Here is a 54,729-nt window from a genome sequence, read left to right on the forward strand (position 1 = left end):
CGCCTGCTGAAATACTTCGATCCCGACGAGATCCGGCGCATCACGCGCTCCGCGACCCAGCTCGGCACCGTCAGCGCCCACCAGCTCGACGACATCGTCGAGATGTTCTCGCACGAGTTCGCCGCGGACGGGCGCCTCGTCGGCACCGCGTCGGAGGTGGAGAAGCTCCTCACCGGCCTGCTCCCCGCCGACCAGGTCGCCGAGATCCTGGCCGATGTCCGGGGCGACGCCACGCGCTCGGTCTGGGAGCGCCTGACCACGGTCTCCGAGGGCGTGATCGCGAGCTACCTGATCAAGGAGCACCCCCAGACCGCGGCCCTCGTGCTGTCCCGCCTGAAGCCCGCGGCGGCCGCCAAGGTGATGGCCCACCTGCCCCAGCCCACCCGCAACACGGTGATGCGGCGGATGCTGAGCTTCAAGCCGGTCTGCGACGAGGTCATCGCCACCGTCGAGCGCGCCCTGCACGAGGACCTGCTCGCCAGCGGCGCCCGCAACGGCGGCGCCGACACCCACGCGAAGATGGCCGACATCATCAACAAGATGGAGCGGACCCAGATCGACGAGGTGCTCACCAGCCTGTCCGAGTCGCGCCCGAAATCCGTGGAGATCCTGAAGGGCCTGCTCTTCACCTTCGACGACATCGTCAAGCTCCAGCCCCGGGCCCGGACCACGCTGTTCGACGCCGTGCCCAACGACCGCCTGGTCCTGGCGCTCAAGGGCACCGACGCCGAGTTCCGCAGCGTCATCCTCAGCGCCCTCTCCGCCCGCGTCCGCCGCATGGTCGAGCACGAGCTGAACGGCGGCGAGCCGGCGGCGCAGAAGGACGTGACGGAGGCCCGCCGCAGCATCACCGACCTCGCCCTCGAGATGGCCGGGCGCGGCGAGCTGGAAATCAATTCCGGGGACGAGGTCGAGGCCCTCGTCCGCTAGGGACGGAGGCCTGACCCGGCACCGCGATGTCCGACGAGGATCAGGAGAGCAAGACCGAAGCCGCCTCCGAGCGGAAGATCCGGGAGGCCGTCGAGAAGGGCGACGTCCCGTTCTCCCGGGAGGCCCCGATCTTCGCCTCCATCCTCGGCCTGCTCATCGTCCTCAGCTTCGTCGTGCGCGACGCGGTCACGCCCCTGCTGCAGTCGCTCGCGCCCTTCCTCGACCATCCCCGCGACTTTGCCCTGGAGAACAACCAGGACGTCGCCCGGATTCTCGAAGGAACCGCGATGGCGGCCGCGCGCTTCCTGATCCCTGTGGTCCTGATCCTCGGACTCTGCGGCCTCGTCTCCGCCCTGATCCAGAACGTGCCGAGCCTCGTGGGCGAACGCATCCGTCCGCAATGGTCGCGCATCTCGCCGGCCGCGGGCTGGGGACGAATCTTCGGAAAATCGGGTCAGGTCGAGTTCCTGAAATCGGTCCTTAAATTTTTAGGCATCAGTCTCGTCTGCCTGCTGCTCCTGCGCTCGGAGGGCCGCAAAGCCGTGAGTGCCATGTTCGCCGACCCGAGCCAGATCCCGGATCTCATTCTCACCGTCTCGATCCGGCTGGTCTCGGTCGTCTGCATCGCCACCATCGTCATCGTGGCCATCGACCTGGTCTGGTCGCGCCTGCGCTGGCAGCGCTCGCTGCGGATGTCGAAGCAGGACCTCAAGGACGAGCACAAGCAGACCGAGGGCGATCCCCTGGTGAAGAGTCGCCTGCGCTCCCTGGCCCAGGACCGCTCCCGCAAGCGGATGCTTGCGAACGTGAAGCAGGCCACTGTGGTCATCGCGAACCCGACGCACTACGCTATCGCACTCCGGTATGCGCGAGATGAGCAACCTGCGCCTCTCGTTCTCGCCAAGGGGAAGGACCTCGTGGCGCTCCGCATCAGAGAAATCGCCGAAGCGAACGGCATTGCGGTCGTGGAAGACAAGCCTCTCGCAAGGTCCCTGTACGACAGTGTCGAGGTGGACCAGATGATTCCCGCGGAGTTCTACAGCGCAGTGGCTCAGATCCTGTTCTTCCTGTTCTCGAAGGCTCGCTGATGACCGAAGCGTCCTCTTCCCCCGGAGCCCTCTCCGTGGACGTCCCGGACGTGCTCGCCGATGCCGAGCGCGTGTTCGCCAACGCGATCCGGGACTTCATCGCCGAGCTGTGCCTCCTCGACGGCGGCATCCTGATCGGCTGGGTGCAGGCTGCCCGGCACGGGAACATCGCCGACCTCGTCGCCTCCTCCGCCGAGCCGTATTTCAAGGAAGCGACCATCGCCTACGCGGATGGGGCCGACGTCCGGTTCGACTGGGGCCGCTCGCTCACCGTGGTGCTCGACATGGAATTCGTCAGCGAACCCGTGACGGTGTTCTTCAAGCTCATCCTCGACGGCGTCTACGTCGGCGTCGCGATCCAGCGGATCCTGGCCGACCAAGGCCCGAGCTTCTGCCTCGACGGCTTCGAGACCGCCCTGGCCGAGGCCCGACTGACCCGCGCCGCCTGAGCGACGGCCGGGCGGACAGCCTGGTTCGACTCCGCAGAATCGACTCCGCAGAATCGACCCGGCAGGATCGAACGGGTCCGGCCGCGCCGCCCCTCACCCGCACCGCGACAGTTTGCCGACGCGCCGATCGCGCGATCACATCTGCGTGTGATCCGAACGTCATTGACGGCGCCGGCGATGCCCGACATTGCTGAATGATGGGCGACTCGATCAGTCGGGCTGGACTTGAGGAGTGAACTTGCGGAGTGAAGTGCAGGCTCCGCAACGACCCCTGATTGTTTCGCTTCCCGACCGTAACCCAGCACACACCCTGACCGTCGCAAGATCATCCGGAGATTGCCGATGTATGTCCTGGTCGACGAGCGGCCTTCGGTGAATTCCGGCTACAAGGCGAGCTTCGACCGCGAGGGCATCTCCTCCCTCGGCCTCGACCCGCAGGAATTCACCCACTGGTTCCAGTCCTCCTCCCGGGTCGACCGCGAGGCGATCCAGGGCTTCCTCCTGGGCGATTTCGAGGGCCGGGCGAAGTGCGCCACCCTGATCCGCAAGCTGTCGCGCGCGCCGATCATCGCCCTGAGCGACGTGCGCTCCCTCGACCAGACCCTGCAGCTCTTCGAGGCGGGCATCGACGACGTGCTGCCCAAGCCCGTCCATATCCGTGAGATCCTGGCACGCTCCGAGGCGATCTGGCGCCGGGTGAATGCCCAGGCGGGCCCGGTCCGCGAGGCGCCGCCCGAGCCCGAGCGCCTGAAGGTGCATTTCGACGGCCGCGACCCCGAGGTGGACGGCGAGGTGCTGCCCCTGCCGCGGCGCGAGCGCCACATCCTCGAGTGCCTGGTGCGCAACCGGGGCCGGCGGATGACCAAGTCGCAGATCTACAACATCGTCTACGGCGTCTACAGCAACGGCGTCGAGGAGAGCGTCATCGAGGGCCACGTCAGCAAGCTGCGCAAGAAGCTCAGCCAGCGCCTCGGCTACGACCCGATCGAAGCCAAGCGCTTCATGGGCTACACCTTCGTCGGCTGAGGCCGGCGCGGCGAGCGGCGGGCGCCTGAGCCGCGCGCATCAAGGGCACCCGCGCGACGCGGGTTTGCAACGCAACGGGCCCACCGCGGCGGATCCCGGGGGATCGCTCGATGAGCCCGTGTTCGACGACGTCAGCGAACGGACCGCAGGGTCCAGGCCGTCGGTCGCGGCTTCAGAAAGAACCGGTCGTCTCAACTTCGCTGCCGGCCTGCGCGCTCTGCGCGGCGGTGCCGGACTTCGCCGGAGCGACGGGCTGAGGCGTGGTGGTCAGGTCGCCGAGGCTGCGCACCTGCTGGGTGTCGCGCGCCTGCTCGCGGAACAGCGGGGGCGTCAGGTAGAGGGCCTCACCCGCCATGGCCGCGCCCGTGGCGAAGGTGGCGGAGGCGAGGACGGTCAAGGCGAAGAGGCGGGTCGCGCGCATCTGAAATCTCCGGTTTGGCTGGCAACGTGCCCGCCGTTGAGGAGATAGAACCACATTTTTGTGCGCTGCGACTTGCTGATTTTGCAACGCACCATAATGCGCGCCCCGAGAAGTCCAGCCACTATAGCGCATGCTCCAGAGGAGGGGTCACCGGGGATATGGGCCCGGAGCCATGTCATGGACGCATGGTCGTCAAATTGAGGAATTGGCCGGCCAAATTTAATTTTCGCGCGCATCAATTGTATTTTGATGTTTGCCGGTGAGAAACAGCACACGCCCCGGCTTTACTCAGCATCCACCGCGTCTTGCGCCGCCCCGTGCTTGCATCGGGGGCCTCGAGCACCGGCCGCTGATCTCGCGGCGCCTGCGCGGTGATTCAGCCGACAGGCACGGACGCATCGTCGGCCCCGAACGCCGATGGGCTGGAGAACTCGTTCACCATGTTGCCCCGCTCACACATCCGTGACGGTCTCAAGCGAGGACGACGGACGTTCCGCCTCTATGCGTATGTCCCAGTCGGCTCTCCCCGCGCTACATACCCTGGCCGTCCTGCCAGCCCGCGACGCAGATATGCTGCTGGGCTCCGCCGAGCGGCTGTACCTGGCCCAACCGGGTGAGGAACAGCGCAAGGCCTTGAGGCGCATCGCCGTCTATCGCCGCGTCCTCGGCCTGCCGCCGTCGATGCAGCTGATGCAGGAGCGATGGGCCGCGTCCGCCTAGCGGGCCGGCCGGGCCCGGGACGAGCGTTCAGGATCGTGCGGGCAGGGACGGCTCCGCGCCGGGCGCCGCGCGCGTCACGAGGGCCTCGGGACGCTTCACCTCGATCTCGATGAACGCGATCGGGTGGTCGGAGCCATTCATCACATCGTGCCGGATGCCGGCCGGGCGGCTATAGGCCTGTCCCGCCTCCAGCGCGCTGTCGGTGACCCGGTCGCCGTCATGCACCCTGAGGGTTCCGGCCACCAGCATCACGACGAAGTAGGGCCAGCCGTGCTCGTGCCAGCCGGTGACCGCGCCGGGGGCGAAATCCCAGCGCGTGATGCGCAGGGTCGCGTCGTCCTGCTGGAGGGTGGCGACCGCCGGGATGGTACAGACAAAGGCCATTCGGGTTCCTTCCTGAACCGGGGCGCTCGCAAAGTCGGAGCCACTTCGCAGGGCCGGAGCCCGTCCGGCCCCCCGGGTCTCGGACAGGTCGCCAGGGACGATCCGGCGGCGTTCGCGAGCGCGCGCGACCGTCAGCAGCGGCCTACTGGCAGAAGCTGCGCGCGGCCGGCGTCCAGGCGCCGAAGCCCGTGGCCACCATGTTGGTGATGACCCGGCAGACATACTGCTTCTGGGCCGGATTGTTGTTCGGACCCGCATGATAGCGCGCCACCGCCAGGGTCCAGCTGCCCTCGCGCGCCTTCAGCTGCTTCAGGAACAGGGTCGCGTACTCGACGTTCTGGCGCGGGTCGATCATCGCCTCCAGGCTGGTGAACTTCTCGCGGTGATAATGATGGTTGATCTGCATGCAGCCGAGGTCGACGAGCTTGATCCCGCCCGCCCGCGCCTGGGCGAGCTGGCTCATCACGTCGGCGGCGCTGGTGCCGAAATAGGCCCGGCCCTGGATGTTCATGGCGTAGGGCTGCAGCGAGCCGCGCTTGCCGCTCTCCGTGAGGCCGACGGCGTAGAGGACGCCGAGCGGAACGCCGTGCTTGGCCGAGGCCCCCGCCATCTCGCGCTCGCAGATATTGGCCGAGGCCGGCAGCGCCGCGGCCTTTCCCGGCACCGGGGGGGCGCTGTTGGCCAGGGCCGCGCCCGGTCCGGGCACGGCCAGCCCGGGGATGCCCAGGCCGGGGTTAGAGGTAAACGCCGCTGCGATCAGGGCTGCTCGAAACGCTCTCATGCATCCGCTCGTGGAGGTCGGAGGCGGCCGGATCGCCGCCCGGGGAGGACCGGCGCCCGGCCTGGTCCTGGGTGGGGCGGCCCTGGTTCGTGCCGGACTCGCCCTGGCCCGGGAAGCCCTGTGCGCCCTGTCCCTGTTGCGAGCCTGGATTCCCCGATGCGCCCCGGCTCTCGGCCGCGGCCGACGTGACGGTGACGGTGACGCTCTCGGGCCGGTAGCCGCCCTGGCGCAGGAGGTCGTTGAGGACCTCGCCGCCCTCGCGGAGCAGGCGCGCCGAATCCTCGCGGCTGGCCTGCAGGTTCATCTCGAGTTGCCCGTCGCGCAGGCGCATCCGCACCAGCACGGTGCCGAGATCCGCCGGATGAAGCTGCAGCGTGAGGAGCTTCAGGGGTCCCTCCCCGGCCGGAGCTCCGGGCAACGCGCCGGGGACGACCCCGGCCGGTCCACGCGGCAGTTCCGCCAGGACGGCCGCGGCCACCTGCTGGGCCGGCGCGGCGGCCGGGCCGGACAGGGCCCCGGCCGGCAGGGACGGGGTGGTGGACAGGCTCGCTTCGGCTGCGCCCGGGAGGGCCGGCTCGAGACCGCCGCGGGCCGCGCGCGCGGCCGCGGTGCCGGCCTCGACGGACGCCGCGACCGGTTCGACGCGCAGGATCGGCGACGGCGTCGCGGCGGGCCGTTCGGCCGCGACCGGTCCCTCGCTGCCACGGACCGGATCGCGCCTGGGCACCGCGCCGTCGCCCGCGGGCGACCCAGGTGCGCGCGGGGGAGTGGCAGAGGCAGCGGCTGCAGCAGCCGTGGCCGAAGCGGAGGCGAGCGCGACCGGTGCCGGAGCCGGAGCCGCGAGGGACGGCGGCGGCGCGGCGGGCTGTTCCGGAGGGACTGGAACGCCCGATGCGGGCGGGCTCGCCGGGCCGGCCGACGGCAGGGCCGGCATCGGGAGGATGGGACCCGGCCCCGGGCCGACCGCAGCGGCGGCTCCGCCGGGGGCCTGGCCCCCCGCGGCATCGGGCAGGAGGGCCGCGGCAGTCGGCAGGCCGGACGCACCCGGCGCCGGGACGACCGCCGGCGATCCGCCGACGAGGCTCGGGAGCACCGGCGCGAAGTGGGTCTCGCGCTGGAGCACGGCGATCCGAGGCCGCGCCTCGGCGCTCGCGCCCTGCGGCACGAGGCCGGCCGCGCGCGTATCCGTTCCGGCGAGCAGGTTCGGCCCGGCCAGCGGGTCCGTCCCGGCCAGCAGGTCCGTCCCGACCAAGCCGTCGGCTCCCGCGGGCGGGGTCGCCGGTCCGGCGGTCACGGCCTGCCCCGGGGCCTGAGCCGGCAGGGCGCGGGCGACCAGGGTCTCGAGGGAGATCGCCCGCGGCTTCGGGGCCGGGGCGCCGGCGGGGACGGCCGTCGGAACCACGAGGGCGAGCAGGGCCAGGGGATCCGTCTCCTCGCCGGACGGTGCCGGGGCGGCCTCGTCGTCGCGGCGGCGTCCCGGACGGTCGGGCTCGGGCGTGGTCATCGCGTCGGCGTTGCGTCCACCCGCGAGAGCGCCGAGCACGGCCCCGAAGGCGTCGCGGCTCGCCTCCGGCGTCTCCGCGCCCGCGCTGCGGGGGCCAGGCGCGTCCGGCAGAGCGCGGGGACCGGGAGAGGTGGCACCGAGGGTATTCAACGCTCGCTCCTGCGCATGATCTCGTCGATGCGCCCGATGGCGTCCTGCGCCCGGGCGATGGATGGCGCGACCGGCAGGACGCGGGGACCCGTCGGTTCCGCCCGGACCGGCATCGGGGCGGGCGGCCCGGCCCGGATCTCCCGTGCGGTCGAGAGCGCGGCGTCCAGGAGGTCGCGGTCGGCCGCGTCCAGCACGGCGCGGTCGGTCATCCGCAGGGTTTCGACGGAGTCGTCGAAGCGCCCCTCCACGACGAGGAGGGCCGCCGCCCGGTAGAGGCGCGCGCGCACCATCTCCGGCGAGCCGGATTCCGCCAGGGTGACGCCGCGCTCGGCGGAGAACACCGCCGTGGTGGTCTTGCCCTGATCGAGGGCGGCCCGGGCCAGGAGGAGGTAGAGTTCCCGCCGCCCCTCGAGCTCGATCTCGTCGAGCATGGCCTGGAGGCGGGCGAAGCGGACGTCGTCGCCGGCGAAGTCGAGGCGGGTGAGCGCGGCGGCGAAGCGCTGGCGGAAGTTGCCGGCATAGACCGAGTGGCGGAAGCGCCGCAGGTACTGCACCGCCAGGGTCTCGAATTTCACCAGGTCGTTGGCCTGGGCCAGCACGAAGATCTCGCGGCGCAGCGCCCCCTCCTCCACCAGGGTCCCGGGGGCGAGCAGGCGCGCGAGGTCGAGGAGCCGGATCGACTGGGTGGGGTCGTCCCGCACCACCAGGGCGGATTGCGCCAGGGCGAGCTGCGCGCCGAGGCTCACCGGAACCACGAGCGGGTCGATCTTCACGAGGAGGGCGCGGGCCTCCTTCTCGCGTCCCTCGAGATAGGCGAGCGCGCCGAACACCACCGGCCGCTCGGCCTCCGGCACCTTGCCCGACGCGACGAGGTGGCGCAGCAGCGCCGGCCCGCCGCCGCCGAGCCCGAAGGTCACCGCGGCGTGCACGCTGACGGGGTCGGCCCAGACCTCGGGATCGAGGCCGACCATGCGCGATTCCGCCAGGGACAGGAAGGCGCGCTGGCCGTGATGGGCCTGGGCCGAGCCCTGGGCGATCCGGTCCTGGAGCAGCTGCAGCGTGCGCACCAGCTCCACCGGAACCGGGCGCGGGGCCACCGGCAGGGGCTCGATCGGGGCGGCCGGGGCGGCGCCGTGCCCGCCTCCCTGATCGCCACCCGCGCCATGATCGCCCCCGCCGTGGGACTCCGCCCCCCAGGCGGCCGGGACGAAGCCCAGGCCGGCGAGCAGGAGGCAGGCGATCCGCGCGCGGCGCAGCCCGGCGGCCCGCATCACTCGGGCCGCGCCCGCAGCAGGATCTCGATGCGCCGGTTCTCGGCCGCCTTCGGATCGGCGGGATTGCGCGGCTGACGGTCGGCATAGCCCTCGATGCGTTCCAGGCGCGCATCGGGCACGCCGCCGCGCACCAGCATGTAGGAGGCCATCTGCGCCCGGGCCGAGGACAGCCGCCAGTTGTCGTAGACCTCGGAGCGGAAGGGGCGCGCATCGGTGTGGCCGCGCACGACGATCCGGCCGGGCCGGTCCTTGAGGATGCGGGCGACCTGCTCCAGGGCCCGCACCACCTTGGCCTGCGGCTCGGCCGAGCCGACGCTGAACATCGCGAAGTTCACCTCGTCGGTGAGGCTGATGAGGATGCCCTCGCCGGTGCGGCGGACCTCCATGTGGGGCGCCGGAGCGCCGCCCTGCGTCGGCAGGGCCTTGGCGATCTCGGCCTTGATCTCGGCCATCGTCGCGGTCTCGGCGGCATCGGCCGCCTGCCGGGCCGCATCCGCGGATTTGGCCTCGGCGGATCTGGCTCCCGCCGGCACCGTCTCGACGGCAGCCTTGTCGGCGGCGGACTTGTCGACGGCGGACTTGTCGGCGGCGGATCTGGCCTCCGCCTTCGCGTCCCTGGGCGCTTCGGCCTTGGCGAGCAGGGCCATCACCTTGGCGTCGGCCTCGCCCGGCAGGGCCGAGGCGACCTTGATCGCCGCGGGCTTCGCCCCGGGGGCGGCCGCGCGCACGTCGGGGCGGGTTTCCTGCGGCAGGGGCGTCACCGTGCCGGTGGACCCGGCCTGCTCGGTGCGCGTCTTGGCGAGCGGCGCCACCTGCCAGTAGAGCGGATCGAAGGGATCGCGGGCCGCCTCGCCGCCCTTGATGCCGGGCTCGCCGGTCTCGGTCACCACCGCGTCGGCCGAGGCCGTCTCCGGGCCGGGTTCGAGCTCGGCGGCGAGCTTGGCCAGGACCGCGTAGGGATCCTGGAACAGGGCCGCCTCGCGGGCACGGCTGCCCGGCGGGCCGGACGCGCCCTTGCCGTCGGTCTTGGCGTCCGACTTGGCGTCGGATTTCCCGCCCTTGCCCTCGGCGCTGCTGTCGCCGGTGCCGCCGTCGGGCTTGCCTTCTTCGGGCGTGGGCTCGCCGGGCTTGTTCTGGGGATCGCGCAGGCCCTTGCGATCGAAGCTCACGTCGGCGAGCTTCACCGGGTTGAAGTACTCGGCGATGGCCGACTTCGTCTCCTTGGTGGTGGAGCCGATCAGCCACAGCACCAGGAACAGCGCCATCATGGCGGTCATGAAGTCGGCGAGCGCGATCTTCCAGGCGCCGCCGTGGTGACCGTCCTCGTGGTCGCCGTGGCGCTTGATGATGATGATCTCGTGGTGGCCCTCGTCCGCCATCGGGTCAGGCTCCCTGGACCGCGGCGGTCATCAGGCGGCCCCAGGCGCCGAGCTGGGTCTCGATCACGGTCTGGTCGGCCTGCACCGAGACGTCGACGGCGTCGGAGGGCTGGAACGCGATGGTGGCCTCGAAGGGGCCGAGCTTGCCCGCCACGGCGTCGAGAATGTCGGCCGGTCCGCTCACCCGCACGGGCGCACGGGCATCGCCGAGGATGCGGGCGAGGCTCTGGGCCAGCTCGTCGACGGCCTGGCGGCGCAGGGCCTCGGTCAGCACGGGCACGAGCAGATGCCCGACCCGGTCGGTGAGCCCGGCGCCGAGGGCCTGGAGCGCGTCGGAGAAACCGGCCGCGAGGCGGTCGCCCTCGTCCACGCACCAAGCCTGGCGCATCTCGACGAGGCGGGCCTCGTGATCCGCCTGCAGGCAGGCGATCACCGAGGCGGATTCGGCGGCGGCCTCGGCCCGGCCGAGTTCGCGTCCGCGCTCCAGGCCCCTTGCCTCGGCGGCGCGGAGCAGGGCCTCGCGGTCCTCCGGCGGTTCCACGGGCCGGCGCAGCAGGGCCGCGAGGCCTTCGGAGGGACGGGGCGCCGCGGCAGCGGCAGCGGCAGGCGCGGCGGCGCGGGGGGCCGGAGCGCCGCGGACCGGCACGACGGCGTCGGAGAAATCGGGAAGGAGGCGGGCGATCGCGGGGGCCATCACGCGGCCTCACGCAGGAGCCAGCGCTTCAGGATCTCGGCGGCCTGCGCCTCGTCGGCCTCGATCATCTGCTCAAGTCTCTTCTGGGGCGAACGATTCAGTTTCTCGGTGAGGTCCTCGATCATGCTGGCGACCGGGCTCTGGCCGGGCGCCGCGAGGCTCGGGACCGCGTCCGGATCGGCGCCGAGGGCGGCGTTGGGACCGGCGAGCGCCGCATTCGGCGCGGCTGCGGCGAGGGCCTGGGCCTCTGCCGCCGCGGCCAGGGCGCGGGCCTCCTCCTGCTGGGCGGCCGGGATCTCCAGGATGGCCCGCATGGCGGGGCGCAGGCCGAACCAGATCAGCAGGCCCGCGACCAGCAGGATGGTCCCGGCGTTGATCAGGGTGGCCGACTGGCGCATCAGCACGTCGGTGAGGCTGAGGGGGGCCACCGGCTCCAGGGGCTGCCCGTCGTTGACGAAGCCGACGGCGGCGACCTTCACGTTGTCGCCGCGCTCCTTGTTGAAGCCCGCGGCGGAGCCGACGAGCTGCTCGATCTCGGCGACCTGCGCGTCGATGGCGGCCTTGCTGGCATCCGGCCCGGCCAGGGCGGTGAGGCGGGCGCGGTTGACGAGGACCGCCACCGAGATCTGCTTGATGTTGTAGCCGTCGCTCACCGTCTGGATCGTCTTCGAGGAGATCTCGTAGTTCGTCAGATCCTCGCGCTTCTGCGTCTCGTTGCTGGCGGTGTCGCCGCCATCCGAGCGGGCGCGCTGGTCGGGCAGGTTCTGCTGCGTGGTGGTGGGCCGCTGGGCGGCGTTGCGGTTCTGCGAGTTCTCGGTCTCGCGCACGGCCCGGGTCGAGCGCTCGACGCGCTGGTCGGGGTTGAAGATCGTCTCGTTCTGCACGGTCTTGTCGGTGTTCAGGCGCGCCGCGACGCTGACCTCGAAGTTGCCGACGCCGAGATAGGGAGTCAGGGTCCGGCGAATGTTGTCTTGGACCTCGTGGCCGATGGTCTTCTCCAGGGTCGCCATCTTGCCGGTGGGCACCGCATTGGCATCGTCCCCCGAGAGCAGGAGCGAGCCGTCCGAGCCGATCACGGTGACGCGGTCGGGCTTCATGCCGGGCACCGCGGAGGCGACGAGGTGGCGGATCGACTGGGCGCCGCTGACGTCGTCGGCGGGCTCGGTCCGCACCACCACCGAGGCGGAGGGGGGCTGCTGGTCGCGGCGGAACGAGCCGCGATCGGGCAGGACGATGTGCACGCGGGCGGCCTTGACGCCCTTCATGCCCTGGATCGTGCGGGCGATCTCACCCTCCAGGGCGCGCACGCGGGTCACCTCCTGCATGAACGAGGTCATGCCGAGGGAGCCGAGGTCGTTGAAGAGCTCGTAGCCGGCCTTGGAGCTCTGCGGCAGGCCCTTCTCGGCGAGCAGCATCCGGGCCTGGGCCGTGTGGCCGTAGGCGACCAGCACCGCCGCGCCGTCGGCGCTGACGTCGAAGGGGATGTTGGCGTCCTTGAGCACGCTGCCGATGCGGCCGACATCCTCGCGGCTCAGCCCCGTGTAGAGCGTCTCCTGGGCGGGCCGGCTGAGGTAGAAGGCGCCGAGGCCGACGGCGAGGAAGACCACCACGCCGATCAGCGACAGGGCGGCGATCCGCCGGCCGCCGAGCGCGAGGATGTTGTTCCAGAGCCGTTCGGCGTGCTGAAGACCGGACATTCGGTGGGCTGCTCCGCTACGGATCCGCGATCCGATAGCGTCCCATCGCCCGCCAGCCTTGCGCGGAGATTGCGCCGTCGCCGCCGCGCGATCAGTAGGGGTGGCGGTCCGCCTTGTTCATCCAGGCTTCGTAGGCCTTCAGCCCCGTCTCGCGCTCGAAGTTCTCGCTGACCCGGATGCGGCGCTGATCCCAGGGCTTGGCGAAATCCTCGTACTGAAAGGCGTCGTCGAAGCCGATCTTGCTCGTGTCCTCCAGGCTGGCCGCGAAGTAGACGTGGTCGATGCGCGACCAGTAGATGGCGCTCATGCACATCGGGCAGGGCGCACCGTTGATGTAGATCTCGCAGCCCTTGAGCATCTTGGCCCGTTCGGCCACCGGATCGGGCGAACCGGGCTCACGCGGGATCATCTCCAGGATCGTGCCCGCGCCGTAATCGCTGCCGAGCAAGGCCTTCGGGTTGAGCCGGGCAGAGGCATCCATGATGGCGGTGATCTCCGCGTGGAAGACCGGAATGCCGGTCAGCAGCACGCGATTCTGACCGCGCCCGATGATCTCCCCGTCCTTGACGATCACGGCGCCGAACGGCCCACCCCACCCCTTCGCGACGGATTCGATCGCGAGCCGGGTCGCCTCCTCCATGAACGCCGTCCGGCCGGGGGGAACCGGGGCCGCCTGCGCGACGGCGCCGGGTGCCACGGCCAGGGACATCCCGACCCCGACGGCACTGGCCAGGAAGGCGCGCCGGCCCAGGTCGTCCGGTCCCGTGAAGTCACCCGGTCCGGTGCTGTCGCCCGGTCCCGTGCAGTCGCCGGAATGGTTCGCCGAACAGGAACAGGACTGAAACATCAAACATCTCCGCAATCCAACCGCACGGGTGCACGATACAGGACCCCGGTGATTTGGAGTACGAAAAACAGAGCGTCGGCCCTGTACTGGTCATCAGCGTTTCAGTCTTGTTAAGGGAACAAATCGATCCCTTATTGGGTTGGAGCGACAAGTCGTTCCGCAGGTCATGACCGGCGGACGAGCGCCTCGTCAGAAGAACGACCGCACCAAGCCGCCGACCAGCATGTTCCAGCCATCGATCAGGATGAAGAACAGCACCTTGAACGGCAGCGAGATCACGGTGGGCGGCAGCATCATCATGCCCATCGACATGACGATGGTGGAGACGATCATGTCGATGACCAGGAACGGCAGGGCGATCAGGAAGCCGATCTCGAAGCCGCGGCGCAGTTCCGAGATCATGAAGGCCGGGATCAGGATGCGCAGGTCGATCTTCTCCCCGCCCTCGGCCTTCGGGATGTTGCGGCTGGCCAGGTCCGTGAAGGTCTGCAGGTCCTTCGGGCGGACGTGCTGGGTCATGAATTCCCGGAACGGCTCGACGAGCTTGGGGATGGCCTCCGTCTCGGAGATCCGGTTCTCGGTGAGCGGCCGCAGGCCCTCGTTCCAGGCGCGGTCGAAGGTCGGCGCCATGACGTAGAAGGTCATGAACAGCGACAGGCTGACGAGGAAGATGTTGGCCGGCGTGCTCTGGAGGCCGAGGCCCGAGCGCAGGAACGAGAACGCGATGGCGAACCGGGTGAAGCTCGTCACCATGACGAGGAGGCCGGGGGCCAGCGACAGCACGGTCAGCAGCGCCACGAGCTGCAGGATGCGCCCGCTCGCCGCCCCGTTGCCGGCCGGCAGCAGCGCATCGAGGGCGGGCAGGCCGGTGGCCGACTGGGCCAGCGCCGGCCCCGTGAGGGCGAGGCCGGCGGCGAGGACGAGGCCTGCGGTGGTGAGCGGTTTCATGGTTCTTCCCAGCGGCCGAGGGTGACGAGGCTCCGGCGACGGCGCCCTACTGCACCACCAGCATCTCGACGATCAGCTCGCGGACCTGCCCCTTCGTGCGCAGGGCCACCCGCTCGTTGAGGTCCTCGCGCAGGTGCAGGAGCCCGCTGGCGCCCTCGAGCTGCTTCAGGGAGACGGTGCGCAGGTAGGCGACGATGTCGGAGCGGATCTCGGCGAGCGCCACGTCCGGGTTCGGCACGGAGCCGGTCTTGAACACGACCGAGGATTCGAGGCGGACCCAGGCATCGTTGCTGTCGGCGAGGTTGGTCACCACCGAGCCGACGCTGCGCAGGGCCACGTCGCCGGTGTATTTCAGGACCTTCACCGCCTTGTCGTCCTCGTCCTTCTTCTTCACGTCCACCGCCTTCTCGACGGTGGACAGGAGGTACATGCCCAGGCCACCGCCCGTGCCGATGGCGACGAGGCTGGTCAGGGCGAGGGCCAGGATCCAGCCCTTGCCGCCGCCCTTCTTCGCCCCCGTCTTGTCGTCCTTGGCTGCCATGGTTCCGCTCCCCCTCGCCCGATCTCAGAACGGCGCCAGGGTCTCGAAGACCTGCTGGCCGAAGGTCGGCGCCTGCACGTCCGAGATGCGGCCGCGCCCGCCATAGGAGATGCGCGCCTCGGCGATCTTGTCGTAGTCGATGGTGTTCTTGCGCGAGATGTCCCGCGGCCGGACGATGCCCGCCACGGTGAGGACGCGGACCTCGTTGTTCACCCGCACCTCCTGCGAACCGCTGATCACGACGTTGCCGTTGGGCATCTGCTCGGTGACGATGGCGGCGACCTGCAGGCGCAGCACCTCGGAGCGGTCGATGTTGCCCGCGCCCTTAGTCTCCGTGGAGGAGCGGATGCCGGCATCGGCGGTGGCCGTGTCCTTCAGGGCCGAGACGCCGTAGCCGAAATCGAAGCCGAGGCCCGACTTCTGGCTGCGCGAGCGATCGCTCGAATTGCCGAACTGCGCCTTGTCGTCGATGAGGATCGAGACCGTGATCACGTCGCCGATGTTGCGGGCGCGCGGATCCTGGAACATCTCGGCGCTGCCCGGCGCCCAGGTCGAGTGATAGGTGCGGCGTCCGAGGGACCCGTAGGTGGTCGGCAGGGCCTCGCGCGGCGGCTGCAGGCCGGTACCGATCGGCGTCAGCAGCGGCGCCTGGCCGATCCGGTCCACCGGCGTGTTGCAGGCGCCGAGGGCGGGCGCCGCCAGCACCAGGATCAGGCCGGCCCGGAACGTGTTGGGAAGCATCAGGATTTCTCGCTCGTGCGGGGCTTCTTGTTCGGGTCGGTCCTGCCGCTCGGATCGGTCTTGCCGCTCGGGTCGGTCCTGGACGCGCCGGTCTTGCCCATCTCGGTCATCATGCGGGCCAGCTGTGCGGCGCGCGCGGCCTCCATCTCGCTCAGGATTCCGCTCGCCGTGCGGGCGTTGAGCTTGGTCAGGATCGCGGCGGCGCCCTCGTCGGGCATGTTGGCGAGCTGGAGGGCGGCGGCATCCGCCCGCATCTTGGTGTAGATCGCCACCACGCCCTCGTCGGCCTTGGCCAGGAACGCGTCGCGGCGGGCGAGCCAGGTCTCGTACTCGGCGCGCTTGGCCTCCAGGGCGGCGATCCGCTCCTCGACCTGCTTCTCCAGGATCGCCAGCTGCTCCTTCTGCCAGGCGAAGCGCGCATCGGCGGCGGCGTCCGCGATGCTGGCGCAATAGGCCGGCGGCTTCGGCGCGGGCTTCGCCAACTCGGGCTCGGGAGCCCGGACCTCGGCGACCTGTGCCGGCTCGGACATCTTGGGCTCGGCCGTCTTGACCTCGGACACCTTGTCGGACGCCTTGGCCTCGATCGCCCCCGTGGTCTCGATCGGCTGGGACACGACCGTGACCGGCTCGGCCACCCCGGCGACGGGTTTGGCCGCGACGGCGAGGCGGGGCGCGGCCGGCTTCGGCGCGGCCTTCGGCAGCGGGCCGGGGTTCAGCCCGGAGATCGCCGGGCGGCCGCCCTCGAGGGCGCCGGCCGGACCGAGGCCGAAGGAGGCGAGTGCCAGAAGGCCGACGAACAGCAGGACCCGCAGCGCCATCAGGGCGAGCCAGCGGGTGGGCGGCGTCGGGCCGGGCGGGCGCACGACGAGGCGGGTTGCCTCGCGCGGCAGGGGCAGGTCGGTCACCGCGCTCATTGCACCACGAGCTCCGCCTGAAGCGCCCCGGAGGTCTTCACCGCCTGGAGGATCGAGATGATGTCGCTGGGCTTCAGCCCGACATTGTTGAGGCCGCGCACCAGGGTCTGGAGATCCGAGCCGCCGATGATCGCCATCCGGCCGGGCTGCTCGTTGATCGCGACCTCCGTGCGGGGCACCACGGCCGTCTGCCCGTTCGAGAACGGGGCCGGCTGCGAGACCTCCGGGGCCTCCGTCACCCGCACCGTGAGGTTGCCGTGCGTCACCGCCACGGTGGAGATCTGGACGTTGCGGCCGATCACCACCGTCCCGGTGCGCTGATCGACGACGACGCGGGCCGGGGTGTCGGGGTTGACGGTGAGGTCGCCGATCTCGGCCACGAACCGGGTCTGGGCGATGTTGCTCGGCCGCAGCAACGTGATGGCCCGCTGGTCGCGCGGCGACGCGACCCGGCGGTTGAAGCGCGCGAGGGCGTAGGCGTTGATGGCGTCGGCCACCATGGTGGCGGTCTTGAAGTCGGGGTTCTTCAACTCGAACACCAGTTCGGGCAGGTCCCGGAAGGTCCCCGGCACCTCGCGCTCGATCAGGGCGCCGTTGGGGATGCGCCCGGCGGTCGGCACGCCCTGCGTCACGGTCTCGGCCTGGCCGCCGACGCTGAAGCCCGAGACCGCGAGGGGTCCCTGCGCGGCCGCGTAGGTCAGGCTGTCGCCGCCCATCAGGGGCGTCATCAGCAGGGTGCCGCCCTTGAGGGAGGTGGCGTCGCCGAGCGAGGTCACGGTGACGTCGATGCGCGAGCCGGTGCCCGTGTAGGGCGGCAGGTCGGCGGTCACCATCACGGCGGCGACGTTGCGGGTGCGCAGGCGGGCGTCGCGGACGTTGATGCCCATGCGGTCCAGCATCGACTGCAGCGACTGCTCGGTGAACTGGGCGTTGCGCAGGGTGTCGCCGGTGCCCTGCAGGCCGGTGACGAGGCCGTAGCCCACGAGCTGGTTGTCGCGCACGCCCTTGAGGGTGGCGATGTCCTTGATCCGGGTTCCGGCCAGGGCGGGCGTGGGCAGGGCGAGGAGGAGGGCTGCGACGAGCGCCAGAATTCTGGCCGCGAACTTGGCCGCGAACTTGGCCGGGATCTTCGCCGGGATCTTGGGAAGGTGGCGGCGCATCAATGGTCCCCGGTCCGGATTCGGCCGTCGGCCATCACGGTGCCGAGGACGATGCGGTTGGTGTCGGTGTTGCGCACGCGGATGACGTCGCCGAGGCCGCCGTTCTGGAGCGGCGCGCCGACGGCGGTGATGAGCAGGCCGTGCTCCTCGAACACGATCTGCGTCGGCGTGCCCCGGCTGACGAGGCGGGGATCGTCGATGGCGTTGACCGGCACCGGCTCGCCCGGCAGCAGCATCCGCTTGGCGACGCGCCCGGAGATCGCCAGGGCGGCGTCGACCACGGCGGTCCGGGCCTTGAAGGTCTCCGGATAGGCCTGCATCCGCAGCATCGACGGCTTGATGGTGTCGCCGGGATAGATCGTCACCGTCGGCACCGGAAGCAGCAGGTCCTCGGCCGCGGCCGGCCCGGCCAGCAGCGCGAGCCCGACGGCGGCGAGGCGGCACCGGCTGCGCGGGGACAGGCCCGGAAGGTGAATACCCATGACGTGGTCGCGCCCTTGGAGAATGCCCGGACGGGCGGCCGCGGCCCCGGCGGAGAGCCGATGCCGCCCGTAGCCGCCGCGCGGAGGTGGGGGTGTGGGGCTCAGGCGGCGGCGCCGCCCGACGCGCTTAGCGGATGCCCTTGGAGATCGTGCCGGCCATCTCGTCGGCGGCCTGGATCACCTTCGAGTTCATCTCGAAGGCGCGCTGGGCCGTGATCATGTTGGTGATCTCCTTGACGGGATCGACGTTCGAGCTTTCCAGGTAGCCCTGCTGCAGCTTGCCGAAGCTCGGGTCGCCGGGCACGCCGGTGACGGGGGCGCCGGAGGCCGCGGTCTCGCGGTAGAGGCCGTTGCCGAGGGGCTCCAGGCCGGCATCGTTGGCGAAGTTCGCCAGCGTGATCTGGCCCAGGTTCTGCGCCTGCACCTGCCCGTCCACCTTGGCGAAGACCTGGCCCGACTGGTTGATCACCACGTCGACGGCCCCGTTGGGGATGAGGATCGCCGGGTCGAGGGCGTAGCCCTCCAGGGTGACGATCTGGCCGGTGTTGTTGCGGTTGAACGAGCCGGCGCGGGTGTAGTTGATCTCGCCGTTCGGGTTGGTGATCTGGAAGTAGCCCCGGCCGTTCACCGCGAGGTCGAGCTGGTTGGCGGTGTTGGCGAGCGGCCCCTGCCGGTGCAGGTTGCGAATGGCGGCCGTGCGCACGCCGAGGCCGAGCATCGCGCCCTCCGGCACCGGCTCCTGGCCGGCCTGGTTCGGCACGCCCTGCTGGCGCTCGGCCTGGTAGAGCAGGTCGGTGAACTCGGCCCGCGCGCCCTTGAACCCGGTGGTGTTCAGGTTGGCGATGTTGTTGGCGATGACCTCGAGGTTCATCTGCTGGGCGTTCATGCCCGTGGCCGCGATGGCGAGCGCTCTCATGGTGTCACGGTCCCGTCGAAGCGTTTGGCAGGGGGTTTCACGCGATCGGATCGTCAGATCGGCATGCGGCTGAGTTCGAGATAGGCGGCGACCACCTTGTCCCGGACGGCGATGGCGGTCTGCAGGCTCTGCTCGGCCGACATCACCGCCTCGACCACCTGCTGCGTCGAGGCCTTGCCCTGGATGCCCGAGATGGCGGTGGCCTCGCCGGTGCGCAGGGAGGTGCGCAGGCCGCTGGCGAGCTGCGCCATGACGTCCCCGAAATCGGTGCCGGCACCGGCCGTGGCGGTCGGCGGGCTCACGGGGAAGCTGGTGCGCGCCAGCGGCGCGGCCGAGTCGGTGCGGGTGATGCCGGCGGCCCGGTCGAAGGCGGCGAGCGAGGTGAGGGCTTCGATCATCGCGGGTCTCAGGTTCTCAGGAGGTCGATGACGCTGGCGACCATGGCGCGGGCCTGCTTGATCACCTGGACGTTGGCTTCGTAGGAGCGGTTGGCCTCGCGGATGTCGGCCATCTCCACCAGCACGTTGACGTTGGGCATCTTCACGTTGCCGTCGGAATCGGCCGCCGGATTGCCGGGGTCGCGCTCGATGCGGAACGGTGCGTCGTCGGTGCCGATCTTGCGCAGGGCCACCGTGGGGCCGCCGGCGGCCCGGTCCAGGGCGGCCCGGAAGGTCACGGTCTTGCGGGCATAGGGGTCCGCCCCGGGGGCGTCGCCGACGGATTGCGCGTTGGCGACGTTCTCGGCGGCGATGCGCAGGCGCAGGGACTGCGCCTCCATGCCGGCGCTGGCGAGACGGGTGGAGGCGGCGAGGGGGTCGATCATCAGGACTTCACCGCCGCCTTGAGCATCCGGTCGAAGGCCTTGACGATGCCCATGTTCAGGTTGTGGTCGCGGCTGACCTCGCCGGCCTTGAGCATCTCCTGCTCCAGGCTCACCGAGCTCGAGGTCGAGAGCGCGTCCCAGGCGTCGGCCGCGGCGACCGGCTTGGTCGGGATGCGGTTCTCGCCGGAGGTGACGTGGGCGCTCTCCGTCATGGTCATGCCGGCGGAGGCCGTGCGCGCCATCACCTCGGAGAACGGCACCACGTCCCGGGCCTTGTAGTCGGGCGTGTTGGCGTTCGCGACGTTGCTCGCGATGGTCGACTGACGCACCGCGAGGTAGCGCGCCTGCTGCGAGGCCAAGTCGAAGAGGTAGACGCCTGTCACGGTCGGCTCCGGTCCCGATCATTCATGACCGAAGCTTTAGGGAGCCAATCTTGTCCGAGGCTGACGGGGGCGGCGCGCCGGGGCCGCCCCTCAGCGCGCCTCCGCGTTCGCCTCGAGGTCCCGGCCGCGGGTCTCGGGCATGAGGAAGGCCGCGATCGTGCCCACGATGCTGAAGGCCACGAGGTAGTAGGCCGGGGCGAGCTTGTCGCCCGAGAGGGCGATGAGCTTGTTCACGACGTAGTTCGTGCTGCCGCCGAAGATCGAGACCGAGAAGGCGTACACGATGGAGAGCCCCGCGCTGCGCACCGCCCGCGGCAGGGCCTCGGGAATCGCCACGATGATCGCCGCCGCGTTGATCGAGGACAGGGCCGAGAGCAGGAAGGTCACGGCGTAGACCGACGGGCCGGTCGGGTCGCGCACGAGCCAGGCGAAGGCCGGCACGGTCAGCACGACGATGAGCGCGCGGGGCCAGATCATCACCGGGCGCCGGCCGAACCGATCGGCCAGCCAGCCGCCGAGGAGCGGGAAGGCGATGGAGGCGAGGCCGAGGGCGATGGGCACGGCGGTGGAGATCGTCTCCGTGAGGCCGAGGGTGGCCTGGGCATAGACCGGCATGTTGGTGCCCACCGCGTTGGAGACGGTGGAGGCCGCGATGATGAGGAAGGTCAGGACCAGCATCCGGCCGTGCTCGCGCACCAGGCGCCGGACCACCGCGAGGGTGGACTCGGCCGCGGCCGGGTCGGCGCGCGCGCCGGCCGTCTCGGGCAGATGGCTGCGGATGATCAGACCCACGGGCACGACGCCGATGCCCAGCGCGAACATCACCCGCCAGCCCCAACTCGCCATGGCGTCGTCGCCGACCGCGTAGGTCAGGACCGAGGCCACGAGGCCGGCGATCAGCGCGGCGCAGCCCTGGCTGGCGATCTGCCAGCTCGCCACGAAGCCGCGGTGCTGTCCCGGGGCGGCCTCCAGGAGATAGGCGGTGGAGGGGCCGACCTCGCCGCCGAGGGCCAGCCCCTGGATGAGCCGGCCCACGATGACGATGACCTGCGACCAGCCCCCCAGGGTGGCGTAGCCGGGGGCGGCCGCCAGCATCACCATGCCGATGGCCATCAGCGCGATGGTGATCAGCATCGCGGGCTTGCGCCCCGCCCGGTCGGCGAAGGCCCCGATGAGGATGCCGCCGACGGGCCGCATGACGTAGCCGATGCCGAACAGGGCCAGGGAGGCGAGCAGGCTGTCGGTGGCGTTCGCCGAGGGGAAGAACGCCTCGCCGATGGGCTTCGCGAAGAAGGCGTAGATGGTGAAGTCGTAGAACTCGAGGGCGTTGCCCAGCACCACGGCGGCGACCGCCTTGCGTTCGAGGCGCGGGGCCCCCTCGGTGGTCCCGGCCGTCTGCATGGTGGTCTCCCGTTGCGCGTCCCCGGCCAGGCTCATGGCACCGGCACGTCCTGCGTCAGGGCGTCGATGGAGAGCAGGTAGCCCAGCAGCGCGTCCTGGTCGGCGGGGCCGTAGCCGGCGGCGGCATCGACCCAGTAGCGGTGCCCCTCTCCCGTCACCCGCGCCGTGCGCGCCGTGGCGGAGGCGCGGTTGGCGGCCACGACCCGCCCGCGCAGATCCCGGTCCACCAGGGCGCGCAGGCTGTTGCGCGGGTCCGGCGCGCGACCGCGCTCCAGGGTGCCGGGCACGCCGAGCGCGCCGGCGAGGTCGGTCCCCGCCGCCACGCCGCCATCGTGCAGGTAGGGCGCCGACCAGGCGAGGCCGACGAGATTCGGGACCTTGTAGCCGCCCTCGGTCCCGGCATGGGCCCAGCCGAGCTGGACCTGCTTCAGGGCCTCGCCCTCCAGGGGGATCGGCACGATCCTGGGGTCGGCCGGCAGCGGGAAGGGCGTGTCGGTCGCAAACATCGCGGGGGCGGACAGGTGCGCCTCCATCTTGGCCCCCGCGCGGGCCCGGGTCGGCTCGGTACCGATCTCGCCCACGGGCACGATCCGGTTGTTGGTCAGCGCCGGGCCGGCATGGCAGCCGCCGCAGCCGGCCCGCGCGAACACCGCGCGGCCGGCCTCGGCCTGTGCCTTCGGCGCCGGCGGCGGACGCAGGAGGTTCTGGAAGGCCGACATGGCGTTGTTGGCGAAGTTCGCCGGCTCCCCGGCCGCGGAGGCGAAGAGCCCGTTATCGGTCATGTAGTTCGTCGCCGGAAAGCTCGGCAGGACGGCGTAGCGGTTGAGGCCGGGCGAAGCCGGCGTCGGGTCGAAGGCGGCCAGGATCGCGCTCGGCCGCTGGGCCGCCTGCGGATCGTAGCGCAGGGCCGGGTTCGCCGCCCCCTGGAGCAGGATGCCGAGGTAGAGGTCCGGATCGATGCCGAACAGCCAGGGCGCGGCGGCCGCGAGCTGCGTCGTGTCCGAATTGGCCGCGTGCACGTTGTTGTTCAACGACGACAGGCCGTGGAAGGGCCCGACCGCCTCGCGTCCGCTCCAGCTGTAGGGCTCGCCGTAGGCCGAGAAGCTCGACGGAATCGAGGTCGGGTTCGTCACCCGGTCGGCGGAGGAATCGAAGCTGCCCGGCGGCCAGCTCGCGACCTCGACCTTGGCCGCCGCCTCGAGCCTGTCCCGGTCGGGCAGCACCGCGCTCCCTCCGCCGGCGGTCGGAACGGTTCGTGACGGATCGCCCGCGAGGGCCGCGAGGTCGATGCTGCCGTGCATGAAGTAGGCGGAGGCGTTGGCCGAGAGGGCGAGGAGCAGCCCGGCATTCAGGTCGGCGTTCGGGGCGCCCTCCACGACCTTGCCGGACTGGGGGTCGACGGCCGCGTGGCAGAGGGCGCAGGTGATGCCGAGGCGCAGGTGGCCCCGGTCGTAGAAGGTCTTCAGGCCGATGATGCCGAGGCCGCCCGCCTCGACGTCGAGCCCGGTCGAGACGAGGTCGCCCTTGCGCCACTGGCGCTCGCCGATCCGCACGTCCTGGGCGACGCGGACCTGGAGGTTGTTGGTGGCCTTCCCGCCCAGCAGCAGCACGGCGCGGGCGACCTCGTAGGGCGTCAGGGCGCCGTCGAGCATCCCCATCACGTCGGTGAGGAAGACCTCGTTCCCGAAGGTCTCGGTGTAGAAGGCCTCCCGCCCGCGGGCGATGACCGCCTCGTCGATGGCGAAGGCGCCGGCCTCGGGCGACAGCGTCCGGCGCCCCGCCTCGGTGGTGCGCAGGGTCGCGGCCTCCTCCCGGCCGATGCGGCGCCCGAGGACGTCGTAGGCCGTCGAGATCGGGTAGCGGTCGGGATTCGCGAGGGCCTCGCGCGACGGCGTCGGCGCATAGCTGACGCGGCCGAACCCGGCGAGGCCGGCCCCGGCGGCGAGAATGACGACGGTGCCGAGGAGAAGGGAACGGGAACGCATGCCGAGGGGGTGTCTCCGGCCTGCAGGGGCCGGCGGATAACGGGTGCCGACGGTCAAGGTTCGATGACAGTTGCGCGAGGCGCCGCGCCGCGCCGATCGGGCCTTCGGGACCGCGCGCGTCCGGGCCCTCGGAACCGGCGATCCATGCCGGCGCTTGCACTCCCGGACGGGTCATCCGTCCGGCCGGGAGGACAGCCATGTCGCGGGACACCGAAACGCATCAAGCCCTGCTCAGCGCCCTGAAGGCCGCCCAGGGGCGGTCCGACGGCAGCTTCGAGAAGGCCGTCACGGACGCCTTCGCCCATGTCTTCGAGCATCTCCAGCGCCTGAACGCCGTGAGCGGGCCGGACGAGGACCGCCCGCTGGAGCCCGGCGAGTCGGCGACCCTGCGCTGAGCCCCGCCGCGGCGTCCCCGGGGCTCGCGTCTCCAAGGCTCGCGTCCCCGGGGCTCGCGTCCCGGAGGTTTGGCGCATCGCCCCCGGCGGCGACGGGACCGCGTCAGGCCCGCTGCCCCGAGGGCTCCGGCATGCGGGTGAGGAGCAGGGCCGCGCCGAGGCCGATGCCTGCCGACACCAGGAACGCCGCCGTGAAGCCGCTGGCATCGACGAGGCTGCCGGCCAGCACGTTCGAGAGGGCGATGGCGACGCCCTGGACGGTGGCCACCACCCCCGAGGCGAGGTTGTAGCGGGCCTTGTCCTCCATCAGGTCGGCGATCACCAGGGGCTTGATGGCGCTGTAGAGGCCGGTGCTCACGCCCTCCAGGGCCTGCACCGCGAAGAGCCAGAGGGCGTCGTCCGACACGGTGTAGAGCAGCGCCCGCACCGGCAGCATCGCGAAGGCGAACAGGAGGATCGGCTTGCGCCCCCAGCCGTCGGCGAAGCGTCCGACCAGGATGGCCATGGGCAGCATCACCGCCTGCGCCGCCACGATGGTCGTCGAGGTGATGGCGGCCGACCAGTTCTCGTGCGCCAGGGAGATCTTCTGCGCGACCAGGGAGGCCATCGGCCCGTTGGCCAGCTGGAACAGGAAGATCGACGCGGCGAAGACGAGGAGCGGGCGGTTGTCGAGGAGCACCTTAAAGGCCGCGCCCGAGCGCGGCTTCGGCTTCACCCCCTCGGCGAGCTCGCGGCCGACGATGTCGCGGGGGATCGACAGGACGGCCGCGGCAGCCGCGAACGACAGGGCGGGCACGAGGAAGAACACCGCCCGGTCGGGAAAGCCGTAGCCGACCAGCGCGATCAGGACTGCGATGACGACGTTGCCGGCCCGGTACCAGGCGCTGTTGCGGCCCATCCGGCGCGACAGGCGGGCCTTCGGGAAGATGCCGAGGGTGAGGCCCGCGATGGTCGGGGTGAAGCTGCTGCCCGCCGCGGTCAGGACCGTGAAGGCCAGGAGCACCGGCCAGAATTGCGGCCAGAGCGCGATGACCACCGCTCCGGCCGAGGCCGCCATCAGGGCGGCCACGATGGCCAGGCGCTTGTCGCGCGCGCGGTCGATCACGGCCCCGAGCGGTGCCTGCAGGCCGACGCCGACGAGGCCCGCCAAGGTGGTCACGAGGCCGACGGTGGTCGCGCTCCACTCGCGGTGTACCAGCAGGAAGACGTTGAGGTAGGGCCGCAGCCCCCCGTTCACGTCGACCAGGCTGAGGTTGAGCAGATCGAACTTGCGCGGATGCAGGTCCTTCGCGGTGCCGTCCGCGTCGTGCCCCGCCTCTTGCCGGTCGCCTCGTCCGCCGACCGGTTCACCGTCTTGCCGGTCACTTTGCCGGTCACCTTGCCGTTCGCCTCGCCCCGCCCTGTGCGCCATCGCTCTGTGTTGCCCGTTCCGGTCCCGCTGTGACCGGGTGTGACGTCCCTGCGGTCAATGTGTTCCCGGGCCGGCGATCGGCACGAGGGCGAGGCGGTCGGACATCGCCGCGTCGGGGCGGACACGGCGCGACCCGCCGCGGCGGAGGCCGGGCGGGTCGGTGAGGATGTCCGTCGGTCCGAGACGGCTTACAGGTTGAGATAGGCCTGAGCCGAGCCGACGATGGTGAAGACGAGGCCGCCGGCAAAAGCCGCGACCATGGCGTAGGAGAAGCCTTTCAGCAGCATGTGAGTCTCCTTCGCGGGTCCGATCAGCAGCGGTTACCGCCCGAGGTCTGGCCGTACTGCTGGGTGGGGAAGTTCTGCTGGTTGGCGTTGCCCTCGGCGGCCGAGCTCATCGGGCAGCTATAGGGGTTTCGCAGGGGCTCGCCGCCACGAAACTCGAGCGAACCGGTCGTTTCGACCTCGTATGGCGAGAAAGCAGTGTAACGGGACGGCCTTTCGAAAGCCATGGCGGACGAGATCGGAGCAACACCGAGGACGAGAGCGGCGGTGAGGGCGGCGATACGGGTCTTCATTGAGGCTATCAGGCTCCTATACAGTGCGAACCGGTTTCCTTGGTTCGCTTCATCTGTCTGAACCCAATATGGGGCCTCGATCTCATCCATGACGTGCGTCCAGGCACGTGGAGGGCAGGATTAAACGGTTGGGCCCGAGATCAGGGTCTGATCAAGTCTCGATGCATCATGAATACATCTTGGACAAAGCCGTTGTTATAGTCCTGCCGGCGCTCTCCCCGCGCCGGTCGGCCCGGTGCCCGCCGGACTAAAGCGTGGCGGGCGATCGTCTGACAGGAAGACGCTGGGTTGCCGGCCGCCGACCGGCGGCACCTGTCCCCGGGCAGCCGAGCCAGGGAGACATGCGTGATCCGCACCATCGCCAAGGCCCTCCGTCCGTCCACCCGCCGCCTGCGCGGCGGCAGGATCCTTCTGGCCTCCTCGCTGGTCGCCTCCTCGCTGGTGGCCTTCCCGTTCCTGGCACCGGCTCCGGCCCGGGCAGGCTCCGCGGCCCAGCCGGGCCAGACCATCGGCCTGCCGGCCGGCGCCCAGCTCCCGGTGGGGCTCTACTTCGTCAACACGTCGAGCTTCGGGGTGCGCGACACGCGCCCGCTGGACTCGGACTCGAACGTCAACCTGCCGGCCTTCGTCTGGGCGACGCCCTGGAACCTGCTCGGGGCGCGCCTGAACCTGATCGCGATCCAGCCCGTCGTGGCGTCGAGTCCCCGCGGCACGCCCTACCAGAGCGGCATCGGCCAGCCGCTCCTCGCCGGGCAGCTCGCCTGGGACCTCGGCAACAAGTTCGGCGTCAGCTACCTCTTCGGCGGCTACCTGCCGATCGAGACCCGTTTCCTGACGCAGAACGCGTCGCTGAGCCACCGCTTCGCCGCCAGCTACACCGGGGACGGCCTGAACCTCACGGCCAACCTGCTCTACGGGATCTTCCTCGACCCCGTCTCACCGCAGGGCGGGGTCTATCCCGACTACCTCAACCTCGACCTCACCGCGACGAGGAAGTTCGGGAAGTGGGAGGTCGGCCCCGTGGCCTTCGCCTCCACGGACCTGCCGACCCGGTTTCCGGACTACCAACGCCAGGGCCAGATCGCGGTGGGCGGCCTCGTCGGCTACAATTTCGGCCCGGTGAACCTGCAGGCCTACGTCACCCAGGACGTGGTCGAGCGCCGGTACGGCGGACGCGAGACGCGCGGCTGGCTCCGGGTCATCGTGCCGATCTACAAGGAGAGCACCAACGCCGCCGCGCCCACCCGGCCGGTCGCGGGTCCGGGCCGGCTCGCCGGCCGATAGGCGCTGCCCGTGCGTGGTATACTGAATTCTTTCTGAACTCGACAAGTCCACGTCCAGGCCAAGCCTGATAATCCATGACAATAAAGTCAAGCAACACCGCGGAACATGCGAGCCAGGATAGACTTACAGCCGCACTGTGCCGCTCGTGAGCACATGACTGGAAGTCAAACATGAAAACCCTCGCAATGGTTCTGGCATCGAGCCTGATGTTCGCCAGCTTTTCCCTCGGCTCCGCCTCGGCCGCCCCGGGCCTGACCCAGGCCGAGCGGATGCGCGCCAGCTCGTCCATCGGCCATGCGGGCAACTACAAGGCGCGCAAGTACCACATGCGCCATCGCGGCCATGGCCATGACGCGATCCATCAGTCCCGCGCCCATCGCCTGCACCACACCCGCAACCGCCTGATGCATGGCGATCCGAACGCCCGCAATCCGATGCTGCCCGGCTACGCCCAGCAGCGCGGCAACACCTCGGGCGGCCCGCGCTACTGAGCGCTTCCGGGCGGGCCCGAGCCCCGCGGCGCCGTTCTTCGTCCGCGCCGGGTTCCGGTTTTGCCCGGAGCCGCTTCGCGGACCCGTCCAGCCCGGCCGGCCGCGCATCCCGCCGCACGGGGTGACGACGGCCGGCCGCGTCGGCTAAGCACGGGGCCGGCGCGGCCCGGACCGTGGCGCGCCGTCGGCGTGAACGAGGACCGGAACCGATGCCCCCGTGGCCGCCGAGCCTGCAGGACGCGCGCTGGCGGGTCGGCCTCTTCACCCTGCTCTACCTCTACCAGGGGCTCGTCGCCGGCTTTGCCCTGACGGCGCTGGCCAACCACTTCGCCGCCATGGGCGCCTCCACCGCGGAGGTGGGCCGTCACCTCGCCGTGGTGGGTCTGCCCTGGGTCCTGCAGCCCCTGCTCTGGGGACCGGTGATCGACCGGGCGACGCCCGACAGCATGGGGCCACGCCGCCGCTGGCTCGTCCTCGCCCTGGCGGGCGCCCAGGCGAGCCTCGCCGGCCTGCTCCTTCTCGGCGGCGCCCCGAACCTCACGGCCGTCAGCCTCGTCCTCCTCCTGCACAGCCTGGCGGCCTCCCTGGCCGACACCGCCACCGACCGCCTGATCGCCGACAGCGTCCCGGCCGGCGAGCTGGGACGCACCAGCGCGGCCACGCGGGCGGGCTTCGTGCTCGGCAGCGCCGCCGGAACCGCCCTCTTCGCCTGGGTGCTGGAGGCGGGGGGCTTCGCCGCCGCGGCGGGCGCCCTCCTCGGCCTGACCACCCCCATCGCCCTGGCGGCCGCGCTCGTGCGCGAGGTCCCGGGGGACAGGCTCCTCGCCTGGCAGCGGCACGGGCCGGCCCGCGCGGCCGGAGCAAGCCGGATCGCCGCGGCGACCGCCTTCGTGCGCGGGCTCGCCGACGGCTTCCGGAGCCGCGACGCGGCGCGCCTGCTGGCGCTGTGCTTTGCCATCGATTTCGGTCTGGCGCCGTTCCAGGTGCCCTTCGCCGTCGCCCTGGTGCAGGCGCATGGCTGGGACGCGGGCGGCCTCTCGCGCCTGCAGGCCCTGCTCGCCCTCCTGGGCGGAACCCTCGGGGCCGCGGGCATCGGCGCCTCCGTCGACCGTCTCGGTCCGGGGCCGGCCCTGCGCGCCCTCCTGGTCGCCTGCGCGGTGGCGTTCGGGATCGCGGCCGTGTTGATCGCGGCCGGGCTGGAGGCCGCCACAGGGCCCGTCATCCTGGGGCTCGCCAACGTCGTGCCGGCTCTCCTCTACGTCGCCCTGCTGCCCACCGTGCTCCTGGCGACCCGCACCGGACGGGCCTCGGCCACGCAGTTCCAGATCTACATGGCGGCGATGAACCTTGGCGACGTCGCCGGCTCGGCGCTCGCCGGCGGCCTCGCCGCGACGGTTCCCCCGGCCCTCGTCGCCCTCGGTGTCGCCCTGCTGTTCCTCCTCGGCACCCGGGTCGCCCGGGCGCCCGCCGGGTGACGGGTCGGCGGCTCAGGCCGCCGCGACGGGGGGCCGGCCCCGGACCAGCCGGGGCGGCCGACGCCCTACCAGCCGTTTCGCGCCCGCCGCGCCCGGTTCCTGCGTCGGCGAGAGATCGAGGCCCGGAGCGCGTAACCCAGCACAAATCCGAACAGAATCAGCCCCGGAACGTACCATCCCAGGATGATCGGCGCCGGTATGCTGGCAACATAGGCAACGCATGCGTCCCAATAAGGCAGAATGAACGCAACAAAACTGTCCCAATACGTTTTCAACAAATCCATCAGCCTGCGCCTCGATTGGGACCCGCAAGTTACGAGCGGCATTCTGCGCGAAGCTATGCCATAAGTTCGACGCGAATGTCACCTTTCGCGCAACCGTCTGGAGACACCTCCCGTTGGGACCACTGACGCCTCCGCCCGGCGCCTGGGCCGTGAGGCAAACGAGGGACATCGAAGTGCCGAAGGCTCGATCGCTGATCGCCCTGGGTCTGTTCTGCGTGGCCGCGGACGCGCAGGCCCAGCCCGCCCGCATGGTCCTGGCGCATGCCGATCATCTGATCCCGCTCCTCGCGGGCACGGATCTCCGCCCAGCCCAGCGCGGCGACCGGACGGCCTACCGGCTGATCGTTCACCGCGAGGCGGCGTCGGAGGGGTTGCCGGCCGCGATTGCCGACGCCGTGACGCAGATCGAGAGCGCCTACGATCCGACCGTCATCGGGGGTGCCGGCGAGATCGGCCTGATGCAGGTTCGGCCGACCACCGCCGCGATGCTCGGGTTCCGGGGCAGCGCGGCGGAGCTGGCCCAGCCCTCAGTCAACGTCCGGTACGGTGTCCGGTACCTGGCCGAAGCCTGGCGCCTGGCCAAGGGTGACCTCTGCCGGACCCTGATGAAGTACCGGGCCGGCCATGGCTCGGAGGTCATGTCGCCCCTGTCGATGACCTATTGTCACCGCGCCCAGTCTGTTCTCGACCTCCCGGAGGACCAGCGCACGGCGCAGGCGCCTTTCGGATCCCCTCCGCGATCCCAGCGGGCCTCCCTGGGCAAGACGCCGCTCCCGAAGGGGTTGAAGCGGGGAACGCCGGAATTCGAGACGGCCTACTGGGCCGCACACGAGGCCCGCATCGCGAAGCTCAAGGCGCGCGTGCAGGCCAACTGGCGGGCGCGGAGCGCGAAGCCCGTCTAGGGCCTGCCAGGCTCGTCTCGAGCCGGACAGACCCTCGCTTCCCGGCGTGACGCTTGTCGTCTCGGGATAACCGGGTCCCCCTGATCCCTGACGAACGCGAGGCGATGCGCGGGCCCATCGACGCCTGATCGGAGCCCGCATCCCTGCGGGGCTCACGAATCTCCGAGCGTGAAGTCGTTCGCGGCACGCACCAGGAAATAGTGTCGGAGCCGACGGCGCAGCGTCAGGGCGATCCGCGGCGAGCCGATGCAGATCAGCCGGAACAGGGTCCAGCGGCTGAAGAGCGGCAAGCGATAATGGCGGGACAGCAGGATGCGGAGCGCCATCCATTTCCGCCCCGCCAAGGCGGCGTCGACCGTGGCGCCGACGGCGACCCTGGCGAGGAGCACATCGCGCGCCGCGGCAATCTCCGTCCCGCCGCGGATCGCCTGGACGGATTCGTAGAACAGGTCCTGCCGGCGGTTGATCAGGTCCGATCGCGCGATGGAATTCGACGTCAGCCGATATTCCGAGACGAACGTGTCGATGAAGACGAATGCGTGCGGATCGGCCTTCTCGCCGAGGCGGATGCCGAAATCCGCATCGACGCAATCCCCGACCTCGTCCTCGGAGCGGAAGCCCATCGCGCGGGCGCGCGCCGACGAGACCAGGTAGCTGTTGTTGGGCATCTGCTGCAGGAGCGCCGCGACGAGGGGCACCGGCTGCGCGCCGGCCTCGTCCGGCACGCGATGATAGGTCCGGTTCCAGGTCTGGGTGCGCTTCGGGAGAACCTTGCCCGTCTCGTCGATGACGTACTGCATGCCGTAGACGCACAGACAGCCCGGATGAGCATCCCAGGTGTTCGTGAGATGTTGGATCGCATCGTCGCACAGGCGATCGTCGTCGTGCAGCAGGATCAGCCTCTCGCCCTTCGCCGCCGCGAACAACGCATTGATATTCCCCGCCTGCCCGGCGCGCGGCACGTTGTGCCGATAATGAATGGCCACCTCGGGCGTGGCGGGCATGCTGGAAATCATCGCCCCGCTGGCTGTTCCGCTCGAATCGTCTCCGATGAGAATTTCCAGGGGACGGTATTGCTGCGATAGACAGCTCTCGACAGCCTGCCTCAGAAAGTCCGGGCGGTTGCAGGTCGGAATACAGATCGAGATCAAATCTTTCTGTCTATCTATCTTCTTATTTCCCTCCCCCGATTTTGTCTTATGCGTGCTTTTCATTGCCTTCTCAAGCCGCTGAATACAAACCCCACATTGTCTCTCAACTGCCTGAAAGCGCAGGAAAACAAGATACCGAAGAACACTGTCACGAAAATCGCAAAAATCAAGACCATCAAAAGATTTGGTTGGAATTGCGTTGTAAATTCGGCACGGACGATTTCTGCGACCACAAAAGCGGAGATCGAAGCACCGCAGGGTGCAATAATCGCTGACGCGAGCTCACTCCACCTGAGAGATAGACTATAAACCATCACGCCAAACGTGATTGGCGCCTCGCAAAGCAGCAGCAGCGAGTATGTGATGACGGTTTCCTGTAAGTTTGAATTCTCAATCAGGAAGATGCCCAGGAGGACAATCGACGTCTTTGCCACGATGAGGCCCAGCAGCGTTCCCGGCCGTCCCATCGCAATGAGGTACGAGCCGCAGATGAACTGGATGCATTGAACGCCCCCGACGATCAGCAGCGGGCGCACGATCGCATCGGCCCCCATCCATTGGCTCCCCAGGGCAAGACGGACGAGATCGGGTGCCAGCGCAGCCACACCAAGGAAAACCGGCGTTCCGAAATAGGCGCAGAGCGACACCGTGCGGAGGAACGAACGGGACAGCCGCTGCCGATCGGAGGCGATCCGAGACAGGAAACTCAGGGCGACGGCCGAGACACTGACCTGGACCAGCTGGGTCAGCGTCTGATCGATGCGCATGGAGACGGCGAAGAGCCCCAGGGAGGCGGCCCCGTGGCGACTGAGGATCACGAAATCGATACTCCGCATGGCCACGAAGTCGATCGCCCGGAGGAGGACGAGGCTGACGCCGAAGCGCAGCAACTGCCGCAACACGGCAGGATCGAGCGCCCGGGACGGACGCCAGGTCGAGCGCGACCAGAGCCAGATGGCCGAGAGGACGACCTGCGTGCTGAACTGGCCCAGCAGCGCCCAGGCGCCCCACTGGTTCAGGGCGAGGCTGAGCCCGACCACCCCGCTCGCGAAGATCCCGAACACGGTCCGCAAGGCGAGCGCGCGAAACAGCTCGGCACGCCGATACAACGCTTCCTGAAAGCTGATCAGGACCAGGATCGGACAGAACAGGGCGGCGTATTGGAGATAGGGCGCCAGCGCGTCCGCCTTCACGACCCGGGCAATCGGCAGGGCGGCGGCGATGAGGATGCCGGCCAGGACCACACTGCCGACCAGGGAGACGTAGAGGGCGAGGTCGGGATCGCCCGGCCGCAACTGCGGACGCTGCACGAGCGCGTCGCCCATGCCGAAGTCGGCAACCAGCGCCAGGAAGCTGACCACCACGATCGCCGTGGATGCGAAGCCGAATTCATCGGGCGTGACGAAGCGCGCGATCAGGATGAACAGCAGCACGCTCATCAGGCGGCCGACGATGTTCTGCAGCAGGGACCAGAACAGCCCCTGCATCGCCCGTGAACGCAGCGTCTGGTTCCGGCTCATGGTTGCCCGGCCCAAACGCTGAGACACATCGGGGGCCCGGCGCAGGGAGTGACCGTCATTCCGATCGTGGTTCCTCGATGTCGTCGATCCAGCGCCTCGGATGCTCCCGGCCCGTCCCGAGACCGGCCCGGGGACTCCTGCGTGACAGCCCCCCCCCGCACAGAAACGGCCCGGCCGGGGCCGAAGCGTGCACAGGGTCTGACAGGGTCGGCTCGAAGAAGCCAGCGCGGCCCCCGCGCTCATCGCGCGGCGACCACCCGACCTCCACACCGCCCGCCGCGTGACTCCAAGATCAGGCAGCGGTGTCCGCGGTGAGGGCGGGGGAGCGATGACAGGAAACGGCGTCCTGCGGACGCGACCTCGACACCGTCGACCAGCGCGAAGTCTGCAGCGGTCGCGTTCGAGACTTCGGCGCCCCCGACCGAATGGCGCCCTTTCGATCGCGCGCCCTCTCCCGGCGCGGAGGGCGGCGGCCGCGCGGTCCGGTCAGGGGCCCTGCGAGGTCTCTTCGGGGCGCCGCGCGCCACCGCCCCGGAGCGCACAGGTCCGGCGGGGGACTGTCGGGCCGGGAGAGAGCGAGCCTCGGGGTCCGGCCAAGAACCGCCGGTCGCTCGGGAGGCCGGCGCGGGCTGCGGCCTCGTGGGGCGCGGCCAGATCCACGCGCCGCGGCCAAGTCGACGCGCCGCGGCCGGAACCCCACACGGCCCCGGCCCGCCGCGCCGCCCGCGATCGTTCCGGGGCGGCGCTCGACCCAGCCGGTCCGACCCCCTGACGGGCGCGGCCTCAGACCCGCTCGCCCTGCGCCGTCCCCCGTGTCGCGCGAGACCGCCTCCGGTCCAACCCGGTCGGCGACCCGGGTCTGAACGGGGCCCCCTCCGTCCTGCAGAGGGGGTCCGCGCGCAAGAAGCCGACGGCATCGACCGGACCCGCTCCGATCCGGGACGGCGCGCAGAGGCCGGAACCTGGCGCGCGCCGCGCGTCTCAGGCCGCCCGAACGGTCGTCAGGAACCGCCGCACCTCGCCGGACAGGTGTTCGGATTGGCGGGAGACCTCGGACGCGGAGGTGAGCACGTGGGCCGCAGCCGTCCCGGTGTCGTCGGAGGCGCGCGCCACACCGGCGATGTTGTGGGTCACCTCGGCCGTGCCGCTCGAGGCCTGGGCCACGTTGCGCACGATCTCCTGGGTCGCGGCGCTCTGCTGCTCGACCGCCGCCGCGATCCCGGCCGCCACGTCGTTGATGTCGCGGATCCGCCCCGTGATGCCGTGGATGGCCGAGACGGCCTGATCGGTGCCCCCCTGGACCTGTCCGATGCGCTGGCCGATCTCCTGGGTGGCGCGCGCCGTCTGGTTGGCCAATTCCTTCACCTCGGCGGCCACCACGGCGAAGCCGCGGCCGGCCTCGCCGGCGCGCGCCGCCTCGATCGTGGCGTTGAGCGCCAGGAGATTGGTCTGGCCCGCGATGTTGGAGATCATTCCCACCATCGCGCCGATCTGCTCGGCCGCCTGGCTGAGCGCCCGCACGAGCTGCGTCGTCTGATCGGCCTCCGACACCGCCGCCTGAGCCAGGTCGGCCGAGCTTGCCACTTGCCGGCCGATCTCCTGCACGGACGTCCCGAGTTCCTCCGCGGCGGCCGCCACCGTGCCCACGTTGGCGGCGGCTTCCTCGGCCGCCGCCGCGACCGTGGCGGATTGGACGGCCGTCTGCCGGGCATTGGCCGTCATCTGCTGGGCGGTCGCCTGCAAATCGGTCGACGACGACGACACCAGCCCGACGATCCCCCCGACCGCCTGCTCGAAGCTGTCGGCCAACTCGACCATCGTGCGCCGACGTTCCGCCGCCGCGGCCGTGTCGGCGACCTGGCGGAGGTCCGCCTCCTCCGCCGCCTTGCGCGACACCATGGCCTTGATGTTGTCGACGGCGCGGCCCAGCGCCCCGATCTCGTCGCCGCGCCGACTCTCCGGGATTTCGGCCTCGATCTCACCGGCCGCCATGCGCTCCAGCACCGCCACGAGGCGCGTGATCGGGCGCTGGATGTTGAGCATCAGGAGAATCGCCGCCGCAAGCAGGCTCATCAGCATCGCGGCGCCGGCGAGCAGACCGACCTGTCGCGCGCCGCTCACCTGCTCGGCGCTGCTCTGCATCGCCTGATCGGTGAAGCCGCGGGCGTTGGCCACGGCCTGGTCGATGATCCCCTCGATCTGGACGATCTGGTCCATGATCGCCTTTCGGGCGGCACCGGCGGTGTTCGCATCGACCCCCTGGCCGCGCAGGTCGGCGCGCCCGATCACGGCATACCGGCCCACGGCGGCGGCGAGGTTCTCCAGAGCCGTCCCGCTCTCGCGCAGGACCTCCGGCTTCAGCGCCAGCGCGATAGGTCGTTCCAGCCCGCGCTTGGCACGCTCGGCGTCCCTCACGGCGCTGGCAGCGGCGGCATCAACCTCAGACTTCGTTCGCGACAGATCCACGTCCTTGAAGTTGAGCTGGATGCGATTCAAGGCGACCTGTGCTTGGGAGATCCCCGACAGAATGGTCTGCTCCCGAGCGACAGCCTCGATCGCGTCGGAGATTTGGTGATTACTGTTCCATTGGTAGCCCATGACGCCGAGGGCGAACAGCGCCGTCACCGAAGACGAGAGAATAAGCTTACGCCCTATAGTCATAACAGGCATAACATAAACCAATACAAAAGGAGGTTAGACACTATTTCCTCGCGTCATATCACCGACAACACATGAAATATTCCTTACGATTGCAACTTTGACACGCGATAGACTGAAATAGACCCGCGGCGTGATACGATCGGTCTCATCGCCGCTCCCCGTCCGCTTCCCCGAAGGCCGATATCGGGCCCTCGGGGAAGCGGACGGGGCGGTGATCCGGGTCCCGCAACAGCGCCCGCTCAAGATCCGGCACTCCGTCGCACGCCGCTCGGTGCCGGGCGCCGGCTTTCGGGGCCCCTGAAGGCCGGAGGATGCTTGACACGGAGCGACCCGACCGCCTCAGTGCTCCCATCGCGCCGACCCCGGGGCGCCCTCCACCACGACGTCGGCCCGGCCGACTTCCCCCCGCTCCGCACCCCGCCCTGCCGATGTCCCCTCCCCCCGCCTCCGCCCGGTCCGCCCCGTGAGCGAACCGAGCGCGCCCGGCCTTCGGGTCCTGCTGCCGGAGGCCGCCCGCTATGCCGGGGGGGCGCATGTCGGGCCGGGGGAGAACGAGCATTGGATCCCGGCCAAGAACCGCTGGTCGCGGGTGGTGCTGCCCTTCGGGGGGCTGGTGCCGGAGGCTTGGTGCTGCCTCGGCTTCCGCCTCGCCTGGGCGGCGGAGGAGGCCGCCGGGTCCGCCCTCGACTTCGCCCTGGTGGGGATCGACTTCCTGGCCGAGGACGGGTCGAGCCTCGACTTCGACCACGTGCCCGGCCTCGACCGGACCCTCCTCGACCCGCACGGGACCTGGATCGCCGGCCCGTCCGCCCTGCCGCCGGAGACGCACGGCGCGCGGGCCGGGCGCCTCCAGCTCGCCTTCCAGGTGCCGGCCCCGGCCACCCGGATCACGGTGACGCTCCGCTCCTGGCGCAACACCCATGCGTTCACGGTCGCCGAGGCGCGCCTGACGCAGGGGACGGATCTGCCGCCCGCCCCCTCCCTGATCCCCCGCACACGGCACCGCCTCGGGCCGGAGCCGGCCTGGCGCGACCACGCCCTGGTGCCGGGCTGCGGCCTCGTGCTGCGCGGCCAGCTCCACACGCCGCATCCGGGCACCCATGCGGCCCTGGCCCGCATCGTCTACCGCGACCGCTCCGGCGCGGCGCTCGACCCGCCCTATCCGGGGACCATCTCGGTGCCGGGGCTCGGGGCCCTCGTCGACCTCTCCGCCCACCAGCAGGCGCGCCGCTTCACCCTGGAGCTCCAGCCCCCCGCCGGGGCGGCGCAGGTGGCGGTGGGCTTCGCCACCTGGGAGGCGGACGGACCGGAGGCGGAACTCCTCGCCCCTCCGGAGGTGGCCCTGGAGGACCGGATGCGGCTGGAGAGCCTCTGCGCCGACGATCTCCTCGCCGCCCCCGATTTCCTCGCCCGCCTGGCCGAGCGCCTGTCCCTGCCCGGGGCCGCCTTCTCCGGCTGGTGCCCGCAGCCCGAGGCGGTGGCCGCCGTGCCGGCGGTGCTCGCCCGCGCCCGGGCGATCCAGCGCGGCGAGGGCCACCGCGCCGCCGGTCTCGACCGGACCCTGCGCCTCGCCGGCCAACCCGCCTGGACCCTGCCGGAGGCGCCGGACTGGACCGAGGATCCGTTCCGCTCGGTGCCCTGGCGCCTGGAGTACCAGTCCCTGGCCTGGCTCGGGGCGCTGGCCGAGGCGCCGGGCGGCGCCGCCACCGCCGTCGGCCTCGCCCTGTCCTGGTCGCGGGCCAACCCCTGGGGGGCGCCCACCGACGGCCTCGCCCTGCACCCGGCAGCCCTCGCCGCCCGCACCGAGACCGTCGTGCGGCTCCTCGCCCGGGCCGGCAAGCCCGGCGGCCCGGCCTCCCTGACCCTCACGGGCGAGGCGGTGCGTCACGGCTTCGCCCTCGCCGAGATTCTCGGTCAGAACACCTTCGGCCGCTCGATCCACCAGCTCCAGGCGGCAGCGGTCCTGCGCATCGTCGCCCGGGCCCTGCCGCTGCTGCCGCTCGCGGCGCACTGGCGCTCCCTGGCCGACGCCGCCCTCGAAGCCGGCCTCGCGCCGCTCCTCGATGCGGAGGGACGGTTCTCCGACCCCGCCCTGCATCCGCGCCTCGAACTCCTGACCCTGCTGCGCGCCCTCGGACTCGGCCTCGACGCCGAGGATCCCGCCGAGTCGGCTCTCAAGTCCCGCCTCGACCGGCTCGTGGCGGCCGGACTCCCGGCGGTCGCCGGTCTCCTCGATCCGACCGGGCGCCTGCCGCCGTTCGGGGACGCCCCCGCCGGCGAGGATGCCGCCGGCTGGATCGGGCGTCTCGGCGCGGAGGCGGGTCGCGCGCTCAGCGCCGAGCGCTGGTCCGGAGACGCGCGACCGCGACGCGACCGTCCCAGTATACCACGCGTCACCCTCGAGCCCGCCGCGGGCCGCGTCGACCCGTCCTCGGGCATGATCGCGCAGCGCTACGACGCTCCCGGTCGGGGCTGGGGCCACTTCGCCTGCACCTTCGCCAGCCAGGGCCAGGGTCCCGGATCCGGCCACCGGGACGTCGGCTCCTTCGTCTACGCCTGCGAAGGGGTGCGCTGGATCGTCGAGGCCGGCGGCTCGAGCCAGGTCGAGACCGGCGCCGCCCGCCATCACCTCCTCTCGGGAGCCGGCCACAACGTGGCGGCCCTCGACCAGCGCGAACCGATGGCGGGCCCGGCCCTCTCCCTCGGGGCGGAGCGCCTCATCGGCGCCACCGCCCACCGCCTCGCCACGCAGGCCTACGGTCCCGAAGTCGCGCACCGGCGGGTCTTCCTCGTCCTCGACGACCTCTCCGGACTGGCGGTGTTCGATCGATTCAGCGGCTCGGGCAGCCTCAGCTTCGAGGGCGCGGTCCACCTGTCGCCGGAGATCCTGCTGGCCCTGGCGGGTCCGCGCCGGGCCATGGCCCAGGCCGGGCGCCACCGGCTCTCGCTCTCCCCCCTGGCCGTGCGTGGACGCTACGCCGGCCTGACCCTCCGCAACGGCTGCAATGCCCATCCGGGCGCCCTGCGGGGCTTCGTCGCCGCGGCGGCCGGGGGCCTGCAGCCGACGAGCGTGCTCGGCTATGCCTTCGCGGGTGCGGGCACGGTCTGCGGCGGCCTGGTCCTCGCGGCCGATGCGGATGCCGACCGGCGGCTCACCGCGCTGCTGGGCGAGGCCGCCTTCGAGCGCCTGCTGACGGAGGCGTAGGGCGCGTCCTCAGGAACGGACTTCGCGCTTGGCGACGAAGTTGAACTCTTCGACCAGCACGTCCTTGACCACATCGGAGCCGAGGCGGGCGTTCACCTGCTTGCGGATCTCGGCAAGGCGCTGTGTGACGTTGTAGCGGGACAGGCGTTTGAAATCGATCGCCGGGTCCGTGTAGATCTGCCGGAAAGTCTCATCGACCACGAAGGCGTTCGGCGGCACCGAGAGCGTGTGCATCAGCCGCGCATCGGCAGTGAAGACCAAGATAGCGACGATATAACCCTGCACCTTGCCGTCGACGACCATTGGAACATTGACGGGCGGCAGTTTTTGGTACTGGAGACCTTCGAGGTAGGGTTCGGTCTTCTTGGAAAACAACCCCGCCCCCCAGGTCACTGCGCCGTAGCAGGACAGGATGGTGAGGCCGCAGATCCACAGGCCGGTGACGAGGATGCGCATGGCGGGGAGCGAGCCTCAGCGCCGGACGTGGCCGGAATAGGTACCGTCGGATTCCGCCTCGCGCAGGGACTCCGCGACGATGCCGGAGATCTCCTCGACGGCCCGCAGGTGCAGGCCGACAGCGTCCTGGTTGCGCTCCAGGACACCGCGCAGGCGCAGCAGCTGGTCGCGCACCGGCCCGTCGAGTTCGGCGGGGTCGAGGTCGCGGGTCAGCCGGGTCAGTTCGAGGAGGCTCTGGCTCTTGCGCCGGTTCACCGCCTCCTGGTCGACGGGGTGATGCGCGAGCAGCGCCTCGGTCTCCGCCGTCACGGTGGCTTCCAGGCGCTTCAGGGATGCGAGCAGCATGGGGTCTCAGCTCTCCGAGGTCTTGGCCGACGGCGCGACGGTCGCCGCGGGCGGATTCAGCGGACGCGCCGCCTCGAGCATGCGGGCGATCCCGACGCCGCCGGCCTTGGCGACCTGCGTCCCGACCTGATCGGCGAGCATCGACTTCCAGATCCCGCCGGCATTGCCCTTGCCGAAGACGGCGCTGGCCTTCGAGGGCATCATGGTCTCGACGAACTGGCGCAGGACGAAGGCCTCGAACTGCTTGTAGGGATCCCCGGCCCTGCCGGCGCCCGAGATCGCGTTGTCGGTCTGCAGGGCCGTCAGGGCTCCGCGGGCGTCGAGGGGCATGTGCACCGAGGCGCCGGCCATGCGGTAGGCATCGCCGAACGCCGCCGGATCGGTTCCGGGAGCCGACAGCTTGGCGGCGGCCTCCTGCACGCGGCCGGGATCGGCGGCGCGGGCCACATCGAGGACGATGTCGGAGGGAGGCGAGATGCTCATGGCAGGCGCTTCAGCGGGTTCGGGGAGCCGGTCCCTGGGAGGCATAGGCCCCCTGGCTTTCGGCAGGCTTGCATCGTAGCAGCCTTGCTTCTCGGCAGGCTTGCATCGTGGCCCTGGGGATCGGTTCGGGGGCCTCGGGGATCAGTCCGGAGGCCTTGGCCCGCGTGCGGTCATGAGGTCGAGCTGTTCGAGCAGGGCGTGCTGCTCGCGCTCGTGGTCGCGCCGCTTCAGGAGGCTGTCGGCCTGGCGCTCGGCGCGCTTCTCGGCGAGGCCACGGGCCTTCAGTATGTCAGACAGTCGTGTCGAGGTCGCGCTGAGTTCGGTCGCTTCCGTCGCGAGCGCGCGCAGGCGCCGCGCCGCGGCGTCGAGGAACAGGCCGTGCATGGTCTCGCCGGCCAGGGTCGACAGCATGGCCGCCCGGTCGGCCTCGACCCGCGCGACCTGGGCGCGGTTGGCGGCGAGGTCGCGCTCGGCCAGGCCCCGCATCTGCTCCTGGACCTTGAGCAGGCGCTGGGCGCGGAGGAGCCGGAGGCGGGTGGTCATCGGCTCAGCCCCGGCGCAGGTAGTCGAAGTAGCCCATGACGAACTGCATCATGAACTCGTTGCTGATGGCGTAGAGGAGCAGCAGGCCGCCGGCCATGATGAACGGCGTGGCGATGAAGTAGACCGGGATCTGCGGCACGAGCTTGTTCACGAAGCCGGCGGCGAGGTTCACCGCCACCGCGTAGACGAGGAACGGCGAGGTGATGCGCAGGCCCAGCACGAAGGCGGTCGTGACCTGGTCGACGATGCGCACCAGGGCGGCCTGCGAGCCGATGCCCTCGCCGGGCGGGATCCGGCCGTAGGAATCGACGAGGCCGCGGAACAGCTCCCAGTGCAGGTCGGCGGCGAACAGCAGCGCGGCCGCCGCCATCATGATCATCGCCTCCACCGCCGGGACCGGGTCCATGCCCTCGGCCACCGACCCCGGCATGCCGCCGAAGCCCACCATGGTGACGGCGGCGTTCACGACGGTCTCCAGCACCACGTAGTAGACCCGGCCGAGGAAGCCGAGGACGAGGCCGGTCAGGCTCTCGGTGACGATCCAGCCCAGGGTGGCGCCGGGATCCTGGGCCGCGAGCTTGCCCTGGAACAGGGGCAGCAGCATCGGGGTCAGGGCCAGGGAGACCGCCAGCGAGATGAGGAGGCGGACCTGCGCGGGCACGCGGGGACTGGAGAAGCCCGGCACGATGAGGAGGCAGGCGCCGACCCGGCAGAAGATCAGGAACACCCCGAGAAAGCTCTCGGGGCCGAGCACGGCCAGGAGCGGCGCCGTCACGAGATCGTCCCGAGGGAGCGGATCTCGACCCCGCGCGCGATCTCCAGGTGCGAGAGGACGGCGAGCGTCGGGTAGAGCCGCTCGATGATCATCCGCACGTAGGGGCGGGCATCCGGCGCGGTCACCAGGGCGAAGTTGCGGGTCTCGCGCATCTGCTTGCGGATCGCCTCGGACGCCTCGGTGCCGAACTGCTCGACGAGGCGCGGGTCGATGTCGAACTCGATGACCTCGCCCTTGCCGTCGCGCTTCAGGCTCTGGTGGAAGGAGAGGTCCCAGGCGCTGCCGAGGCGCAGCACCGCGAGCACGCCGTTCTCGGCGAGGTCGCCGCAGATCTGCTGGGCGATGCGCATGCGGACGTGCTCGGCGATCTGCTCGGCCCGGCGGGCATGGGGCGTGATCTCGGCCACGGCCTCCAGGATGAGGTGCAGGTTGCGGATCGACACCCGCTCGGAGAGCAGGAGCTTCAGCACCGCCTGCAGGCCCGAATAGGAGATCTGCGAGGGGCAGATCTCGTCCAGCAGGCGCTTGTACTCGGGGTCGAGCCGGTCCAGCAGGTTGCGCATGTCCTTGTAGGACAGGAGCGTGGGCAGGTTGTTGCGGATCACCTCGGAGAGGTGGGTCAGCAGCACCGAGGAGCCGTCGATGGGCTCGAACCCGCCGCGCCGCACCTCGCCCGCATAGGCGTCGAGGACCCAGCGCGCCTTCATGCCGAAGGCGGGCTCGCGGACCTCGTCGCTCGGCACGTCCGGCACGGGGCCGTCGCCGGTGACCACGAGGAGCTCGCCGGGGCGCAGTTCCTGGGTCGCCACCACGGTGCCGTGGATCAGGATCTGGTAGCATTTCGGCGGCACCGCCAGGCTGTCGGTCAGCTTGATGTCGGGCACGACGAAGCCGTACTGGCGCGCGAACTTGCGGCGCATCTTGGCGACCCGGTGCGACAGCTCGGATTGCGTTCCCTGGACCTGGGCCGAGATCTGGCGCCCGAGGCAGAGCTCGATCTCCGGCGTCTTCAGCGATTCCTTGACGGATTCGCGCAGCGCGACCTGCTTCTTCTCCTCGTCGGCCTCCGCCTTGGCATCGACGATCGCCTTCTGGGCGGCGAGCTTCTTCGGGATCGCGTAGGCGGTGAAGGCCATCAGCCCGGAGAGCACCATGAAGGGCACGAAGGGCAGGCCCGGCACCAGGGCGAACATGAACATCAGGGCCGCGGCCACCGAGAGGGCGCGGGGATAGGCCCCGAGCTGGCCCAGCACCGCCTGCTCCGCGGTGCCCCGCGTGCCGCCCTTCGAGACCAGGAGGCCGGCGGCCAGCGAGACGATCAGGGCCGGGATCTGTGAGACCAGGCCGTCGCCCACCGACAGCTTGGTGAACACGTCGGCCGCCTGGCCCAGCGGCATGCCGTGGCGGGTGGTGCCGATGATGATGCCGCCGAACACGTTGACGGCGATGGTGATGAGCGAGGCGATGGCCTCGCCGCGCACGAACTTCGAGGCGCCGTCCATGGAGCCGAAGAAGGCGCTCTCCTCCTCCAGCTCGCGCCGGCGGTGCTGGGCCTCCTTGTCGTCGATCAGGCCGGCATTGAGATCGGCGTCGATCGCCATCTGCTTGCCGGGGATCGCGTCGAGGGTGAAGCGCGCCCCCACCTCGGCGATGCGGGTGGCGCCCTTGGTGATGACGAGGAAGTTCACCGTGATCAGGATCAGGAAGACCACGATTCCGATGACGAAGTCGCCGCTCATCACGAACTGCGAGAAGCCCTGGATCACGTGGCCGGCCGCCGAGACGCCGTGCTGTCCGTTGGCCAGGATCAACCGGGTGGTGGCGATGCCGAGGGCCAGGCGCAGCAGGGTCGCGATCAGCAGGACGGTGGGAAAGGCCGAGAATTCCAGCGGCTTCTTGATCCAGAGCGCCACCATCAGGATCAGCACCGACAGGGCGATCGAGAAGGCGAGCCCGATATCGAGCAGGATCGCCGGCACCGGCAGGAACAGGATCGCCAGGATGGCGACGATGCCCGCCGCGAAACCGATGTCCCGCTGGGACCGGCGCTCTCCTGCGATCGTGGCGCTTGCCGCCATGGCGGATACTCAACCCCCGTGAATCAACACCGGCTTGTCGCGCCGCAAGCTTGCGCGAGGGTCGCCTGGCACCGGCCGCGGCATCGGCAAAGCGACCGAACGGGCGCGGCGCGCGTTGAAGGGATGTCGATTCCACCCTGCGGGTGCGTGCGTGCTAAGATCATTGTCTGCATCGGCGCCGTACGTTGGGATTTCGGACCCAGCCTGCAGCGTCCGCGTTGTGTTCTTCGAAAGACTCGATTGCCTCATGCCTGATCTTCGCCTCGCCCTCCCCCTCCTCGGTGCTCTCCTGGTTTCGGGAACCGCGGTCGCCGAACCCACGCCGATCCGCGAATTGCTCAAGCTCTCCTGCACCGGAGACTACCTGGAGCATTGCAGCATGCACCCGCCCGGCGGCCCGGAGGTGGAGGCCTGCTTCCGGCAGAACCTGCGCAAGCTCTCGCCGGACTGCGCCCGGGCGATCCGGACCTATCAGCGTGAGAAGAAATCCACGCGCTGAGGCCGGCCCAGCCGGAAAGCCGGCTTCCGGATCGGATCCCGAACCGGATTCCCGACCACCCGCGTCGCCGGCGTCCGGGCCGACGCGCAGCAGGATCAGGCCGTGTCGCAGGCAGACGCAAGCACGCCGACCGATCGGGATGCCGTCCGGTTCCGCGATGCCGGCGAGGCGGCGCTCGTCGTCGAGTTCGGCGCGCGGGTCGACCCGGACCTAAACGCACGGGTGCTCGCCCTGGACGCGGCCCTCGGACGGGACCCGGTCGCCGGCATCCTGGAGACGGTGCCGACCTATCGCTCGCTGATGATCCATTACGACCCGCTGAGGCTCGACCGCGACGCCCTCGCGGCCCGGGTCGGCGCTCTCCTCGATCGGCCTCCGGCAGGACCGCGCGCCGGCCGCACCTGGACGCTGCCCTGCTGCTACGATCCGGCCTTCGCGGAGGATCTGGCGGCGGTCGCCGACTGGGCCGGCCTGCCCGCTTCGGCCGTCGCCGCGCGCCACGCCCAGGGGACGTACCGGGTCTACATGTACGGATTCGCGCCGGGCTTCGCCTATCTGGGCGGCCTGCCGGACGCCCTCGCGATCCCCCGTCGCCCGACGCCGCGCCCGCCCCATCCCGCCAACGCCCTCCTGGTGGGCGGCGGTCTCGCGGCCGTGGCGACCTTTCCGATGCCGACCGGCTGGTACGTCGTCGGACGGACGCCGGAGCGGCTCTATTCCGAGGACCGTCCGCAGAGCTTCCTCGTCGAACCCGGCGACGGCCTCCGCTTCGAGCCGATCGACGCGGCGACCTTCGCCGCCCTCGAGGCCCGGGCCGCGCAGGGGGAAATCCTCGCGCGGAGAAGTCCGTGAGTGCGGAGCCGATGCGGGAGGAGCCCAACAGGGAGGAGCCCATGCGAGAGGAGCCCATGAGCGAGGGAGCCGTCACGGGGCAGGCCACGCTCCGGATCCTCGCGGCCGGGGGCGGCGTCACCCTGCAGGATGCCGGGCGGCACGGTTTCCTGCGCTACGGCATCACGCCGGCCGGGCCGATGGATCCCCTCGCCCACGCCACCGCCAACCGGGCCCTCGACAATCCCCCGGGCGCCACCCTGATCGAGGTCTCCCTCGGCGGGTTGTCGCTGACGACGGCCGGGGCCGCCGTCGACGTCGCCCTGGCGGGCGGGGACCTGCGCATCGACCTCGACGGGCGCGCGCTGCCCGGCGCCGTGGCCCTCACCCTGCGGCCGGGCGCGCGGCTCACCCTCCGGGCGGGCCGGGCCGGGGCCTGGTGCAGCCTCGCGGTGGCCGGGGAGATCGCCGTGGCGCCAGTGCTGGGCTCGACGGCGACCCACACCCGCTCCGGGCTCGGCGGCCTGCACGGGCGCGGCTTGCGGGCGGGCGACACCCTCGCGATCCGGACGCCGTGCGCCACGGTCGGCGAGCCCTGCCGCCTCGCGGCGCCCTGGCTCCACCGGCCGCCGGACGTGATCCGCGTCGTCCTCGGGCCCCAGGACGACCTCTTCCCGGCGTCCGTCCGCGACGCCTTCCTGGCGGGTCCCTGGCGGATCGGTCCGCGCGGCGACCGCATGGCCAGCTTCCTCGAAGGTCCGTCCCTCCAGGCCCGGAGCCACGACATCGTCTCCGACGGCATCGCCATGGGGGCGATCCAGGTCCCGGGCTCGGGCCAGCCCCTGGTGCTCATGGCCGACCGCCAGCCCACCGGCGGCTATCCGAAGATCGCCACGGTGATCGGCGCCGATCTCGGCCGTCTGGCCCAGGCTCAGGCGGGCACGGCGCTGCGCTTCGCCGCCGTCGACCTCGCGCAGGCGGTGGCGGCGCGGCGGGCCGAACGCGACGTCCTGGTCCCGGACATCCGGCGCGAGCCCGTCCTGCGCACCGAATTTCCCTCCGAATTCCTGCTCGGGACCAACCTCATCGACGGCGTCGTCGGTTAGGATCGCCCCTCCCGCGGCCGCAGGACCGCGCCGCTGCCGGATGCACCCCGATGCCGACCATCGACCTGAATGCCGATCTGGGGGAAGGCTTCGGCGCCTATCGCTGCAGCGACGATGCGGCGATGCTCGCCCTCGTGACCTCGGCCAACGTCGCCTGCGGATTCCATGCCGGCGACCCGGAGATCATGGCCGAGACCTTCGCCCTGGCGCGGGCGCGGGGCGTCGCCGTGGGCGCGCATCCGGGCTTTCCCGACCTCGCCGGCTTCGGGCGCCGGCCGATGCCGTTCGGCCCGGCCGAGATCGAGCGGCAGGTCGCCTACCAGGTCGGCGCCGCGCAGGCGCTGGCCGCCCTGGCGGGCCATCGCCTGACCTACGTCAAGGCGCACGGGGCGCTGGCCAACCGCGCGGCGGCGGAGCGCGACGTGGCGGATGCGATCGCACGGGCGGTGCGCGCGGTCGATCCCAACCTCGGCCTCCTGGCCATCGCCCGGACCGAGCAGGTCGCGGCCGGCGAGGCGGCGGGCCTCGCCGTCCATGCCGAGATCTTCGCCGACCGCGGCTATACCGAGGCGGGCCAGCTGATCCCGCGCGGCCAGCCCGGCGCGCTGATCACGGCGGCCGAGGCGGCGGCGGACCGGGTCCTGGCGATGGTGCAGGCCGGCGGCATCCTCACGGCCGAGGGCACCCTGCTGCCGACGCGGATCGACTCGGTCTGCGTGCACGGCGACAGCGCGCACGCCGTGGGCATGGCGCGGGCGGTGCGGGCGCGGCTGGAGGCGGCCGGGATCACCCTGCGGGGCCTCGGTCAGAACCCGGTGACGATGCGCCCGTAGGTGGCCTCGGCGAAGGTGTAGATCTGCGCTCCGATGAAGGAGCTGGTCACGAGGAGCACCAGCAGGATCACCACGATCTTGGGCACGAAGGTGAGCGTCACCTCCTGGATCTGCGTCAGCGCCTGCAGCAGCGCCACGGCGATGCCGATCAGCATCGCCGCGCCGATGGCCGGTCCCGCCGCGACGATCACGGTCCAGATCGCGGCGCGCACGAGTTCGAGGGCGTCGACCTCGTTCATCCGGGGAGCGGCCTTGTCCTGGGGGGGTTCACGTCCACTCTACGCCGGAATGCCGTCACCGCGACAGGGAAATGCCCTGCGACAGGAGCACGTCCTGGCCGTTGGTCAGGCGGGCCAGGGCGCCCTCGCTGGTGATCTTCACGGACTGGACCTCGCCCGTGACCGTGCCGTCCGAGGAGGTGATGGTCCGGCCGATGATCTGGTCGGCCTGCGACAGGAAGCTCGACGAGAGCAGGGAGTCCAGCTTGGTGTTGGTCTTGGTCGCCTGCTCCACCTGGGAGAAGGTCGCCAGCTCGCTGACATAGGCCGTCGAATCCATCGGCTTCGTCGGATCCTGGTTCTTCAGCTGCGTCATCAGCAGGGTCAGGAAGGTGTCGGCGTTCATCGAGGCGGCGACGCCGGTCGCGGATTTGGTGGCGGCCGCGGTGACGGCCGTCTGGGATGTGCCCGTGCTGGGGACGCTGGCGACGCTCATCGGCGGGCCTCCTGGTTCGATGGCCCGGTCAGGCCGGGTGGACGGGGGATTCGACGGGCACGGCCCGAAGCACCGGCGCGAGCGCATCCCCCGGGGCGGGGGTGGTCATGTGGGTGGTCATGGGGGTGGTCATGGGGGCAGCCATGAGGGCGGCCTCCGCCGCGTAGAGCCCGCGGATCAGCTTGAGCGCCTCGATCAGACGGCCCGCCTCGACGAGCTGGCCGGCGCCGAGGACCCCCTCGCGGATCTCCGGATCGGCGACGACGGCGAGGAGACCGGCCTGGAGGCTGCGGCAGAGCTCGCGGGCGGGGTCCGCGTTGGCCGGATCGATCACCAGCGCCTGGACCGCGAAGTAGAGCTGGCGCAGGGGCGTGGTCGCCGCCTCCGCCTGCAGCACGTGGGTCTCCAGCAGGAAGGTGGCGTCGTTCAGAAGCTCCAGGGAGACCTTCCGATCGACGCGCAGGACTGCGCCGTTCACGTAGACGCGCTCGCCGGCGCGCAGGGACAGACGCATGGTCCGGCTCACCGCAGGCCATCCCGGATCGAGGTGTTGACCGCGATCAGCGCCGACAGGGTGCGGTCGGGCTCGGCGATGACCGCGTTGGCCTCGTGCATGCTCCACAGGCCGATGGAGACGAGGTCGGCGCGCAGGTCCGGCGGCAGGCCGTTCTCCTCGCTCTGGAGGTCCTCGATGAGCACGCCCCAGAGGCTCTGCAGGAAGCCGGCCGCCATGGCGCGATCCGCCTGCTGGGCATCGGGCCGGTCGGCGATGCGCATCAGGTCGAGAGCCCGGTCGAAGGCGGCGCGCTCGCGCTCACGCGCGATGGCCGGGGCCTCCTCCAGGATCTCGGCATAGGAAAACTGGTACATATCGGTCCTGTCCCGTGTATCCGCGGCCCGCCGCGCCGGGGCGCGGATCGGACCGATGAGCCGTTGGGGCCGGCGGGCCTTCCGGGGAAGGCACCCGCCGCCGGGTCGTGACGGGGCTCGGCGGCCGGAGCCCCGCGCCGCGCTAGAGGTAGTTGACGAGGGAGAGCTGCCGCAGCTGCGCGGTCAGGGCGTAGGAGATCTGCACCTGCGTCGACAGGCGGTCGACCCGGGTCTTGGCCTCGGCCCGGTCCACGCCCTCCAGGTCGCCGATCTGCGAATCGAGCAGCGCCGTCTGCGACTCGAGCCGGGTGTTGGCCGAGGTGATCGCGGCCTGCGAGCGGCCGAGATCGGCCTGGAGGGTGATCAGGCCCTTGCTCGCCTCGCCCAGCAGGCCGGCGACCCGGGTCGTCAGGACGGTCTGCGCCGCCGCCGAGAGGTTCGTGGACCCGAGGTCGGAGGCCATCACGTAGGCCATGGCGAGCTTGCGCATCGCGGGTGCGTTGGCGCTCGCCGAGGTCTCCGCGGTCTCGCTGAGGGAGATCTGGTTGACCAGGGGCGCGGTCCCGGCAGCGGACCAGGTCGTCCCCCAGGCGGCTTCGTCGAACAGGCCCTTGAAGGCCGGCCCATCGAGGAAGCCCGCCATGTCGGCGGCCGAGATCGCGCTCGCGCCGGGGTTGTCCTGCGACATCCCGAAGGCCGCGCGGAAGGCCGCGTCGACGGCGGTCTTCGCCGGGGAGGCCGGACTCGTCGCGTAGGGGGTCATCGGGGCCTCGGCGGTCCGCGCGCCGCCGAAGACGAACTGGCCGCCCGCGGAAGTGTTGAGGAGCGCGGTCAGGGTGCCGAGCCCGTTCGCCGCCATGTCCTTGAGGACGCCGGCACGCTTGTCCTCGGGAACGCCCGTCAGCGCCTTCAGGGTGGCGTCGGCCCCATCCTGGATCTGCTTGAGGACGGCCTGCGAGGTGCCGAGCCGGAGGCTCGCGGCGTTGTTGCTGTCGCGCAGGGCCGCGAGTTCGGCGATCTTCTGGCGCAGCCCGACGGCGAGGCCGGTGCGGCTGCCGAGCGTCAGGCCGACATCGGCATAGCGGCCTGTGACGATCTCCTGGTTGGCCTGCGCCATGTCGGTCTGCATCCGGGCCAGGCCGATGCGCGGCGTGTTCCAGAAGCTCAGGGTGGAGAGGGCGTTGGTCCGCATGGGGTCTATCGCACCGCATCCATCAGGGTTTTCAGGAGATCGTTCACGAGCGTTAGCAGCTTGGCCGAGGCCGTGTAGGACCGTTCGAGCGCGAGGGTGGACGCCGTCTCGTCGTCGGTGTTGACGCCGGTGGCGTTGGAATAGGCGTCGGAGGCGCGGGCGAGCAGCGTCGACTGGTAGTTCGACTCCGCGGTGGCAGCCTGCCGCTTGCCCGCGAGCCAGCCCACGGAGGCGGTCGCGAAATCCTGGAGACTGCCGCGGGTGGGAAGGCCCGCGGAAGCGTCGAAGGAGCGGTCGGCCGTCACGAGCGAGGCCAGCGTCCGCAGGCGGTCGGCGAAGGCGTTGCCGCCCGTGGCCGCCGGGTTCGACCGGTACCCGGCCCCCGCGATGCCGCCGTCCCGCAGCAGGGCGACGTCGCCGCCGCGCTGCGGATCGACCGAGGCGTTGATCCGGAGCCGGGCCGCCAGCCCGGTCGCGGCGAAGGGGCCGCTGGGGACCGATCCGCCGGCATCCGCCACGAACAGGCCCGCCGCCCGCGGCGGGACACCGAACGCGACGCCGAAGCCGACATCGACCAGCATCCTGCCGGACGTCGGCGCCATGTTCTGGACGGTGAGCCGCGCGGCGGCCCCCGTGGCCGCCGCGGTGGTGAAGGTGAGGCGCCCGGCGGTGTCGAGGCCGGCGGTCACCTTGCCGGCGAGCGAAGGCGTCGCGGTATCGGCGGCGATCCGACCGTTGATCGCCGCGACGAGCTCGGCCGGCGTCACCTTGGACAGGTCGGCCGCCGCACCCGCCATCGTGCTCGCATTCAGCACGATCTTGACGGCGGAGCCGTCGGCGAGGCTGAGGGAGAACGCCACTTCCTTGGCGCCGCTCAGATCCGCCGTCCCGGCCGTGCCCGCGGCGGCACCCGGGCGGAAGGCTTCCGTCGTCGCCAGGGCGGAAAGGCCGCTCACCTGGCCCGTGGACTGGTTCAGGACGCTGGTCCCGATCTCGGAGAAGGCGTCGACGAGGTTGGCGGCGATCCCGTCGAGCTGGGATTCGTAGCGAGTGGCCACGCCGTCGCGCAGTTCCGCCAGGCCGGCGATGCGGCCGGACTGCACCGGCATCGGGGAATTGGCGCCCGTGACCGGCACGCCGTCGACGATGACGGCGCCCCCGGTCGTGCCGGCCGAGAAGGCGGGGGTGGGCGTGAAGGAGACGCGCCGGGCGGCGCGCTCGAACAGCGGGACGCCGCTGTCGGTGTAGATCGCGACGTCGTTGCCGGCGCGCACGACCGTGGAGATGCCGATCTCCTGGGACAGGCCGGCGAGGATGCGGTCGCGGTCGTCCAGGGCGTCGGTCACGTCGCTGCCGTTCGCGGTCCCGCGGGTCACGACCTGGTTGGCGGCCTCGAACTGGGACAGGAGGTCGTTGATGCGCGAGACCGACTCGGCGAGGTCGGCGTCGGCCTGCATGCGCACGATCTCGACGGCGGCCGCGCTGTTGTTCAGGCTGGTCGCGAGGTCGCGCGCCCGGTCGACCGCGTCGCGCGCGAGCGCCACGTCGTCGGGCTGGTTGGCCGCGGCCTTCAGGGCGGCGTTGAGGGCGCCGAGGCGCGCGGCCGGAGAGGTGCCGTCGCTGGTGTCGCCGATGGTGCCCTGGAGGGTGGTGAGACCACCGAGCACGGCCTCGCTGGCGGCCACGGAGGAGGTCCCGGCGAGCTTTCGGTCGAAGAGGGCGACGTCGGTCGCCCGCTGGATCGAGACCGCGCTGCCCCCGCCGGCCGCCACCAGGTTGGCGATCTTGCGGCTGTAGAACGGATCGCTCGCCCCGGCCGTGTTGCGCGCGGCGACGGCGATTTGCGCCGAGGTCGCGAGCAGCGAGGTCCGGGCGGAGTTGAGGGCGAGGGCGAGGCCCATCGGGGATATCCTGGAAAGGGGGCGGGTGGTGGGCGACGGGAGCCGCCGCACCGGGAGGCGCGGCGGACGGGGCCCGGAGGCCCGGGCGCCGAAGTCCTGTCTGGCTTCAGCGCTTGAGGTTCATCAGGGTCTCGAGCAACTCGTTGCCGGTCATGAACACCTTCGAGTTGGCGGTGTAGACCGTCTGCGACTCGATCATCGAGGTCAGCTCGGAGCTGACGTCGACGTTGGACTGCTCCAGCGCGCTCGCCTTGATGGTGCCGAGGCCGCCGAGGCCGGCGAAGCCGATCTGGAGGTCGCCGGAGTTCAGCGAGGGCAGGTAGACGTTGCCGGCGCGCGGTTCGAGATTGTCGGGGCTCTTCACCTCGGCGACCGGGATCTTGAAGGCTGCGAGGCGGGTGCCGTCGGCGTAGGTGGCGTAGACGAGGCCGTCCGAGCCGAACTCCGTGCCGGTCACGGCCGAGGGCGCCTTGCCGTTGGCCGTGCCCTTGAGGGCGTCGGCACCGGCGAGCTGCGTCATGCCGCTCATGTCGAGGGAGAAGGGCTCTCCGCCGGGAATCGTGAAGCTCGTGGTGGTCGGGCCGGTCAGCTTGCCGTTCGCGTCGAACGCGAGCGTCACCGGCGGCGCGGTCAGGGCGGTCCCGTCCGGGGCGTAGACCGATGCGGTCCAGGTGTTGGGGAGGACCGGAGGGGTGGCGGCCGGATCGACGGGCGCGTGCTTCAGGTAGATGTCGAGGGTGACGCTGTTGCCGAGCTTGTCGTAGGTGACGAGCGACGTCTTCTTCGAATAGTTCGTCGGCGACAGGGCTCCCCCGAGCGCCGGCGTGTCGGCAGCGAGGTTGCCGCCCATCGTCGCCTTGGTGGAGGGCGTCGCCCGCAGGCCGAGGCTCGCCATGTTCACGGGCACCAGCCCGTCGGTGCTGTTCAGGGCGGGCGTCGGATCCTGGCCATCGACGAGGCTGTAGCCCATCAGGGTGAAGCCGCCGGAATTGATGAGGTTGCCCGTCGGACCGTCCACCACGAAGTTGCCGGCGCGGGTCAGGTAGGACGCCTTGTTATCGTCCTGCACCACGAAGAAGCCGTTGCCCTGGATGGCGAGGTCGGTCTTCGACGAGGTGAAGGTGACCGGCCCCTGGCTGCCGATCGACCGGCGGATCGTGGTCTCGACCGCACCGGAGGTGTAGTTCGCCGTGGAGCCGCCGTCGATCAGCAGGGACGAGAACTCGGCCGCCGAGCGCTTGTAGCCCGTGGTGCTCGCGTTCTGGACGTTCTCGGCGACGGTGGAGATGCGGTTCGACTGCGCATTCATGCCGGAGACGCCGGTGCGCAAAACGCTGATGAGACTCATGACGTCACCTCGAAATCGGGGGCCGCGGCGCGGCGCGGCGGTTCGGCGGGCACTAAAGGAAGACAGGCTTGCGCGGGGCTGGGTCGCCGCGCGCGCGGGGGATGAACGGGAGGAAACGGAGCGGAGGGGGCCGCGGGCGGCATGATCCCCCTCACGTCCGCAGGAACTGCGCGAGCTCCAGGAACGCGTCCTGGCTCGCCGCCATGCCGGGTTCCTGACGCAGGGCCTCGTAGATCCGCGGAACCAGGAGGATGGCCTGATCGAGCTCGGCATCCTCGCCGGCGCGGTAGCCGCCCATCAGGCGCAGGTCGCGGGTTTCCTCGAAGCGGGCCATCATGGCCTTGAGGCGCCGGACGAGTTCGCGCTGCTCGGGCGTCCAGACCTCGGAGGCGAGGCGCGAGATCGACCCGAGGAGATGCATCGCCGGATAGCGGCCCTGCTCGGCGATGGCCCGGTCGAGGACCACGTGCCCGTCGAGGGTGCCGCGGATCGAATCCGCCACTGGGTCGTTGTGATCGTCGCCGTCGACCAGCACCGAGAAGACGCCCGTGATGGTGCCGGCGCCGTCGAGGCCGGGGCCGGCCCGCTCGAGGAGGCGGGGCAGATCGGAGAACACGCTCGGCGGATAGCCCCGCGCCACCGCCGGCTCGCCGGCCGCCAGGGCCACGTCGCGGGCCGCATGGGCGTAGCGCGTCACGGAATCCACGATGAGCAGCACGGATTCGCCGGCGTCGCGAAACGATTCCGCGATGGCGAGCGCCATCTTGGGCGCCTGCCGGCGCATCATCGGGCTCTCGTCCCCGGTGGAGACGACGATGACGGCCCGGGCCCGGTTGGGCGCCATCGCCCCGTCCAGGAATTCGCGCACCTCGCGGCCGCGCTCGCCCACCAGGGCCACGACGACGCTGTCGAAGCCGGTGGCTCCGGCGAGCATCGCCAGCAGGGTCGACTTGCCGACGCCGGAGCCGGCGAAGATGCCGATGCGCTGGCCGAGGCAGAGGGGCGTGAACAGGTCGAGGGCGCGAACCCCCGTGCGCAGGGGCTGCGTCACCCGCGCCCGTTCCATGGCGGGCGGCGGCGCGGCTTCCAGCGGCACGGCGCGGGCGCCCGGGACGAGGTCGCCGAGGCCGTCGATGGGACGCCCGAGGGCATCGATCACCCGGCCCTTCCAGCTCGGATCGGGGCGCAGGGTCGGGTCGCCGAGGCGATAGGCCAGGGTTCCGATCCCGGCCTCGATCCGGGCATCGAACGGCTTCACCGTCACGCCGCCGGCATCCACGCGCACGACCTCGCCGATCTGCTCGCGGCCATTGGCCCGGAAGCCCATGCGGTCGCCGAGGGTCATGAACGGCGCCACGCCGGCGACGCGGGCCGCGCTGGCGGTGACCTCCTGGATCGGCCCGCCGACGCGCACCAGGGGCAGGGCCTCGCGGCCCGTCGCCAGGGCCGCGCCGAGGCGGTCGAGGACATCGGGCATCGGCTCAGCCCTGCGGGCTCAGGGAGCGGATCGCCCCGGAGAAGGTGGTCTCGGTCTCGGAGCTGAGGGTCGCGGCGCTCTCGAAGGCGCGCTGGATGGTGATGAGCTTCGTCATCTCCAGCACCGGGTTGACGTTGGCGCCCTCCACGAAGCCCTGGACCATGCCCATGCGGGTGAAGTCCTGCACCGGGGTCGCCGGCAGGCTGGTGCTGACGCCGTTCGGCTCGGCACGGGTGAGCGTGCTCTTCGGGTCGAGGGTGAAGAGGCCGATGGCGCCGACCTGG

55 protein-coding genes and 1 pseudogene (2 of these 56 only partly in view) are annotated in these 54,729 nt (G+C 71.1%); 15 read left to right on the top strand and 41 right to left on the bottom strand.

Features of this window, described 5'->3' with window-relative positions:
* From ASF58_RS21405 to ASF58_RS21420, 4 genes are all read left to right on the top strand, one after another.
* Positions 1–930, top strand: the 3' portion of a protein-coding gene (locus tag ASF58_RS21405) for a flagellar motor switch protein FliG (protein ID WP_055957659.1). Its footprint begins 108 nt before the window's first position; only the last 930 of its 1,038 coding nucleotides appear in the window; the start codon falls outside the window, past its left edge; its stop codon occupies positions 928–930.
* A 26-nt stretch (positions 931–956) separates the two neighbouring features.
* Entirely contained in the window at positions 957–2,018 is a 1,062-nt protein-coding gene (gene flhB / locus ASF58_RS21410; RefSeq protein ID WP_055957312.1) for a flagellar biosynthesis protein FlhB, read from the top strand.
* Entirely contained in the window at positions 2,018–2,467 is a 450-nt protein-coding gene (locus ASF58_RS21415; protein ID WP_055957315.1) for a hypothetical protein, read from the top strand. Before flhB ends, ASF58_RS21415 begins: the two co-directional genes overlap by 1 nt.
* Before the next feature lie 342 nt (positions 2,468–2,809).
* The gene (locus ASF58_RS21420; protein WP_055957318.1) at positions 2,810–3,493 is read left to right on the top strand and encodes a response regulator transcription factor; all 684 of its coding nucleotides are present in this window, start codon (positions 2,810–2,812) and stop codon (positions 3,491–3,493) included.
* A gap of 172 nt (positions 3,494–3,665) precedes the next feature.
* Here the strand turns inward: ASF58_RS21420 and ASF58_RS21425 are convergent, their stop codons facing one another.
* Positions 3,666–3,914 carry a hypothetical protein gene (locus tag ASF58_RS21425; RefSeq protein ID WP_103710728.1) on the bottom strand — a complete coding sequence of 83 codons (249 nt, stop codon included), beginning with the start codon at positions 3,912–3,914 and terminating at the stop codon, positions 3,666–3,668.
* 570 nt (positions 3,915–4,484) lie between these two features.
* Between ASF58_RS21425 and ASF58_RS21430 the strand changes: the two genes are divergently transcribed.
* Entirely contained in the window at positions 4,485–4,634 is a 150-nt protein-coding gene (locus ASF58_RS21430) for a hypothetical protein (RefSeq protein WP_156375835.1), read from the top strand.
* A gap of 27 nt (positions 4,635–4,661) precedes the next feature.
* Here the strand turns inward: ASF58_RS21430 and ASF58_RS21435 are convergent, their stop codons facing one another.
* The 20 genes and pseudogenes from ASF58_RS21435 to ASF58_RS21530 all read right to left on the bottom strand — a co-directional run bounded on the left by ASF58_RS21435 (position 4,662) and on the right by ASF58_RS21530 (position 23,638).
* Positions 4,662–5,018 (bottom strand): cupin domain-containing protein, encoded by a 357-nt coding sequence (locus tag ASF58_RS21435; protein ID WP_055957323.1) that lies wholly within the window; start codon positions 5,016–5,018, stop codon positions 4,662–4,664.
* A gap of 142 nt (positions 5,019–5,160) precedes the next feature.
* Positions 5,161–5,799, bottom strand: coding sequence for a transglycosylase SLT domain-containing protein (locus tag ASF58_RS21440; protein WP_200930234.1), 639 nt, complete (start codon positions 5,797–5,799; stop codon positions 5,161–5,163).
* Complete coding sequence (locus ASF58_RS21445; RefSeq protein ID WP_055957325.1) at positions 5,753–7,453, bottom strand: flagellar hook-length control protein FliK; 1,701 nt, start codon at positions 7,451–7,453, stop codon at positions 5,753–5,755. The genes ASF58_RS21440 and ASF58_RS21445 overlap by 47 nt, the downstream gene beginning before the upstream one ends.
* Positions 7,450–8,724, bottom strand: coding sequence for a chemotaxis protein MotC (locus ASF58_RS21450; protein WP_055957327.1), 1,275 nt, complete (start codon positions 8,722–8,724; stop codon positions 7,450–7,452). Before ASF58_RS21450 ends, ASF58_RS21445 begins: the two co-directional genes overlap by 4 nt.
* Positions 8,724–10,106 carry a MotB family protein gene (locus ASF58_RS21455; RefSeq protein ID WP_055957330.1) on the bottom strand — a complete coding sequence of 461 codons (1,383 nt, stop codon included), beginning with the start codon at positions 10,104–10,106 and terminating at the stop codon, positions 8,724–8,726. Before ASF58_RS21455 ends, ASF58_RS21450 begins: the two co-directional genes overlap by 1 nt.
* 4 nt (positions 10,107–10,110) lie before the next feature.
* Complete coding sequence (locus ASF58_RS21460) at positions 10,111–10,800, bottom strand: hypothetical protein (RefSeq protein ID WP_055957333.1); 690 nt, start codon at positions 10,798–10,800, stop codon at positions 10,111–10,113.
* Positions 10,800–12,497 (bottom strand): flagellar basal-body MS-ring/collar protein FliF, encoded by a 1,698-nt coding sequence (gene fliF / locus ASF58_RS21465; RefSeq protein ID WP_055957336.1) that lies wholly within the window; start codon positions 12,495–12,497, stop codon positions 10,800–10,802. Before fliF ends, ASF58_RS21460 begins: the two co-directional genes overlap by 1 nt.
* Before the next feature lie 91 nt (positions 12,498–12,588).
* Positions 12,589–13,344 carry a nucleoside deaminase gene (locus tag ASF58_RS21470; protein ID WP_082513224.1) on the bottom strand — a complete coding sequence of 252 codons (756 nt, stop codon included), beginning with the start codon at positions 13,342–13,344 and terminating at the stop codon, positions 12,589–12,591.
* 189 nt (positions 13,345–13,533) lie between these two features.
* Positions 13,534–14,292, bottom strand: a complete 759-nt coding sequence (gene fliP, locus ASF58_RS21475) for a flagellar type III secretion system pore protein FliP (protein ID WP_055957338.1) — start codon at positions 14,290–14,292, stop codon at positions 13,534–13,536.
* Between the two features lie 46 nt (positions 14,293–14,338).
* A complete protein-coding gene (locus ASF58_RS21480; protein ID WP_055957341.1) occupies positions 14,339–14,833 on the bottom strand; it encodes a flagellar basal body-associated FliL family protein in 495 nt (164 codons plus the stop codon).
* 24 nt (positions 14,834–14,857) lie between these two features.
* Entirely contained in the window at positions 14,858–15,574 is a 717-nt protein-coding gene (flgH, locus tag ASF58_RS21485; protein ID WP_055957344.1) for a flagellar basal body L-ring protein FlgH, read from the bottom strand.
* Positions 15,574–16,026, bottom strand: a pseudogene (locus ASF58_RS27650) (MotE family protein); the annotation flags it as partial. The gene flgH and the pseudogene ASF58_RS27650, both read right to left, overlap by 1 nt.
* A 458-nt stretch (positions 16,027–16,484) precedes the next feature.
* The gene (gene flgI / locus ASF58_RS21495; protein WP_082513225.1) at positions 16,485–17,648 is read right to left on the bottom strand and encodes a flagellar basal body P-ring protein FlgI; all 1,164 of its coding nucleotides are present in this window, start codon (positions 17,646–17,648) and stop codon (positions 16,485–16,487) included.
* A complete protein-coding gene (gene flgA, locus ASF58_RS21500; RefSeq protein ID WP_082513226.1) occupies positions 17,648–18,130 on the bottom strand; it encodes a flagellar basal body P-ring formation chaperone FlgA in 483 nt (160 codons plus the stop codon). Before flgA ends, flgI begins: the two co-directional genes overlap by 1 nt.
* A 127-nt stretch (positions 18,131–18,257) precedes the next feature.
* Positions 18,258–19,046: a flagellar basal-body rod protein FlgG gene (flgG, locus tag ASF58_RS21505; protein WP_055957351.1), complete on the bottom strand. Its 789-nt coding sequence runs from the start codon at positions 19,044–19,046 to the stop codon at positions 18,258–18,260.
* Between the two features lie 53 nt (positions 19,047–19,099).
* Positions 19,100–19,444, bottom strand: coding sequence for a flagellar hook-basal body complex protein FliE (locus tag ASF58_RS21510; RefSeq protein ID WP_055957355.1), 345 nt, complete (start codon positions 19,442–19,444; stop codon positions 19,100–19,102).
* Positions 19,445–19,452: 8 nt separating this feature from the next.
* Positions 19,453–19,869: a flagellar basal body rod protein FlgC gene (flgC, locus tag ASF58_RS21515; RefSeq protein WP_055957358.1), complete on the bottom strand. Its 417-nt coding sequence runs from the start codon at positions 19,867–19,869 to the stop codon at positions 19,453–19,455.
* The gene (gene flgB / locus ASF58_RS21520; protein ID WP_055957363.1) at positions 19,869–20,252 is read right to left on the bottom strand and encodes a flagellar basal body rod protein FlgB; all 384 of its coding nucleotides are present in this window, start codon (positions 20,250–20,252) and stop codon (positions 19,869–19,871) included. The genes flgC and flgB overlap by 1 nt, the downstream gene beginning before the upstream one ends.
* Before the next feature lie 90 nt (positions 20,253–20,342).
* Positions 20,343–21,653: an MFS transporter gene (locus tag ASF58_RS21525; RefSeq protein WP_055957672.1), complete on the bottom strand. Its 1,311-nt coding sequence runs from the start codon at positions 21,651–21,653 to the stop codon at positions 20,343–20,345.
* A gap of 32 nt (positions 21,654–21,685) precedes the next feature.
* A complete protein-coding gene (locus ASF58_RS21530; protein ID WP_055957366.1) occupies positions 21,686–23,638 on the bottom strand; it encodes a hypothetical protein in 1,953 nt (650 codons plus the stop codon).
* A gap of 197 nt (positions 23,639–23,835) precedes the next feature.
* On the opposite strand from ASF58_RS21530, the gene ASF58_RS21535 reads away from it, so the two are divergent.
* Positions 23,836–24,033 (top strand): hypothetical protein, encoded by a 198-nt coding sequence (locus tag ASF58_RS21535; RefSeq protein ID WP_055957369.1) that lies wholly within the window; start codon positions 23,836–23,838, stop codon positions 24,031–24,033.
* 103 nt (positions 24,034–24,136) lie between these two features.
* Here the strand turns inward: ASF58_RS21535 and ASF58_RS21540 are convergent, their stop codons facing one another.
* The gene (locus tag ASF58_RS21540) at positions 24,137–25,444 is read right to left on the bottom strand and encodes an MFS transporter (RefSeq protein ID WP_082513227.1); all 1,308 of its coding nucleotides are present in this window, start codon (positions 25,442–25,444) and stop codon (positions 24,137–24,139) included.
* A gap of 310 nt (positions 25,445–25,754) precedes the next feature.
* Positions 25,755–26,021, bottom strand: a complete 267-nt coding sequence (locus ASF58_RS21545) for a hypothetical protein (RefSeq protein ID WP_055957372.1) — start codon at positions 26,019–26,021, stop codon at positions 25,755–25,757.
* A 411-nt stretch (positions 26,022–26,432) separates the two neighbouring features.
* Here ASF58_RS21545 and ASF58_RS21550 point away from each other — a divergent pair, with 411 nt between their 5' ends.
* From ASF58_RS21550 to ASF58_RS21565, 4 genes are all read left to right on the top strand, one after another.
* Positions 26,433–27,305, top strand: a complete 873-nt coding sequence (locus tag ASF58_RS21550; protein WP_244477448.1) for a transporter — start codon at positions 26,433–26,435, stop codon at positions 27,303–27,305.
* Between the two features lie 170 nt (positions 27,306–27,475).
* Positions 27,476–27,796, top strand: coding sequence for a hypothetical protein (locus ASF58_RS21555; protein ID WP_156375836.1), 321 nt, complete (start codon positions 27,476–27,478; stop codon positions 27,794–27,796).
* Positions 27,797–28,005: 209 nt separating this feature from the next.
* On the top strand, positions 28,006–29,271 hold the full coding sequence (locus ASF58_RS21560) for an MFS transporter (RefSeq protein WP_055957378.1): 1,266 nt from the start codon (positions 28,006–28,008) through the stop codon (positions 29,269–29,271).
* A 457-nt stretch (positions 29,272–29,728) separates the two neighbouring features.
* Positions 29,729–30,457, top strand: coding sequence for a transglycosylase SLT domain-containing protein (locus ASF58_RS21565; protein WP_244477439.1), 729 nt, complete (start codon positions 29,729–29,731; stop codon positions 30,455–30,457).
* A gap of 152 nt (positions 30,458–30,609) precedes the next feature.
* Here the strand turns inward: ASF58_RS21565 and ASF58_RS21570 are convergent, their stop codons facing one another.
* From ASF58_RS21570 to ASF58_RS21580, 3 genes are all read right to left on the bottom strand, one after another.
* Positions 30,610–31,671, bottom strand: coding sequence for a glycosyltransferase family A protein (locus ASF58_RS21570; protein WP_082513228.1), 1,062 nt, complete (start codon positions 31,669–31,671; stop codon positions 30,610–30,612).
* A complete protein-coding gene (locus ASF58_RS21575) occupies positions 31,668–33,128 on the bottom strand; it encodes an oligosaccharide flippase family protein (protein ID WP_162242092.1) in 1,461 nt (486 codons plus the stop codon). Before ASF58_RS21575 ends, ASF58_RS21570 begins: the two co-directional genes overlap by 4 nt.
* 981 nt (positions 33,129–34,109) lie before the next feature.
* Positions 34,110–35,798: a HAMP domain-containing methyl-accepting chemotaxis protein gene (locus ASF58_RS21580; protein ID WP_055957386.1), complete on the bottom strand. Its 1,689-nt coding sequence runs from the start codon at positions 35,796–35,798 to the stop codon at positions 34,110–34,112.
* Between the two features lie 454 nt (positions 35,799–36,252).
* On the opposite strand from ASF58_RS21580, the gene ASF58_RS21585 reads away from it, so the two are divergent.
* The gene (locus ASF58_RS21585) at positions 36,253–38,994 is read left to right on the top strand and encodes a heparinase II/III family protein (RefSeq protein WP_055957389.1); all 2,742 of its coding nucleotides are present in this window, start codon (positions 36,253–36,255) and stop codon (positions 38,992–38,994) included.
* 9 nt (positions 38,995–39,003) lie between these two features.
* Here ASF58_RS21585 and ASF58_RS21590 read toward each other — a convergent pair whose 3' ends face one another.
* The 6 genes from ASF58_RS21590 to flhA all read right to left on the bottom strand — a co-directional run bounded on the left by ASF58_RS21590 (position 39,004) and on the right by flhA (position 43,674).
* Positions 39,004–39,450 (bottom strand): hypothetical protein, encoded by a 447-nt coding sequence (locus ASF58_RS21590; RefSeq protein ID WP_055957392.1) that lies wholly within the window; start codon positions 39,448–39,450, stop codon positions 39,004–39,006.
* A gap of 15 nt (positions 39,451–39,465) precedes the next feature.
* The gene (locus ASF58_RS21595) at positions 39,466–39,795 is read right to left on the bottom strand and encodes a hypothetical protein (protein ID WP_055957395.1); all 330 of its coding nucleotides are present in this window, start codon (positions 39,793–39,795) and stop codon (positions 39,466–39,468) included.
* A gap of 6 nt (positions 39,796–39,801) precedes the next feature.
* A complete protein-coding gene (locus tag ASF58_RS21600; RefSeq protein ID WP_055957398.1) occupies positions 39,802–40,278 on the bottom strand; it encodes a rod-binding protein in 477 nt (158 codons plus the stop codon).
* Between the two features lie 141 nt (positions 40,279–40,419).
* Complete coding sequence (locus ASF58_RS21605) at positions 40,420–40,821, bottom strand: hypothetical protein (protein WP_055957401.1); 402 nt, start codon at positions 40,819–40,821, stop codon at positions 40,420–40,422.
* Positions 40,822–40,825: 4 nt separating this feature from the next.
* Positions 40,826–41,596 carry a flagellar biosynthesis protein FliR gene (gene fliR / locus ASF58_RS21610; protein WP_055957405.1) on the bottom strand — a complete coding sequence of 257 codons (771 nt, stop codon included), beginning with the start codon at positions 41,594–41,596 and terminating at the stop codon, positions 40,826–40,828.
* Entirely contained in the window at positions 41,593–43,674 is a 2,082-nt protein-coding gene (gene flhA, locus ASF58_RS21615; RefSeq protein ID WP_055957408.1) for a flagellar biosynthesis protein FlhA, read from the bottom strand. The genes fliR and flhA overlap by 4 nt, the downstream gene beginning before the upstream one ends.
* 247 nt (positions 43,675–43,921) lie before the next feature.
* Between flhA and ASF58_RS21620 the strand changes: the two genes are divergently transcribed.
* From ASF58_RS21620 to ASF58_RS21635, 4 genes are all read left to right on the top strand, one after another.
* Positions 43,922–44,173: a hypothetical protein gene (locus tag ASF58_RS21620; RefSeq protein ID WP_055957411.1), complete on the top strand. Its 252-nt coding sequence runs from the start codon at positions 43,922–43,924 to the stop codon at positions 44,171–44,173.
* Positions 44,174–44,275: 102 nt separating this feature from the next.
* Complete coding sequence (locus tag ASF58_RS21625; RefSeq protein WP_055957414.1) at positions 44,276–45,025, top strand: allophanate hydrolase subunit 1; 750 nt, start codon at positions 44,276–44,278, stop codon at positions 45,023–45,025.
* A gap of 56 nt (positions 45,026–45,081) precedes the next feature.
* The gene (locus ASF58_RS21630; protein ID WP_055957418.1) at positions 45,082–46,110 is read left to right on the top strand and encodes a biotin-dependent carboxyltransferase family protein; all 1,029 of its coding nucleotides are present in this window, start codon (positions 45,082–45,084) and stop codon (positions 46,108–46,110) included.
* A gap of 50 nt (positions 46,111–46,160) precedes the next feature.
* Positions 46,161–46,943 (top strand): 5-oxoprolinase subunit PxpA, encoded by a 783-nt coding sequence (locus ASF58_RS21635; RefSeq protein ID WP_055957421.1) that lies wholly within the window; start codon positions 46,161–46,163, stop codon positions 46,941–46,943.
* Here ASF58_RS21635 and ASF58_RS21640 read toward each other — a convergent pair.
* The 9 genes from ASF58_RS21640 to flgF form a co-directional block, all read right to left on the bottom strand.
* Positions 46,916–47,182: a flagellar biosynthetic protein FliQ gene (locus tag ASF58_RS21640; RefSeq protein WP_055957424.1), complete on the bottom strand. Its 267-nt coding sequence runs from the start codon at positions 47,180–47,182 to the stop codon at positions 46,916–46,918. The genes ASF58_RS21635 and ASF58_RS21640 overlap by 28 nt on opposite strands.
* 55 nt (positions 47,183–47,237) lie before the next feature.
* Entirely contained in the window at positions 47,238–47,657 is a 420-nt protein-coding gene (gene flgD / locus ASF58_RS21645; protein ID WP_055957427.1) for a flagellar hook assembly protein FlgD, read from the bottom strand.
* Positions 47,658–47,685: 28 nt separating this feature from the next.
* The gene (gene flbT / locus ASF58_RS21650; protein WP_082513230.1) at positions 47,686–48,171 is read right to left on the bottom strand and encodes a flagellar biosynthesis repressor FlbT; all 486 of its coding nucleotides are present in this window, start codon (positions 48,169–48,171) and stop codon (positions 47,686–47,688) included.
* A gap of 8 nt (positions 48,172–48,179) precedes the next feature.
* Positions 48,180–48,527, bottom strand: a complete 348-nt coding sequence (flaF, locus tag ASF58_RS21655; protein ID WP_055957431.1) for a flagellar biosynthesis regulator FlaF — start codon at positions 48,525–48,527, stop codon at positions 48,180–48,182.
* Positions 48,528–48,669: 142 nt separating this feature from the next.
* Positions 48,670–49,719 carry a flagellar hook-associated family protein gene (locus ASF58_RS21660; RefSeq protein ID WP_055957434.1) on the bottom strand — a complete coding sequence of 350 codons (1,050 nt, stop codon included), beginning with the start codon at positions 49,717–49,719 and terminating at the stop codon, positions 48,670–48,672.
* 5 nt (positions 49,720–49,724) lie between these two features.
* The gene (gene flgK, locus ASF58_RS21665; RefSeq protein ID WP_055957437.1) at positions 49,725–51,620 is read right to left on the bottom strand and encodes a flagellar hook-associated protein FlgK; all 1,896 of its coding nucleotides are present in this window, start codon (positions 51,618–51,620) and stop codon (positions 49,725–49,727) included.
* 106 nt (positions 51,621–51,726) lie between these two features.
* Positions 51,727–52,968, bottom strand: a complete 1,242-nt coding sequence (locus ASF58_RS21670) for a flagellar hook protein FlgE (protein ID WP_055957440.1) — start codon at positions 52,966–52,968, stop codon at positions 51,727–51,729.
* Positions 52,969–53,119: 151 nt separating this feature from the next.
* Positions 53,120–54,445: a flagellar protein export ATPase FliI gene (gene fliI, locus ASF58_RS21675; protein WP_055957443.1), complete on the bottom strand. Its 1,326-nt coding sequence runs from the start codon at positions 54,443–54,445 to the stop codon at positions 53,120–53,122.
* A gap of 4 nt (positions 54,446–54,449) precedes the next feature.
* Positions 54,450–54,729 carry the 3' end of a flagellar basal-body rod protein FlgF gene (gene flgF, locus ASF58_RS21680; RefSeq protein WP_055957446.1) on the bottom strand. 446 nt of this gene lie beyond the right edge of the window, so 280 of the gene's 726 nt are visible here — the last part of the coding sequence; its start codon lies beyond the right edge, outside the window — the gene reads right to left on this strand; the stop codon is at positions 54,450–54,452.

This window comes from Methylobacterium sp. Leaf125, assembly GCF_001423085.1.
Taxonomy (GTDB): domain Bacteria; phylum Pseudomonadota; class Alphaproteobacteria; order Rhizobiales; family Beijerinckiaceae; genus Methylobacterium.

What these genes read in the sequence shown, in the direction of transcription:
- ASF58_RS21575 (WP_162242092.1), bottom strand. Translation starts at nt 33,128, where the DNA reads ATGAGCCGGAACCAGACGCTGCGTTCACGGGCGATGCAGGGGCTGTTC.
- ASF58_RS21480 (WP_055957341.1), bottom strand. Translation starts at nt 14,833, where the DNA reads ATGGCAGCCAAGGACGACAAGACGGGGGCGAAGAAGGGCGGCGGCAAG.
- ASF58_RS21590 (WP_055957392.1), bottom strand. Translation starts at nt 39,450, where the DNA reads ATGCGCATCCTCGTCACCGGCCTGTGGATCTGCGGCCTCACCATCCTG.
- ASF58_RS21630 (WP_055957418.1), top strand. Translation starts at nt 45,082, where the DNA reads ATGAGCGAGGGAGCCGTCACGGGGCAGGCCACGCTCCGGATCCTCGCG.
- ASF58_RS21440 (WP_200930234.1), bottom strand. Translation starts at nt 5,799, where the DNA reads ATGAGAGCGTTTCGAGCAGCCCTGATCGCAGCGGCGTTTACCTCTAAC.
- ASF58_RS21580 (WP_055957386.1), bottom strand. Translation starts at nt 35,798, where the DNA reads ATGCCTGTTATGACTATAGGGCGTAAGCTTATTCTCTCGTCTTCGGTG.
- ASF58_RS21425 (WP_103710728.1), bottom strand. Translation starts at nt 3,914, where the DNA reads ATGCGCGCGACCCGCCTCTTCGCCTTGACCGTCCTCGCCTCCGCCACC.
- ASF58_RS21545 (WP_055957372.1), bottom strand. Translation starts at nt 26,021, where the DNA reads ATGAAGACCCGTATCGCCGCCCTCACCGCCGCTCTCGTCCTCGGTGTT.
- ASF58_RS21525 (WP_055957672.1), bottom strand. Translation starts at nt 21,653, where the DNA reads ATGCAGACGGCCGGGACCACCGAGGGGGCCCCGCGCCTCGAACGCAAG.
- ASF58_RS21560 (WP_055957378.1), top strand. Translation starts at nt 28,006, where the DNA reads ATGCCCCCGTGGCCGCCGAGCCTGCAGGACGCGCGCTGGCGGGTCGGC.
- ASF58_RS21635 (WP_055957421.1), top strand. Translation starts at nt 46,161, where the DNA reads ATGCCGACCATCGACCTGAATGCCGATCTGGGGGAAGGCTTCGGCGCC.
- ASF58_RS21640 (WP_055957424.1), bottom strand. Translation starts at nt 47,182, where the DNA reads ATGAACGAGGTCGACGCCCTCGAACTCGTGCGCGCCGCGATCTGGACC.
- flhA (WP_055957408.1), bottom strand. Translation starts at nt 43,674, where the DNA reads ATGGCGGCAAGCGCCACGATCGCAGGAGAGCGCCGGTCCCAGCGGGAC.
- flhB (WP_055957312.1), top strand. Translation starts at nt 957, where the DNA reads ATGTCCGACGAGGATCAGGAGAGCAAGACCGAAGCCGCCTCCGAGCGG.
- ASF58_RS21420 (WP_055957318.1), top strand. Translation starts at nt 2,810, where the DNA reads ATGTATGTCCTGGTCGACGAGCGGCCTTCGGTGAATTCCGGCTACAAG.
- flgG (WP_055957351.1), bottom strand. Translation starts at nt 19,046, where the DNA reads ATGAGAGCGCTCGCCATCGCGGCCACGGGCATGAACGCCCAGCAGATG.
- flgD (WP_055957427.1), bottom strand. Translation starts at nt 47,657, where the DNA reads ATGAGCGTCGCCAGCGTCCCCAGCACGGGCACATCCCAGACGGCCGTC.
- ASF58_RS21620 (WP_055957411.1), top strand. Translation starts at nt 43,922, where the DNA reads ATGCCTGATCTTCGCCTCGCCCTCCCCCTCCTCGGTGCTCTCCTGGTT.
- ASF58_RS21540 (WP_082513227.1), bottom strand. Translation starts at nt 25,444, where the DNA reads ATGGCGCACAGGGCGGGGCGAGGCGAACGGCAAGGTGACCGGCAAAGT.
- ASF58_RS21470 (WP_082513224.1), bottom strand. Translation starts at nt 13,344, where the DNA reads ATGTTTCAGTCCTGTTCCTGTTCGGCGAACCATTCCGGCGACTGCACG.
- ASF58_RS21450 (WP_055957327.1), bottom strand. Translation starts at nt 8,724, where the DNA reads ATGCGGGCCGCCGGGCTGCGCCGCGCGCGGATCGCCTGCCTCCTGCTC.
- flgC (WP_055957358.1), bottom strand. Translation starts at nt 19,869, where the DNA reads ATGATCGACCCCCTCGCCGCCTCCACCCGTCTCGCCAGCGCCGGCATG.
- flgH (WP_055957344.1), bottom strand. Translation starts at nt 15,574, where the DNA reads ATGCTTCCCAACACGTTCCGGGCCGGCCTGATCCTGGTGCTGGCGGCG.
- ASF58_RS21460 (WP_055957333.1), bottom strand. Translation starts at nt 10,800, where the DNA reads ATGGCCCCCGCGATCGCCCGCCTCCTTCCCGATTTCTCCGACGCCGTC.
- ASF58_RS21605 (WP_055957401.1), bottom strand. Translation starts at nt 40,821, where the DNA reads ATGACCACCCGCCTCCGGCTCCTCCGCGCCCAGCGCCTGCTCAAGGTC.
- ASF58_RS21600 (WP_055957398.1), bottom strand. Translation starts at nt 40,278, where the DNA reads ATGAGCATCTCGCCTCCCTCCGACATCGTCCTCGATGTGGCCCGCGCC.
- ASF58_RS21555 (WP_156375836.1), top strand. Translation starts at nt 27,476, where the DNA reads ATGAAAACCCTCGCAATGGTTCTGGCATCGAGCCTGATGTTCGCCAGC.
- flgI (WP_082513225.1), bottom strand. Translation starts at nt 17,648, where the DNA reads ATGCGCCGCCACCTTCCCAAGATCCCGGCGAAGATCCCGGCCAAGTTC.
- flbT (WP_082513230.1), bottom strand. Translation starts at nt 48,171, where the DNA reads ATGCGTCTGTCCCTGCGCGCCGGCGAGCGCGTCTACGTGAACGGCGCA.
- fliF (WP_055957336.1), bottom strand. Translation starts at nt 12,497, where the DNA reads ATGTCCGGTCTTCAGCACGCCGAACGGCTCTGGAACAACATCCTCGCG.
- flgK (WP_055957437.1), bottom strand. Translation starts at nt 51,620, where the DNA reads ATGGGCCTCGCCCTCGCCCTCAACTCCGCCCGGACCTCGCTGCTCGCG.
- flaF (WP_055957431.1), bottom strand. Translation starts at nt 48,527, where the DNA reads ATGTACCAGTTTTCCTATGCCGAGATCCTGGAGGAGGCCCCGGCCATC.
- ASF58_RS21670 (WP_055957440.1), bottom strand. Translation starts at nt 52,968, where the DNA reads ATGAGTCTCATCAGCGTTTTGCGCACCGGCGTCTCCGGCATGAATGCG.
- ASF58_RS21530 (WP_055957366.1), bottom strand. Translation starts at nt 23,638, where the DNA reads ATGCGTTCCCGTTCCCTTCTCCTCGGCACCGTCGTCATTCTCGCCGCC.
- ASF58_RS21455 (WP_055957330.1), bottom strand. Translation starts at nt 10,106, where the DNA reads ATGGCGGACGAGGGCCACCACGAGATCATCATCATCAAGCGCCACGGC.
- ASF58_RS21535 (WP_055957369.1), top strand. Translation starts at nt 23,836, where the DNA reads ATGTCGCGGGACACCGAAACGCATCAAGCCCTGCTCAGCGCCCTGAAG.
- ASF58_RS21435 (WP_055957323.1), bottom strand. Translation starts at nt 5,018, where the DNA reads ATGGCCTTTGTCTGTACCATCCCGGCGGTCGCCACCCTCCAGCAGGAC.
- ASF58_RS21430 (WP_156375835.1), top strand. Translation starts at nt 4,485, where the DNA reads ATGCTGCTGGGCTCCGCCGAGCGGCTGTACCTGGCCCAACCGGGTGAG.
- ASF58_RS21595 (WP_055957395.1), bottom strand. Translation starts at nt 39,795, where the DNA reads ATGCTGCTCGCATCCCTGAAGCGCCTGGAAGCCACCGTGACGGCGGAG.
- ASF58_RS21570 (WP_082513228.1), bottom strand. Translation starts at nt 31,671, where the DNA reads ATGAAAAGCACGCATAAGACAAAATCGGGGGAGGGAAATAAGAAGATA.
- ASF58_RS21660 (WP_055957434.1), bottom strand. Translation starts at nt 49,719, where the DNA reads ATGCGGACCAACGCCCTCTCCACCCTGAGCTTCTGGAACACGCCGCGC.
- ASF58_RS21510 (WP_055957355.1), bottom strand. Translation starts at nt 19,444, where the DNA reads ATGATCGAAGCCCTCACCTCGCTCGCCGCCTTCGACCGGGCCGCCGGC.
- fliP (WP_055957338.1), bottom strand. Translation starts at nt 14,292, where the DNA reads ATGAAACCGCTCACCACCGCAGGCCTCGTCCTCGCCGCCGGCCTCGCC.
- ASF58_RS21415 (WP_055957315.1), top strand. Translation starts at nt 2,018, where the DNA reads ATGACCGAAGCGTCCTCTTCCCCCGGAGCCCTCTCCGTGGACGTCCCG.
- flgA (WP_082513226.1), bottom strand. Translation starts at nt 18,130, where the DNA reads ATGGGTATTCACCTTCCGGGCCTGTCCCCGCGCAGCCGGTGCCGCCTC.
- fliI (WP_055957443.1), bottom strand. Translation starts at nt 54,445, where the DNA reads ATGCCCGATGTCCTCGACCGCCTCGGCGCGGCCCTGGCGACGGGCCGC.